Genomic DNA, 57,411 nt, shown 5'->3' with positions numbered 1-57,411 from the left:
AAAGGCCGCCGGTTCACCAACCGCGGTGTGGCTTCCGGCCCGTTCTGCTTCGTCTACGGCACGGCGGGCGTTCTGTTGGCTGTGGGTCTGGCCGACCTGCGCAGCAGCTGGTTCGCGCTGTTCGCGGGCAGTTTTCTGATCGCGACCGTGGTCGAGTGGGTCACGGCGAAGCTGCTGGAACGGGTGCACCACCGCCGCTGGTGGGATTACTCCGATAAAAAATTCAACCTGGACGGCTACGTCTGCCTGCAATATTCTGCCCTGTGGGGTGTGCTGGGCGCAGTAGCAGTCCGCTGGGGCAACGACCTGCTGCTGCGGTTCTGTGCCTGGCTGCCGCCGCTGCTGCTCCACATCGCGGTATGGGTCAGCATGACGGTCGCCGTGCTGGACCAGATCGGTGCGGTGGTGGTCGTGGGGCAGTATGCCGCCAAACACCCCCGGCTGGAACAGCTGGGGCAGGAGCTGGGCAAGGGCACCGACCGGCTGCAGCAGAAGATCGCCGCCCGCGTCGAGCGCCGCATCCAGCGGGCCTACCCCGCAGCGGCCCGCCCGGAGCCGACCACCAGCGCCGAAAAGGCGATGAGTGTATCCGACCTGGTCTGGCTGTTCGTGGTGGGGGCCTTCCTCGGCGATGTGGTGGAGACCCTGTTCTGCCGCATCACGGCCGGTGTCTGGATGAGCCGGTCGAGCCTGGTGTGGGGCCCGTTCAGCGTGGTGTGGGGGCTGGCGCTGGTGCTGGCCGCCGTCCTTCTGCGGGGCAGCGAGCACCAGAGCGAGAGTCGCATCTTCTGGTTCGGCGTCATCCTCGGCGGTGCGTATGAGTATGTGTGCAGCGCCGTCACCGAGCTGCTGTTCGGCACCGTGTTCTGGGATTACAGCGGCTTCAAGTTCAACCTCGGCGGGCGCATCAACCTGCTGTATTGCTTCTTCTGGGGCATTGCGGCGGTGACCTGGATGCGGTACGGCTACCCGCTGGTGGCAAAGTGCATGGGAAAGCTGAAATCCCGCATCCGCCCCTGGATGACGGCGGTGCTGGCCGTCTTTATGGCAGTGAATATGCTGGTGTCAGCGCTTGCGCTGGCCCGGTACGATGCCCGCACCAGCGGCGTGGAGGCGGCGAACCCCGTCGATGTGGTTCTGGATGCGCACTTTGACAATGCCCGGATGGAGCGCATCTATCCCAATGCGAAAAAAGTCTCTTCTCATGCCCGGTGAGAGACTGCACAGCTGCCCGATAACATGAAAGCCCCCGCCGTTCGTCGGCGGGGGCTTTCTGTGTCGCAGGGAAAGTTACTGCTGTGCGAAGATCTTCACGTCGTCCTTGTCCATGAAGGCGGCACCGGCGAAACCGGCAGCTTCGAGCTGACCCAGCTGTTTGCCGAGCTTCTTGCCCTGGGGCAGGATGGTGACTTCGTAGTTGTCGCGCAGAGCGGCGGCTTTGGCGAGGACGGCGGGGAAATCTGCCTCCTTGCCGTAGAGCAGGGCGATCTTCTGCTTGGCACCGGGGATCTGATACCCCTGTTCCAGCAGGATGCCGCAGACGCGCTCGAAGCCGATGGAGAAGCCGACAGCGGGCACCCTGGTGCCCAGGAACTTGCCGATCATGTTGTCGTAACGGCCGCCGCCCGCCACGGCACCGCTGAACTGCGGACAGGTGATCTCAAACACCATGCCGGTGTAGTAGCCCTGGCCGCGGACGAGGCTGGGGCAGTAGGCCACGGCGAAGCGGCCGTCGGCGATGGCGTTGGCCGTGGCGAGAACATACTTCAGATCGTCGGCGATGGCGGGGTCGGCGCAGCGGGAAGCGACGGCATCCAGCGTGACGTCACCGGCGGCGATGAAGTCGGCCAGTGCCTGGATAGCGTTCTCCGGCAGCTGCTTTTCGGTCAGCTCGGCCTTGACGCCCTCGGCACCGATCTTGTCCATCTTGTCGAAGGTGATGCAGACGGAATCCAGCGTATCGGCGGCAAAACCCATGCTCTCCAGCATCCCGCGCAGGATGCGGCGGTCGTTGATGTTGACCGTGAAGCCGGTGAAGCCGATGCTCAGAAGGGCGCGGGCCGTCACGTCAATGAGCTCGACCTCGGCGTTGGGGGACTCGTCGCCCAGAATGTCGATGTCGCACTGGACGAACTCGCGCAGACGGCCCTTCTGGGGGCGCTCCGCGCGGAAGACGCGGTCGGTCTGGATGACCTTGAAGGGGTGGGGGAGCTTGTCCTTGTTGGCCGCATAAAAGCGGCTCAGGGGCAGGGTCAGGTCGTAGCGCAGACCCATGTCGGACAGCTGCTTCGGGTCGCCGGAGTCCAGCGCGCTGGTCAGCTTATCGCCGCGCTTGAGCACCTTGAAGATAAGGTTCAGGTTGTCGCCGCCGTCGGATTTGTCCAGATTCTCCATATCCTCCAGCATGGGGGTGGAGATGCGCTCGAAGCCGGAGGCGCGGTAGGTCTCCAGAATTTTGCCCTGAATGTAGTCGCGCAGGGCCTGCTCGGCGGGAAGAAGGTCCCGCATACCCTTTAATGCCTGTGTTTTCATGGATGATCCTCTCTCTATACCCTCTCAGTCACGCTTCGCGTGCCAGCTCCCCCAAAAGGGGGAGCCATTGGCATGTCGGGCAGGTCTGCACGTTGTCGCCTTCGGCTCTTACGCGGCTGAGCCTTGTCCTCATGGGCAGCATCTGCCTGCCCTTTGCCGCAAGGCCCACGGCCTTTCGGAAGGATGGCCTGAGCAGCCAGCAGGGCCAGAACCGGCCCGCCAGAGGCTCTCCCTTTGGGAGAGCTGGCGCGAAGCGCCTGAGAGGGTTATTCTTTTCATAGTACTTACAATTATAAAAGAATCTGCTCGTTTGTCAATCAAAAAGGGCAGACTAAGGGCAGAGGTGATGTAAAAATGCAGCAGTTTTCTGCAAAACATCCGTGGGCCATCCTGGCGGCGGGAGCCGCCATTCAGGTGTTGACGGGCCTGCCCGCCGCGTGGGGCGTATTCCAGCAGCCGGTGATGGACGAGTACGGCCTGAGCGAGCAGGGGGCCGGGTATGCGTTCGGCCTCCTGATCGCGGCGTTCGGCGTCGGGTGCGTGATCGGCGGCTTTTTGCAGGACCGCAAAGGCCCTCGGTGCGCTGCGCTCTGGGGCACGGCCCTGCTCTGCGGCGGTTTCTTTGCGGCGGCGCTGCTGCCGGGGGAGAAGGGCGGCTTTTTCTTTGGGGCATTCAGCATCCCGGCGGGGCTGGGCACGGCATTTCTATATCCGTCCATCCAGTCCTGCGCCCAGAAATGGTACAAGGGCCGCAAGGGGTTGGCCACCGGCGTCATCGGGGGCGCGGTGGGTCTGTCCGGCGCATTCCTCACCGTCTTCGTCCGGACGGCGCTGAAGGGCTTCGGGCCGGTGCAGGGCATCCGGGGCGCGTTCTGGGCGCTGGGGGCATTGACCCTTCCGGTCTGTCTGGCGGGCAGTCTGCTGCTCATCGACCCGCCGCCCGAAAAGCAGCGGCCGGAAGAACAGGGCCGGGGCAGGAACGCCCCGCCGCTCGACCTGGCCCCCTTGCAGATGCTGGGCACGAAGCAATACTGGCTCTGCGCGGGGGCGGTCTGCTGTTCCACCCCGGCGGTGCTGCTGTTCAGCCCCATCATCCTGAAGCTGGGCATGGAGCGGGGGCTGGATGAGCGCGCGGCGCTGTGGAGCGTGGTGCTGGGCAGCGTGGGCAGTGCGGCCGGGCGGCTGTTGATGCCCCTGCTCAGCGATAAAATTGGTCGCCGCCCGACCGATCTGCTCCTGTTCGCGGCGTCGTTCGTGCTGTCCGGCGTGTTTCTGTTTGCGCAGGGGTGGGCCGTGGCGGCAGTGTATGCCAGCCTGACCTTCTGTTACTCGGCGCTGGCGGCGGTGTTGCCTGCCCTTTCCACTGACCTGTTCGGTCTGCCCCACGCGGGGGTGAACTACGGTTTTCTGGCCCTGGGGCAGAGCGTGGGCAGCCTGGCGTTCCCCTTTGCGGCCAACCTCTGGGGGCTGGAGACCGGGCGGCACTGGCTGGCCATCGGCGGGGCGGCGGCAGGCTTTGCAGCCATCTGGGCCTTGCAGCCGGTCCAGCAGCAAAAACCACCAAAGAAAAACTGAACCTTTTGGCAGACCTGACAAAAAAATATCAAACGAAACGGGAAAAGCATAAAATGTGGCGGTTAGCTAAAAATAACTGTCAAAAACTTTGTAGAAAAATTGTCGGAAACGTCTTGAAAATTGCGAAAAGGTCCTCTATAATGAAACTATGCGTGGTAGTACTGGGCGTACCGATGAGAGCGGCGGGCCCGGTCGAATGCAAACGGCAGGGGAGCCCCCCTGCTGCGTGGCATCAATTTGTCAAAAGGAGAGTATGATTATGACCTATTCGCAGCAAGTACAGAATATGTGCCCGATCACCAAAGGTCCTAAGCATGGTCCGGCTCCCATCCCCGAAGAGGGCGCATGGGTCAAGGCCTATGAAGTGAAGGACATTAGCGGCTACACCCACGGTGTGGGCTGGTGCGCACCGCAGCAGGGCACCTGCAAGCTGTCCCTGAACATCAAGAACGGCGTCATCGAAGAGGCTCTGGTGGAGACCATCGGCTGCTCCGGCATGACCCACTCTGCTGCTATGGCTGGCGAGATCCTGCCCGGCAAGACCATCCTGGAAGCTCTGAACACCGACCTGGTGTGCGACGCCATCAACGTGGCCATGCGCGAGCTGTTCCTGCAGATCGTCTACGGCCGCAGCCAGACCGCTTTCTCTGAGGACGGTCTGCCCATCGGCGCAGGTCTGGACGACCTGGGCAAGGGCCTGCGTTCCATGACCGGCACCATCTTCTCCACCAAGGAGAAGGGCGTCCGTTACCTGGAGCTGACCGAGGGCTACATCAACAAGCTGGCTCTGGACGAGAACAACGAAGTCATCGGCTACCAGTTCGTCAAGCTGGGCAAGATGATGGAGGATATCCGTCACGGCAAGACCCCCAATGAGGCATACGAGAAGAACGTGGGCACCTACGGCCGCTTCAGCGCTGAGCAGGGCGCGGTCAAGTACATCGACCCGCGTGAGGAATAAGAGAGGAGGAACAACGCATGGCAACTTTTGAATCTATGGATCGCCGCATGCCGAAGATCGAGGCATGCCTGAAGGCCAACGGCCTGGAGTCTCTGGACGCTTGCAACGAGATGCTCCTCGCAAAGGGCATCGACTGCGACAAGATCGTCCGCGGTGTGCAGCCCATCTGCTTTGATAACGCTGTCTGGGCATACACCCTGGGCACCGCCATCGCTGTGAAGCGCGGCCTGACCGACGCTGCCGAGTGCGCAGCTGCCATCGGCGAGGGCCTGGAGGCCTTCACCATCCCCGGCTCTGTCGCAGAGCAGCGCCAGGTCGGCCTGGGCCACGGCAACCTGGGCGCTCGTCTGCTGAGCGAGGACACCACCTGCTTCGCTTTCCTGGCAGGCCACGAGTCCTTCGCTGCTGCTGAGGGTGCCATCGGCATCGCCCGCACCGCAAACAAGGTCCGCAAGACCCCCCTGCGCGTCATCCTGAACGGCCTGGGCAAGGATGCTGCTTACATCATTTCCCGTATCAACGGCTTCACCTATGTGCAGACTGAGTACGACATCCCCTCTCAGACCCTGACCGTCGTCAAGGAGATCCCCTTCTCCAACGGCGAGCGTGCAGCCGTCAAGTGCTATGGCGCAAACGACGTCATGGAGGGTGTTGCCATCATGAAGAAGGAGGACGTTCAGTGCTCCATCACCGGCAACTCCACCAACCCCGTCCGCTTCCAGCACCTGGTCGCCGGCACCTACAAGAAGTGGGCCATTGAGAATGGCAAGAAGTACTTCTCCGTCGCTTCCGGCGGCGGCACGGGCCGTACCCTGCACCCCGATAACGTCGCAGCCGGCCCTGCCAGCTACGGCCTGACCGACTCTCTGGGCCGCGTCCATGGCGATGCGCAGTTTGCAGGTTCTTCTTCTGTGCCTGCACACGTTGAGATGATGGGTCTGATCGGCATGGGCAACAACCCCATGGTCGGTGCTACCGTTGCCTGCGCTGTTGCTGCTGCTCAGGCAAACGCATAAGTTCGTTTTTGAAATAAGCGTTTCAGCGGTCTCCCGGAACACTCCGGGAGACCGTTTTTGCATTTTCAGGGGCCAGAACTCCACAAAAACTTCCCTTTTTGTTAAAAATGTGGGGAAATGAAATTTGGACGCTTGTGCAAGCTGGGAAAATGCGATACACTACACTTATACAAGTCTGCAACCTGCCGGGCGGTCTGCCCGGACATATAGGAGGAGCATAGCAACATGAACTGGAAAAAGAAGAAGGACACCCCGGAAGCGCAGACGCCCGAAGCAGCTGCCGCAGGGAAGGGCCCGGTCCCGTTCCTGAAAAAGAACTGGAAGTGGCTGGTGCCGGTGCTCTGCGTGGCAGTGGCAGGCGGCGTGTTCCTGCTCCGGCCCCAGCAGGCCAAGCCTGCGAGTGTGGATGCCAGCTACACGGAGGCCGCCCCGGAGCGCCGGGATGTGACCAACACCCTGAGCGGCACCGGTACGCTGAACCCCGCCAATACCTACACCGTCAAGAGCCTGGTGGATGGCAAGGTGCTGACCGGCACCATTGAGGAAGGCAACATCGTGGAGGAGAGCAACGTGCTCTACACCATCGACAACTCGGACGCTTCCACCAACTTTGAAAAGGCCGAGATCGCCATGCAGCAGGCGCAGCGCAGCTACGATAAGGTCGTGGACCGCCAGTATGTCCGCGCCGAGGTGGCGGGCGTGGTGAGCAGCCTGAAGGTGACGAAGGGCGATGAAGTGACCAGCGGCCAGGAGGTGGCTGTCATCCGCGACAGCTCCAGAATGCTGCTGACGCTGGAGTTCCCCGCAGCCGATGCGGCAAATTTCTCGGTGGGCCAGAGCGCCGCTGTGACGCTGGACGGCACTTTTGAGCAGCTGGACGGCACCGTGACCTCTGTGAGCGGCACCGATGCGCTGAGTGCTGGCAATCTGCTGACCCGCACCGTGACCATCACGGTGAAGAACGCAGGCGGCCTGACCACGGCGCAGGCGGCCACCGCCTCCATCAACGGGGTCAGCTCCATCGGCTCGGCCACCTTTGCCTATCAGGCTGAGCGCACTCTGACGGCGCAGGCGGCCGGCACGGTGACGTCCATCAATGTGCAGGAAGGCTCGGAAGTGGCGAAGGATGACATCATCCTCGGCCTGTCCGGCGACGACCTGACCGAGTCCATCCAGTCGGCGTCCGAATCCCTGCGCAGCGCGGAGATCTCGATGCAGAACCTGCAGGACGCCATGAACAACTACACCATCACCGCCCCCATCAGCGGCACCATCATTGAAAAGGACGCCAAGGTGGGCGATGCCGTCAAGGCCGGCGATACCCTCTGCATCGTCTATGACCTGAGCTATCTGGAAATGAGCATCAACGTGGATGAGCTGCAGATCAGCTCCATCTCGGTGGGCCAGCAGGTCCAGATCACCGCCGACGCGGTGCCGGATAAGACCTATGTGGGCACCGTGACCCGCGTTTCGATGAAGGGCGCCTCCAACGGCGGCACTACGACCTACCCCGTCAGCATCCGCATCGACGACACCGACGGCCTGCGCCCCGGCATGAACGCCAACGCGGAGATCGTGGTGGCCGAGGCGAAGAACGCCCTCGTCGTGCCCAATGCGGCGGTGGTGCGCGGCAGCTATGTGCTCGTCACAAAGGATTCCCCCAGCGCCGCCAACGCAGACACGGCGATGGAGGCCCCGGAGGGCTTCGTCTATGTGCCGGTCAAGACCGGTGTCAGCGACGACGACTATACCCAGATCGTCAGTGGCATCCAGGAGGGCGACACCATCGGCTACGACCCCAGCTCCGTCAGCAGCGACAGCTACTATGACGACGGCGGATATATCATGCCATTCTGATAGGAGGAACGATGAGCGCTCTGATCGAGTTTGATGAGGTCTGCAAGTATTACCAGATGGGTGATACCACGGTCAAGGCCGCAGACCACATCACCATGAAAATAGACAAGGGCGAGTTCGTCGCCATTGTCGGCCAGTCAGGCTCCGGCAAATCCACCTGCATGAACATCATTGGCTGCCTGGATGTGCCCACCCACGGCACCTACCGGCTCAACGGCAGGGATGTGGGCCGGATGAACCGCAACGAGCTGGCCTCCATCCGGAATGAGATGCTGGGCTTTATCTTCCAGCAGTACAACCTGCTGCCCCGGCTGAACCTGCTGGAAAACGTGGAGGTGCCGCTGGTGTATGCGGGCATCCCCCGCGCCGAGCGCCACCGCCGCGCCCGCGCCGTGCTGGAGCAGGTGGGCCTGGGCGACAAGATCCGGAACAAGCCCAATCAGCTCTCCGGCGGCCAGCAGCAGCGCGTTTCCATCGCGCGGGCGCTGGTGCGCAACCCGGCGGTCATCCTGGCCGACGAGCCCACCGGCGCGCTGGATTCGCACACCGGCCGCGAAGTGCTGGGGATGCTGCAGCAGCTGCATGAGGAGGGCCACACCGTCGTCCTCATCACCCACGACAATTCCATCGCCGTGCAGGCCGACCGCATCATCCGTCTGGAGGATGGCCGGGTCGTCTACGACGGCGATTCCCATGCGCCGGAGGCCATCGTGCAGCCCACTCTGCTGCCGGAGACCCCGGAAAAAACGGCGGAACAGGAGGTGCAGGCATGATCATCGAGACCTTCCGGCAGGCCATCCAGAATGTCTGGAGCAACAAGCTCCGCACCTTCCTGACCATGCTGGGCATCATCATCGGCGTTATGGCGGTCATCGTCATCGTCGGCCTGGGCAATGGCATGACCAAGAGCATGCGGGACAGCTTTTCCGCCATGGGAACCAACACCCTGAACATCAACGTCTGGGGCTATGGCTCCCGCACCATCTCGGTGGACGACGTCTATGCCATCGCCGAAAAGAACCCGGAGCTGATCCAGTCCGTCTCGCCCCAGATCGACTTCAGCGGCAGCGGCGACCTGAAGATCGGCACCAGCACCTACCGCTGGCTCAACATCTACGGTGTGGATGAAGACTACACCACCCTGAAGAACTACACCATTGCCAAGGGGCGCGGCCTGCAGTATATGGACATCAAAGACAACAAGCAGGTCTGCATCATCGGCGACTACCTCAACCGCGTGGCCTTCGGCGGCAACGGCGTGGGCCAGACGCTGAAGATCGGTGCCAACAAGTTCCGCATCGTGGGCGTGCTGGCCGCCAAGGTCAGCGACCCCAGCCTGCAGGAGGGCTCGGATGACGCCTGCGTCTACCTGCCCTACACCACGGTGATGCGCCTGTCCAACACGTCCACGAATCAGAGCTACATCGCCATCATGACCGACGAGAGCAAGGCCAACGATGCCAAGGCCGTGATGGAGGCGGGTCTGTACAACGTACTCAAGAGCGAGAACGCCTACTATGTGTACAGCGCCAGCGAGTTCCTGGAAGAGATGAACAAGATGATCCACATGGTCATCGTCATCCTCACCGGCATCGCCAGCATCTCGCTGCTGGTGGGCGGCATCGGCATCATGAACATCATGCTGGTGTCCGTCACCGAGCGCACCCGCGAGATCGGCATCCGCAAGGCACTGGGTGCCAAGGAACGGGTCATCCTGGCGCAGTTCGTGGTGGAGGCTGCCACCACCTCGGCGCTGGGCGGTTTCCTCGGCATCGTGCTGGGCTATGTCGTCTCGATGGCGGCCAACCGCATCCTGCCCATGGTCGCATCCGGCGTGGATGTCACCGTCAGCCCGTCGTTCAACTCCATCGCAGTGGCATTCGGCATCTCGGTGGGCATCGGTGTGCTGTTCGGCTACCTGCCCGCCAAGCGCGCCGCACGGCTCAACCCCATCGAAGCCCTGCGGTATGATTAAGGAGGTTCCCCAGATGAAAAAACGTCTTCTCGCATTCCTTCTCGCGGTCAGCATGGCCGTGTCGATGCTGGCGCTCCCGGCCGCAGCGGCGGGCAATGCCAACACCGCCGTGCAGCTGTCCATCACGCTGGACGGCATGGACTCCACCCAGACGGCGGCGCTGAACGCCGTGGTCACCCGCGGGGCCTTTGCCCGGATGCTGGTGGCCTATTCCACCTTCCGGGAGAGCGTAGGCTCGCAGGGGGCCGTGGGCACCCTGTACAAGGACCTGCCCGGCAGCTCGGCGTATGCGCCCTATGTCCGCATTGCGGTGCAGCAGGGCTGGATGAGCGGCTACACCGACGGCACCTTCCGCCCGGACAACGCCGTGACGCTGGAAGAGGCCGTCACGGCAGTGCTCAAGCTGCTGGGCTATAAGATGACCGACCTGAGCGGCTCCTTCCCGCAGGCGCAGCTGAACAAGGCCAGCGAGCTGGGTCTGCGCAATCAGCTGGAGCGTCAGCAGGGTGAGGCTCTGAATTATGAGGAGTGCGCCATCCTGTTCTACAATGCGCTCACGGCCAACGCCGCCAGCGGCAGTGCCTACGGCACCTCGCTGGGCTTCACGGTCTCGAACGGTCAGGTGGATACGTCCAGCGTCATGCTGAGCAGCCTGAAAGGCCCCTTCATCGCGGACGGCACCACGCAGCTGCCCTTTGCCCCTGTGAGCGTCTACCGCAACGACAAAGTCTCTTCTTCCGCTGAGCTGACGAAGTACGATGTGTATTACTACAGCGAAAGTTTACAGACTGTCTGGATCTATACCCGCCGCGCGGCAGGCCGCATCACGGCAGTCTCGCCCAGCGCCAGCGCCCCGACGTCCGTGACCGTGGCGGGCAGCACCTACACCCTCGGCTCCTCGGCCGTGGCCTCGCAGGTGTCCTCCCTGAACGGCGGCGGCGTGGGTCAGGTCGTGACCCTGCTGCTGGGCATGAACAATGAGGCCGCCGGCATCGTGACCGGCGAGGAGGCCGACAGCGTCTTCTACGGCGTCGTCCAGTCTTCCGCCCGCAGCCTCATCGAGGAGAACGGCGCGGACGTGCTGCAAAAAGTGGCCGTCCTCTGCACCGATGGCATCACCCGCACCGTGAATGTGGATAAAAGCCTGAATTTCCCGGCGGGCTGGCTGGTGGAGATCACCGTAGGCCCGGACGGCGAGAATGTGGAGCATGTCAGCGGCCGCTCGACCAGCGGCACCATCAACGAGAACGCCACGGCCCTGGGCGATGCCGCTCTGGCCGACGATGTAGAGATTCTGGATACGACTTCGGAGGGTGTGGCTGGGACGGTTCGTCCCAGCCGCCTATCGGGGGTCACACTGAGCAGTTCGGACGTCCGCTACTACACCGTCAATGAGGCTGGCCAGATCGACCGCCTCATCCTGAACGATGTGACCGGCGACCTGTGGAAGTACGGTGTGCTGGATGATGTGAAGAACCTCGCGGTCAATTACACCGACCTCAAGAGCTTCATCACCAGCTTCAACGCCGGTGCAAATTCGTCCGGCGGTTCGTCCACGGCGGGCGGAACCATCACCGGAACCACCACCGGTAACAAGAACGGGACAACGGGGTCTGCCGATTCCACGACGCAGGGGACCGTGACCGACCAGATCACGAGCCTTCTGGTGCCCACGACGAGCGAGATCCTGTGGGGCATCGTCTCCGGCGATATCCTCTCCACGGCCTGGCAGAAGCTGACCAGCAACACCGGTTCGCTGCTGAGCATCGGCTTCAAGCAGGTGGCCGAGATCACCGGCACCCCCTTCAAGCAGATCCTTCGGTTCATCGGCGGCGGCGCGACCTACGTGTGCTACGTGAACGGCGCGCCCGCCAGCTTCAGCACTGCCATCAAGTACCCGGTCATCGCGGGCGGCGTTGCAGTGCGGCAGGAGACCACCGGCTCGGTCAAGCGCATGGTCCAGCTGATGCCGCTGAAGATCGACCGCGTGGGTGCGGCGTCGGTGCTGTCGGGCAATACCCGCTATGAGATGGCCGACGATGCCCAGGTCTACCTGTGGTACAAGGGCCAGTATTACCCCACCAGATTGGCCTCCGTGAACACCGACGAGTACAAGCTCACCGGCTGGTACGACAACTTCGGCTGCACGGCAGGCAAAAAGGTGCGGGTCATCATCGCGGTCAAGAACGATTGATGCAAATCGAAAACAGCGGCGTTGGCCGCATTCTGCGGCAGCTGCGCTGGGTGCTTTACCCGCGCCGCTGCCCTTTTTGTGACCGGGTGCTGGGGTCGGTGAGCGCCTGCCCCGATTGCAAAGAGGAACTGGAAACGCTGCGCCGCCGCCCGACCTTTCGTCTGGCCAGGGAGCGGCACTACATCAAAAATCTGGAAGGTGCCGCCGCGCCCTACCGCTATGCGGGCTGCGTCCGGCGGGGTGTGCTGCGGGCAAAGTTCCAGGCTGCCCCGTGGGCTGCCGATGAGCTGGGCGTGGAGATGGCGCGGCTTCTGTTCGGGAGCAAAGTCCGGATGCGCGGCTTCGGGCCGGAGGTGGAGACCGTGCCCGGCCTTGCCATCGGCTACAACTGCGTGGTGCCGGTGCCGGCTTCCAGCCGGGTGCGCGGGTACAACGTGCCGGAGCGGATGGCCCGGTCCGTGGCCCGCGCGGTGGGCGTCCCGCTGGAGCCGAGGCTGCTGGTCCGTGCCCGCTCCGGCAAGCGGCAGGAGGGCCTCTCCTTCGATGAGCGGCTGGTGAATGTATCTGGCGCGTTCCGTGTGACAGACCCGGAACAGGTGGCAGGGAAGCGCATCCTTCTCGTGGATGATGTCATCACCACCGGTGCCACTGTGACCGCCTGCACCCAGGCCCTGCTGGCCGCCGGTGCCGAGAGCGTTTTCGCTGTGGCGCTGGCGACCGTGGAGCTCGACGCTCCGCGAAGCCCGACCGAAGCCATCTTGGAAAATTCTGAGGAGGATTTTTGAGAAAAGTGCTTGACAAAACCGCCCTCGTCGGGTATACTAAATGAGCTGTGAGCGACAGCCGCTTGCAGATATCCGGGTGTAGCGCAGTTTTGGTAGCGCGCTTGAATGGGGTTCAAGAGGCCGTGAGTTCGATTCTCGCCACTCGGACCATAAATCCAATGATTTCACATTAGAAATCGTTGGATTTTTTTGTTTGTGGGCTGACCTCATTTGGTTTTGACCACAATTTTGACCACAATGCCAAAGATTTTATCTGGTCTAATTAGTGTCGTTCCGTCCAATTTTCAGGCCGAAAACGCCTCACTGAACAACTGGATCGCACTCTGCCGAATGGATTCCTGAACATGGAGATAATGCTCAGTCATCTCGGTGTCGGCATGGCCTACGATGCTCTGGATGGTCTGAATATCCACGCCCAACGCCTGCATCTGCGACACATAGGTGTGGCGGCAGCTGTGCGGTGTGAGCAAGCGGACATCGCCCGCTTCTTCCAGAGATTTGCGGAACACATCTCGGAAATGGGTGGGATTGCAGGGCAAGCCGGTCTTGGGGCTTTCCCAGATGAACTGGTCGGTGGTATCCCGCAGCTTGATGGCACAGGGGCGGACATTCAGCGGCACCGGAATATCCCGGATACTGTCTTTGGATTTCGGACTGCCGATGCTGACCGTACCTTTTACGACCTTTACTGCCTGCCGGATGTGAATGACAGAGCCATCTTCTTCAATAAACTGCGGCTCCAAAGCCAGAAGTTCCTGCATTCTCATTCCAGTGCCGAGCAAAAGCCGGATGCTTAAGCCCATGCGGTCATCGGGGAGAACCTTCATTAAGTGGGCGACTTCCGCTGTGGTAAAGGCTTCCTTGCGCTTTGCGGTGCCGGTTGCCCGCATCTTTTCAGCAAGCCGGACCGGGTTGCGGCGCACAAGGTCATTGGCTTCTGCCTTTTGAAAGACTTGGTAGAGCATCCCTCGTGCCTTGCTGATGTAAGAATCTGAGCGGCCATCGCGCCGCATCCCTTTCAGGAAGTTTTCAATGTCGATGGGGCGTATGACGGTCAAGGGGCGATGATAAAATCCCTCTTTGAGCATTTTCAGGCAGTATTTGTAGCTTTCCTGTGTCGTGGGAGCGATATTATCCCTGTGACCCTCGAACCATGTATCAGCCCAATCCTCAAAGTACAGGATCGTGTCCAGCTGGACACCGCTGATAAGCGCATCCTGATACTCTTTCAGTTTGAGCTTGACCTCCTTCTGGGTCTTGCCATAGAAGGTCTTGAAGCGCGGCGAACCATCTTTCTGGTAGCCGTCCATCATACGTAATTCCCAGCGACCATCGCTGCGGTGGCGAAGCGTACCCTCGCCGTGTGAACGTTTGCTTGGCATATTGCCTCCTTCCTGATGTCAAGTCGTTTCGGGAATAGTATAGAAAAAGAAACCTCTTGAATCAAGGATGTCAGATCAGCCATTTACGCTGTCCGTGATCCACTGAAGAAAACGGTCTTTGGGTACAACCATCCGCTTACCGATGTGGAGCGTGGGAAAGCCGTCCGAACGGAGCAGGATGTAAGCGTTGGCGCGGGAGATGCCCAGCGCAGCAGCGACATGATCGGCTGTCAGGGTGATGGGAAGCTGGTCATACGAAGTGAACTGAGAGCGCATAGAATACCTCTTTTCTCTATATGTTGTGTTAAACGAATACAGGAACACTATATATTGCGCTTTGATATGTAACAAGGGGCATCTGCGGTTTGCGGATGCCCCTTGTGTATATGGGAGGTATGCCTGAAAATATCAGAATTTCATCGGCAGTGCGTCTTTTCTGCACTTGCCGTTGTAGGCGGTGTAGATGGGAAAAACGTATTTTTTCCATCCGCGCAGCTTTGCGGGGTCGTCCTGCCCGATGCGGTAAATATCGACCGGGTGGATGTTGCGCAGCGCACGGAGCAGCCGTTCTTCACTGAACTCGCCGTGGTACAGCTCCACAAAGTGCATCATGCCTTTCAGAACAGATGCCCGGAACGAATCCGGTTTGCCCTCCCATGCTGCCACGATCAGCCGCATCGTTTCACAGTAGAGCGGTTCGCCCATCTGCTTGTAGAGCCGGAAAGCCGTACCAACGCAGCCGATGCGGTAATCGGTCAGCTGCTGGCTGTCATAATTGAGACTCAACCCCACCCGGTTGGTGGCTGCGAGAAACGCCTTGGAAATGGCATCGCCGCCCACAACCTTGGCACGGAGCTTGATGCCTGCCGTCAGCGGCGCGGAAAAGCCGTTCTGCTCGGCAAAGAGCAGGGCTTCCTGCTCCACGGTCATGCCCGTGTACACCTTGCAGAGAATCGGCAGATCTTTGCCGCCGTTGCGGAGGATGCGCCCCTCGATGGTGTGCTGCCCATCCGTTACGATGAACTGACCGTTGCGGAAACTGACCTTCGGCTCATTTGCCACATATTCGTTGAAGTGGGCGGCGATCAGTTCCACACGCTTGCGCTCCACACCGCGCTGATACAGTTCGCGGGGGTAGACCAGCTTGCTGCTGTGGATGACCATGAGCTGGTACGGCGGGTTGACATGGATGAAGGGATTGTTGTTGTCTTTCAGGCGCATCGCATTTCCTCCTTGATCCTCCAGATGTACGTTTCGGCTTCTTTCAGAATTTCAGCAACCTGCTGCTTACGCTTTGGGATGGTGAGCAGGCTGGGGTTGAACGTGAAGCTATATTCCAGCCGCTGGATCATTGCGTGTACCGCAGCTTCCAGTTCGGTGTACAGCATCATGTCCTCAACGCTCCCGGCGTCCTCAAAGGACGATTTGATGGGCGTGTAAGGATAGATGGGCGGCTTGCCGTCAACCACCTCAGGCGGTGCGTAAGCCGCCGTAGAGCGGATGATGGGTGGAAGCCGCTGAATGCTCCCCATCGGGTTCAGGGCAAGACTGGCACGGACAGCATCATCCACCCGGCTCATTTCCTCCGGGGTGAGGTGTCCGAGGAATTTCAGCACCCTGCTTTTGTCTATGGTAAAGATCTGCTCTGCCTGAACGATGGACGGAACGGAGAGAAAATCGTTCACCAGCAGGCAGTGGGTCGGCTGGGTGTACTTTTTGGCTGCCTTGCTTGTCAATGTGGCTACGATCAGCGTGGGCGAGTAAAAATTTCCCACATCGTTCTGGAGAACGACTGCCGGACGATTCCCGCTTTGCTCTGAACCGATGGCGTTGTCGAAACGGGTGAAGAAAATGTCTCCGCGCTGGAATTTCCAGTTTTGAATCAATAGCTGTCCTCCTTTTGCAATATGTACACCACCCGTTGCACCTCCTTGGCAGTGGGCGGTGTGTTTGTTCAGCGGTTCATCACAACGTAGTCATGACCGCGCCGGGTCTGGCAGACAGTGCAAGTGTCCATGCTCCGGTCTGCGCTGGGAACAATGGCGATTTTGAACGCCTTGGATTCTACAAAACTACAAAGGCAGACACCGCAGAGCGTGCGGATGGACCGGATCATCTCCGGGGTCAGTTCCATTTCCTCGTAGATCGCTTGCTCTAAGGTGGTACGGTCGTTTTCGTTCATAAAACCTCCTATGTAGGACGAAAATGTGGATATATGGAATAAGTAAAAAGAACAGGCGTGGACGAAGGCCGAAAACAGCATTCGGCCACGCCTGATTTAATAAGTTAAGGTCTCGCATATTCGCCCTCGGCTCCCTGCGAGTGGGGCATAAACATCTGGCAGCGGACTTTTACCGCTTCATTGGCATTTCAGCCACCCCGTCTGCTCTGTGACCGGGCCGCGAATTACGGAAGTATCATTATCGGAGTACCAGATGACGGAACTATTCAGTTTTCAAGGTTCGTGAGCGGTCTGTGTGGCAGACCTTTCACTGTTAACAGAAAACAAGGGGTAAAACGGGGGGTGTTCTCAAAAATATTTTTTGAATTTTTTTCGAGCAGCCTGAATGGATTCTCTTACAGTGGTGCGATCAGCGTGTTGAACACGGGCAATCTCTGTGATGCTCATACCTTGAGCCAGCATCAAAATTCGCTGACGCTGGTTTTCACTTAAATGTGCAAGGCAGTCAAGCAGATGCTCCTGATCTTCCAGTTCCTCCATCAAATCATCCGGGGTTTTCTCGGAAACCAGATTTGTTCCCTCGTAATCCTCGGAATCCAAAGAAAAAGCCGTATGATAGCGTGAACGCTCGTTGCTGGCGTGTTCCATGCGGCGGGAATCGTAGATGACCTCCGCAATCTCGGCAGAAACAGTAATATTGACACTTTCACCAGTGACAAACTCGTAGTGAAGAATGCGAGAGTCCATGTGTAACCTCCAAATTTTCGATAAAACGTGAAATGTCGAAAATCTGGAGACACTACGGATATTTCGCCGCTTGGGGCAGCCATGAAAAGAGGGTAAACATAAAACCTGCTCCTTTTCGGGAGCAGGCTTCCTGAAGCTATAAAAAATAGCCGGACAACAGCCGACCGAAAGATTGAAGATCTTTCAGTCAAGCTGCTGCCCGGCCATTTGGTGCTACGTTTCATACATCACCCGGAGGTGACGGCCCGTTGCTCGGTGCGAACAGTCCATATTCAGGGTGCAATGCACCCGATTTTTTTTTAGAGGGTCACTTCTTTCTTCGGAATGATAAATCAATGCGGAGGAGTGTATTGCAGCGGTGACATTTCAGATGAATCGTGCCGCTGCATCCATCTATCTTTTGATAAAGCTTCATGCCGCATTTTTCGCAGAAACGCCAGCCTTCCATATGTTCTTTAAGTCTGTCTTTCATTATCACCCTGCCTCCATCAACGAAAGTGTGTGGCGATACGGAACATCGCTGGTCAGGATATGCAAATACTTCATACGATTTGCAAGAAGCTGACGCTGCACACCTAGTTGCCTCGCCATCTTCTTAAAACTAGGGTAGTTCATATCTAACTGCGATCTGGATATATGAGATAACGTGTCAGGGAACTGGAAGAATGCCATGGAGGCCCTCACAAGGCACTCTGGCAGCAAAAGACCTTCTGCAATAATGTCCGCACAGTCTTCTTCCAACTGGTCTGAAAGAGCCAGAAGTGGATAATAAATGTGCAAAAGCTGATGCCCGATTTCGTGTGCCAAAGTAAAGTTCCGCACTCCGGTGTTGTGGAAACCTGCCAGCGAGGAATCTATCACAATGTCTTTGGGGCGCAACGTGTCACAAATGATTGTGCCATCTTCTAGTTCCATTCGGATTATAAGGCGCTCATGTGCAGTCATGCCTAACATAGAGCCATCTTTAGATAGTGGGAACATCTTGATGCTACCGCCCATCAGTTCCATCACAAGCATATCCAAGTCTATCGCCTGCGGATGATTCCGTACAAACGGAACACGCTGATAATAATGAGCGATTACATGGTCTGCAACTTGCAGTAACTCATGCTTTGAACCAAAACAACTCATGTGTACGCCTCCCATTCTTTTTTATTATCCTACTCGATCTGTGTAGATTGCGCCGATTATACCGCATTTTTTCTCATGCTGCAATATGCTCAATGGTTTTTTGTATAAATATCAAATAAATTCAAATAACAACTGTAGAATGTCACAAAGTGAACGAATGTTCGATGTTTATATCGCTCGAAAAAAGGCTATTTATATGTAGCAATCCGTTGCTTCCTATTGTACAGTGTCACTTTTTTGCAACAAGAAAACGCCCTCGATAAGAGAGCGTTATCTTATAAATATTCGTTTTTGATTGCCATGACACTATCAACAATCTGCAGAAGCTGTTGCGTTTGCTCAGGGGACAACTCGCTTATGACCTGAGATAGATGTCGTATTGCAGCGTTCTCCACATTGATCGGTGTATCTATGTCCTTGAAAAGGTCATCCATGCTGATTCCCAAACCCTGACTGATGCGCTCCAAGGTGGAAAGCGTCGGATTCTGCATTCCTCGCTCTATATGACCAACATAGGACGGGTGAATGTCGCAACGAAGTGCAAAGTTTTCGATACTAAGTCCTTCTTGTTTACGAGTTTTACGGATTCGTTCACCAACTTGTATCGCAAGCTTTGAACGCACCTGTGTAGAACGACTTTTCCCTTTTGATTTTGCCACAGCATACCTCTCATCTTCAAAACAACAAGTGCTTTCCCTAAAAAGAGTACACGTTGCGGCAAAAACCTTCAATAGAATATAAATACTGAAATTTTACTACATATATTGCTTGTTTCAAAACTGGTATTGATAAATCATTGGATTTCTCAAGATCAAACTTGCACAACATCAAAAAGCGGAGCCCTGAAAAACAGGACTCCGCTCGGATGGACGGGATATCAATAATTTATAGCAGCAATTCTACAGAACAGTTTTGACAAATCATCCTCTTTCAGAGAAAGTCTCTTAATGACGTACAACTATCTGTTCAACAATCCCCCAAAACTGTATGTGGCATTGAGGGACTTGTATCAATTATCGTTTTATTTTAAGAATTGCACCTGTAAGGGGGTTGTACTCGATGGTTTCGGAATAGCTACCGTGGAAGTTGAGATTTCCAGTACTGTTCCATGTGACATTGAAAATTCCTTGATCCGTATCATTTTCCGTTCGGATTGTGCCAATGAGTGTATCATCCTTATAGATGGTCACACCAACATCTGGAGTATAGGCACTCATCGTATAAATGGAGGACATCGGTTTGGTTATAGACATTCCTCCATCCGCATTTATCCGGATAGCACATACATCATGTCCATAAGGGTCAACAAAGGGACACCATTCACCTGCGGAATAGTCACGATGCGTGCCATGAGCACAGTCTACATAGCACGCGTTTTCTGTCATCTTACCATCGGGGGCAAGGTAAATGTGAGGTGCAGGAGAACCAGCATGATTGGGCCAGCGATAAATGAGATGCCAGTGTGGAGGGTAATCTGTATGAATCTCATTGTTCGTTTCAAAGCCCAAAATCAGGAGATAACCCAGACGATTCCGGTTCAAATACTGCGGGAGATCAAGTGCATACAACATCTCGCGCATGGCAAACATATAATGGTTTGCTGCTAAAATTTCGGTTGCCGGATAATCTCCTTCGCGGTATTTTCCTGCACGTCGTCCGATATGGTTCTGCTCAATTCGCAGGGTCAAACCGGGATCACGCAGAATAGAATGTACATATAGCGTTCGTGTTGGCCCGGTCAGACCGCTGATCTCAAAATTAAAGGTGATGATACCGTTTTTGTTCTCGAAGTAAAGAGTCTGCTTTTCACAGAGAATTGCAGTTACCTCATACTTGTTTTCGGTATCAAAGGAGCAGGTTGCAAGACAAGCATCTGCTAACTGTGTGTGTTCCACATAGACAACGAATTCATTATCCGTTTCATAGCAGAAATGTGGGTCGTTAACAGCTTCCAAGAAAAAGTCGGCATCAAAGTGAAATATTGGTAGACCGTAGTGCCCTGCCTTTGATTTGATGATTCGGATGGCAGTTCTCCGATGATGGTGCGGTTGGTAAAATTCAGGGATTTGATCCATACTAATACCTCCTCGAATACAGCTTTCATATGTCCATTATAGAACAAGCACTGGGATTCGTCAATAATTATTTTGACACGTTTCAAAAAAAGTGATAGAATAGCATCAGCATAAAGAAATTTACCATAGGAGGTGAAAAATGTATACAACAGGGCGCATATTTGCGATGCAGAAAGTAGCTGCTACAGTGGTCTCTCTGCATAGAATTCGTAAAGAAGTACACACAAATAGAATACTACCTCATTCCGAACAAGTGTGCTGATCCGAAACGAAATAGAGGAGAATTGATATGAAAACACAACCTGTGACCTTCGCAGCAATGACAGATTTGCATCTGGACATTATGCACGATGGCATGATGCGAATAGATGCTTTTCTGGATGCCGCACAAAAGGCCGATGTCGATTTTATCATTCAGCTGGGTGATTTTTCTTATCCCAAGGACACTTCGACCTGTCTATGTGCACCGGAGAAAATGCCCATCAATCTCAAATATGCAATGGAATGTCCGACTGAAATACCAAAACTAGAGATTCTGAATAAATTTAATTTGTTTTCCAAACCGAAGTATCATCTCCTCGGAAATCATGAGTGTGATTTTTGCTCCAAGGCAGATGCTCTGGAAATGTATGGGATGGAAAAGCCCTACTACTCGTTCCATCTCAAAGGCTGGCACTTCATCGTTCTGGACGGCAACTCTTATCGGGATGAACACGGCGACCTTGTGGATTACAATTTTGGAAAATATTTTGAAACCACAGACCTCCCGTATCTTGGAGAACAGCAGCTTGTGTGGCTTCGGGAAGAAGTTCTTTCTGCGACAGAACCCATCGTGATTTTTTCGCATCAGCCGCTCTATGCCTGCCCTCGCGGACTCAGAAATGTTGACGACCTGCAGAAGATTATCCGGGAAGGCAGAGCAGCAGGAAAGCGGATTCAGTTCTGCATGAACGGTCATGTTCATCGGGATATCAGGCATTTTGAAAATGGAATTTTGTATTATACCCTTAACAGTATCTCCAACTACTGGGCGGGAACTGCGTACGCAACGCACCGTTACAGCTCTGAGATTGAAGCGAAGTTCCCAAATTTGCAATTTGTTGTTCCCTATGCAGATCCAATCTATGCAATCGTCACGTTGGATGAAAACGGTGTTTCGGTAAAAGGAGTAGAAGGTCATTTTGTTCCACCCTCTCCCGAAAAAACTGGAATCACTGTGCCGTTGACTCCTTCTGTTGCATCATGGTCTTTTGCATGGGACGAATTTGAGACACTTCAAGGTGATGTTTAATCACAAAAATACAGCCTCCGAGATATCGGCGCTATGCCTAAACTCGGAGGCTGTATTTTATTTCATAGTGCGATTGTAGCTTTGAATGGCATAGGTTAAGGCATCTTGTGGAGTTGCTGTGTCATTGTATACCGTATTGACCGCCATGCCTAAGATGCTTAAAAATCTGCGCTCATCAAAGCAGGTTGCTTTCTGCGGGGGAATACGATTGATCTTTGACTGTGCAATACACTTGTGAGAGAGTCCAAGCCAAGGATAGGTATCAAGGACCTCATAGTTGCTGTACGTTTTTTCGCAAGGAGAAACACTGCCTAGAAGGGTCATGGCAGTCGTAATCTCCTCGCTGCAAATCCATTTTATAAAATCAAATGCTTCCGTTTTGTTTTGGCTGTTTTTGGATACTCCAATACAGCCGCCACCCAGCAAAGAATTCTGCCCCGGAAGATATGTGTAACCGATTTTATTGATAATAACTGAATCACTGTCCATCATCTCTGAGGCATAATTGCTGAAAATGATAGACATTGCTGTATCGCCTGCGGCAAACTCACGTGCCGATTCTCGCCACCAACTATTATATCGTTTGGGAGAATAATCCTTGGCTTCGATAAGTTCCTTCATGGATTGAATAGCGATGTCTGTGTTGAGGAGCAGATTTCCATTTGCATCGAACAAATCGTGCGAGTGACTGAAATACCGTGTTAGATATTCGGTTGCAGCAACGCCACTGTTTCCAAGTGTCAATGTTGTGCCATAGGTTGTGGGGGAATGTCCATTGAAACGTCTAGTGAAGAACCTTGCGATACGGTTAAAGTGCTCGAAATCTTGCGGCGGCGCAAGCTCTTCCTTATACTGCTCCTTATAAAGACGCTGCAGGACGGTGTTCTCAAACAAATCTTTACGGTAGAACAGTAACTGTGCGCTCGGTGTTTCAGGAAAGGCATAGGCAACGCCATTCACACTTGTATATTGTGGAACAAGGCCGGGGATAAAAGGCTCGAACAACTGCTCGGCGCTGGAAGATGTTAACTCACTCAAGGGTGCAAAAATATGTTCACCAAACCATGAAAGCCATGTGTGATCCAGACGGATGACATCATAGGCATCTGTGTTTCCAAGATCGCTCAGAATCTCGTGAATTCCATCATAAGAACAGATGGCGACTTTGATTTCGATTCCTGTTGCATCCGTATAAATACGCGCCATGTTCTCCATAATTCGAGCTGTCGGGCTGTCCAGTGTCAGGATCGTCAGCCGTTTGCAAGTCGAACCCGGAATTTTAGATAACCAATTCCGCATCCCATCGTTATGCAAAATCATTGGTTGAATTTCGAATCGTTTGTTTTCTTTCCGCTTAATAAGCTGCTCTGCAGCACAGCGTCCCATCAGACGGTAGTTCAACTCATATTTTTTACATCCAACCGATGGAATTGTAAAAAGCGGCGAAATGGTATAAATTGGCGAATGAAGATGGGGATAGAATGTCTTACTGACATTACTGAAATTTTCTGCCAGGTGATAATTAGTCAGAACCACAGCATCAACTGATTCAAGATCGTTCAAAACCTGCAAAAAATGGGTATAACAATGCAGCGAATCGGTTTGGACATGGTGCAGGACGCAGTCTTTGGCTTTTAATGCAGCCGAAAAAGCCATGTAAAATTCATTCTGGCTGGAATAATCCAAAGTCTCAGTGATGAGAAGAATGCGACTGCACTTTTTAGATGTTAGCTTTTCTGCTAATTCTAAACCGGCTTTGGCGTAATCGAATCCAATATAGAAAGGGGAATCAAAGGGATTTCGCTCCACAAAGACAACATCCTGCTTTGGAATCCCGATTTCGTCATAAATGTTCCGGCCATCTTTTGTACAAGACGAAAACGTAGCAATTCCCGCCGTCATTTCGGAACGGATAGTTTGGAGTTGGAATTCCTCCTCTGCAAGCAAATCGTTTGAAAAATAGAGTCGAACGGAATAGCCACTAGATTCCGCATAGTTCTTAAAGCTTAAAAAGAAGTCGGTATATCGTCTGTCGTGCACATTGGGTATGATTGCTGCCAGCAGCTTCGATGAGCCCTGCCGGAGTGTTTTGGCTCGTTGATTCATGGTATAGCCCAGTTTTGCACATGCTTGTTCAACCAGAATTATTTTATCGCTGCTGACATTGCCACGTCCGTTCAGCACATTTGAAACGGTGCCTTGTGCAACGCCCGCTTCTTTAGCGATATCTTTAATAGTAGGCATAGTATGATTTTCCTCCTAATTGGACACCTTCTCTATATTTACAGTATAATGGAGCATTTCGCAAAAAACTATTGAACTTTTTCACAATATTCAAGAAAGAACTTCTATGTTTTGCTGTATTGACACGTTTCAAAATGTGTGCCATACTAAAAATAAGGAGGCTATCGCCATGAATAATACGTTACATCTTTATAATCGTGACCGCGTTCAGGTAGCAGCACATCGGGGTGTTGCTGGCGTGAACATCCCTTGCAACACGATCCCGGCCTTTGATATCGCACTGCACGGCGGTGCAGCCATTCTGGAGATGGACTTATTCAAAAGTCTTGACGGCGAAATCTTCATCTTCCACACCGGAAAGGAACCGTTTCAACTTGATCGTCACATTGATCTGACCCGGATGACCGCAGAGGAAATCCGCAAGCTGCGACTCATCAATGTGGATTTCAACGAGACGGAACACGGGTTGAACACATTCGATGAAGTGTTGGAACACATGAAAAATCGCTGCATCCTAAATCTGGATCGTTGTGGTGCGTTCATCCCTGATGTTATCAAGCAGGTTGAGCGGCACGGCATGAAGGAGCAAATCTTGCTCAAAAATGCACCTACCAAAGAAGTTTTAAGGACCGTTGAAGAAGTTGCCCCGGATTATATGTTCATGCCTATCTACATGGAAAATGATACGGCCAGTGAGCTGATTGAGTCTATGAACATTAACTACATGGGTGCAGAGCTTGTGTTCTCGACCGAAAAAGCTCCGGTTATCCAGCCAGAGTACATCGAGGCAATGCATAAAAAAGGACGTACTTTGTGGGGAAATGCTGTCCTATACAATTACAAGGTTCCTCTTTCTGCCGGTCACACGGACGATGTTTCTATGATGAAAGACCCGGCTTTGGGATGGGGCTGGCTGGTCGAGCATGGCTTCGATATTATCCAGTCAGATTGGACTTATCAGTGCTGTAAATATCTGAAAGACAGTGGTGTGAATCGCTGAAACTTCTCCTAAAAAACCAGCAGTCTGAGATTCCTTCCTTGCATCGTATGTTTTTGATTTCGATAGATGGTTGTAAAAACAAAAGGGAGATTTGATAATGAACAAACCGGTATTAGTTGTCATGGCTGCAGGTATGGGCAGCCGATATGGAGGAATGAAGCAGATTGACCCTGTTGGTCCGAATGGGGAAGTCATTATTGATTATTCGCTTTACGACGCATATCGCGCCGGATTTCGGACTGTCATTTTTGTCATCAAGCATGAAATCGAGGAAGCATTCCGTGCTGCAATTGGCGATCGCATTTCCAAAATCATGGAAGTAAAATATGCGTTTCAGCAATTGGACATCTTGCCTACAGGATTTGAAGTTCCTGAAAACCGCGAAAAACCGTGGGGAACCTGCCATGCAGTCCTTGCCGCAAAGAATCTGATTGATGGACCGTTTGCTGTCATCAATGCCGACGATTACTATGGGGTGGAGGCTTTTCAGGTAATGTATGACTATCTGTCCACCCATGCCGATGATGATTTCTACCGCTACTGCATGGTCAGCTATCTGCTGAAGAACACCCTGTCCGAGAACGGCAGCGTGGCACGCGGCGTGTGCATCAAGAACGAGGACGGCACCCTGCAAAGCGTGACCGAGCGCACCCGCATCGAGCCCTGCGACGGCGGCGCACATTACACCGAGGACGGCGGCGAGAGCTGGGTGGACCTGCCCGGCGACACCCCTGTGAGCATGAATCTGTGGGGCTTCACAAAGAGCTTCTTGCAGGAGGCAGAGAACCGCTTTGCAGATTGGTTGAACGAAAATCTTCCGAAAAATCCGCTGAAGTGCGAATATTTTCTGCCCCTTGTTGTCAGTGAGCTGATTAACGAAAAGAAGGCGACTGTCACCGTTCTTCACAGTGCGGACAAGTGGTATGGCGTGACCTATCGCGAGGATAAGCCTGCGGTCGTCAATGCCATCAAGAATAAAATCGAAGCTGGAATCTATCCGATGGACTTATGGGAGGAAAAAAAGTGAACGCTATCACAGAAAATATCCTGCGAGAAGCAGCTGATGCATTTGCCTTCGACCGTACAACGGGTGAAATTTCTCGCTATGGCGAAGGACATATCAATGATACATTTGTCGTTTGGGCAAGCGACAAATGCAAGCGCTACATTATGCAGCGCATCAATACTGACACATTTAAGAACCCGAAAGAATTGATGGAAAACGTCTGCCATGTTACCGGTTTCCTGCGCAAGGCGATTCTGGAAAAGGGCGGTGACCCGGAGCGTGAGACGCTGAACGTTATTCCGACCAAAGAGGGGAAACCTTTCTATACTGATAGCGACGGCGGCACATGGCGAGCTTATATCTTCGTCGAGGATACTGTCTGTCTGCAAAAAGTCGAAAACGAAAATGATTTTTACACTGTAGCGGAAACTTTCGGCACGTTCCAGAATCAGCTGGCCGCATTTCCAGCTGCTACGCTGCATGAAACCATTGTCAAATTCCACGATACTCCTACGCGCTACCAGAATTTTGAGAAAGCTGTCGCAGAGGATGCAATGGGACGTGCGAAAGATGTTGCAGATGAAATCGCATTTGTTCGCTCTCGTGAGGCTGACTGCCATGTTCTGGTCGATATGCTGAGCAAAAATGAGATTCCGCTTCGCGTTACTCACAATGATACCAAGCTCAACAATGTCCTCATCGACAAAACGAGTAAAAAGGGTGTTTGCGTTATTGATCTGGACACCGTAATGCCCGGTTTGGCTGCATATGACTTTGGCGACTCCATCCGTTTTGGCGCAAACGACTGCGCCGAGGATGAACCAGATCAGAACAAGGTCCACTTTGACCTGCACTTGTTTGAGGTGTTTGCAAAAGGCTTCCTCTCGACCGCTGGAGCAACTATGTCCGAGCAGGAAAAGAGCAGTCTGGTCTGGGGCGCAAAGCTGATGACGCTGGAATGTGGAATGCGATTCCTTACCGATTATCTTGAGGGAGACCACTATTTCCGTATTAGTCGCCCTGCACAGAACCTTGATCGAGCACGCACGCAGTTCACCCTTGTTAAAGGGATGGAGGCTGCTTTCGCTGATATGATGCGTATTATTCAGAAATATTGATGCTATTCTCCTTCGGAAATCACAGCTCCGAAATAATGCATAAGGCCGGGATCGCTAGTTCGATCCCGGCCTTATGCTATCTTAAAGGAGAAATGTGTGAAAAGCTTACTGTAAACAGAAAAAGATGATTCCGGCGAAAATGATTAAAAGGATAAGAGAAAGCTGATTCTGCGTAATCATTATAGGAGGTGCCTCCTTGCACGTATAAAAGAGAAAGATGAATAAAGTTTGAACAAGAATACACTATAATTTGAAACGTGTCAATATAGGATATGTAAAATCCAAGTAGAATCACTGAAATTTGTTACTATGCACAAGTATTTTACATATATTTTGCTGAAATGACAATTGACACGTTTCAAGTTTTTGTGTAAACTACAGTTACAGTGAAATGCAGTGGGGACGCTGCACAAAGTATTTTTGCCAGAGATAATTAGAAGGAGAGTTTATCATGAATAAGATTTCTCGTCGTAATTTCCTCAAGGTTGCCGGAGCAGGTGCTGCCGCAATGGGTCTGGCCGCATGTGGTGGCAGCAGTTCTTCCTCTTCGAGTGTAGCTGCATCTTCCACTGCTGCAAATGCGGCAGGTGATACGCTGTCCGGTACGATTGAGTACTGGTCTAGCTGGAGTGAGACGGAGAATCAGGCATTGGTTCTGAAGCAGGCAGCTGACGCTTTCACTCAGCTGCATCCGAACGTGAAAATCAATTTTACCTTCAACGGCCGTGATAACCGCAACCTCGTCGTTTCCGCAATTGAAGCAGGCACCCAGATCGATCTGATGGATGCAAACATTGACAATGTTCAGAAGCTGTGGAGCGAGAACATTAAAGACCTCTCTTCTTACATTGATAAGACCTACGACACCACCAACGGCAAGGCATACAAAGATGTCGTCATTCCCAGCATGATCTCTCTGGCTGGTTCCCTGTTCGATGGTAAGACCATGTGCATTCCTTACATTCCGCAGGCGTTCATGATCTTCTGCAACAAGGGTCTGCTGGAAGAGTGCGGTGTTACCGAGTATCCTCAGACTTGGGAAGAGCTGATGGATGCTTGCGAGAAGGTCAAGGCTGCTGGGCATATTCCTGTAACGACTGACTCGAACTACTGCACCAGCTGGGTTGGCTATTATATGTCTCGCCGTCTCGGTAACGATCGCGTGATGGAACTGGCAAAGGATAGCAGCCAGTGGGCAAGTGAGCAGGGTGTCAAGGACACCGCCGAGGCAATCGCTTACATGGCAGCAAAGGGCTACTTTGATCCCAACATTGAGTCAAACGTCTATCCCGCAGCACAGCAGGATATGGTTATCAGCGAGAACGTTGCAATGTACATCAACGGCACTTGGCTGCCGAACGAAGTTGCTGCAACTACTCCCGATGACTTCAAGTGGGGCGCATTTGCTTTCCCGGAAGTTCCTAACGGTGTCGAAGGCACGGAGGGTGGTTGCTACTCCACCTATGCAATCGCAGTCAATAAGGATTGCGATGATGCTGCAACACAGGCAGCAGTCGAATTCATCGTTTATCTGACGACCAGCGAGTGGGATCAGGAGTTTACCAATCAGGCAAACGCCATCCCTATGAACGTTGATCATGTCTGGCCCGAAAACCTGGCCGACGCTCAGGTCGTCCTGAACAGCTACACCTCCCGTTATCCTTCTCAGACTGCTATCATCACCAACAGCGACAGCAAGCAGATCATTGCAGATGCCTGCCTGAAGCTGATGGGCGGCTCGATCTCCGCAGACGAGTTCGTCAAGATGGCAAGCGCATTCTAAATCAATTGTTTTTACAAAAGGGTAGGAGGTTTACGGATTTCCTACCCTTTTGCATAGTGAAGGGAAAATAACGATGAAACAAACAAAAGCATCTATCTTGTATTTTATGGGACCAGCCATGCTGCTGTTCTGCTTGATTTTTATTTATCCTGTCTCCCGAACCGCTATTATGAGCTTTTTCAGCGTGAAGAGCGTTACAAGCGCTGTTTCAACATGGTCTTGGGCAGGACTGGACAATTACATTAAGCTGTTCCATACGCCGCTGTTCATCACATCGGTCAAAAATATCGGTAAGATCTGGCTGTACTGCGGTATTGCTTGCCTTGGGCTTGCAATCGTTCTGGCAATCATCCTGACAAGTGGTCTTCGCGGTCAGAAGTTTTTCCGTGCTATTATCTATATGCCCAACGTTATTGCAGCAGTCGCCGTTGGTTATATGTGGTTGCTGTATGTTTACAATGCAAAATTTGGCCTGTTCCACTCCTTTTTCACTGCCCTTGGCTGGGAGTCCATGGCGAACTTCCAGTGGCTTGGTACAGACCACATGTTCCTCTCAATGTGCATCGCTTATGTATTCAGCAATGTGGGCTACTTCATGCTGATGTACATTGCAGCTATTGAAAAAATCTCTCCCGATTACTATGAAGCCGCCACTATTGAGGGTGCAAATGTTTTTGACAAATTCTTCCATATCACCCTCCCGCTGATTAAGGGCGTTCTTGGCACTTCTCTGGTGCTGTGGACTACCAAAACGATGGGCTTCTTCGCTTTGGCACAGGTTTTCGGCGGTGTAAGCACCTATACTCCGATGATGTACACCTACCAAACCCTGTTCGGCAGTGAGATTAGTGCAGACAGCATGAACACGGGTGTTGCAGCAGCAGCAGCCTGCATTATGACCATTGTTGTCGTCGCAGTTTCTACGATTTCTCGTAAGAGTATCAAAGACGATGGCTACGAACTGTAAGGAGGAAAGCAGACAATGGCAAAAGCAAAAAAAGAAAAAATGGAAGCGAATCCTTTTAAGCTGAAGAAAGAACTTCCGCGTCTTCCGGGCTATATCATCGTCACTTTGTGGACGGCCTTTATCTTCTGCATGATTGGCTGGATTATCCTTGCATCTCTGTCTACTACAAAGGAAATCTTCACGGGTAGCCTGCTTGCGAGCGGACTGCATTTTGAAAACTACACTAAGGCACTTTTTACGAATAAAGCGGCTTTGAACCTGCTGAACTCTGTCATTTACACCGTTCCGTCGTGTATTTTGATCATTGTGGTTTGTGCACCGGCTGCATACTGCATGTCTCGTTTTAAGTTCCGTGGTGCTGGTTTGATTCAGGCTCTTATCATCATCGGTCTGGCAATCCCTAATATTATGATCGTCATGCCGCTGTTTTCTATCGTCAGTGCGCTGAATTTGTCCGGTACGCATTTCACGCTGATTTTCCTGTACACAGCATGTTCGGTTCCCTATACCACATTCTTCCTTCTGACATTCTTCAAAGGAATCAGCACTTCGTTTGAGGAAGCGGCTGCGATTGATGGCTGTGGCCCGATTCAGTGCTTCTGGAAAATTATGTTCCCTCTGGCACAGCCTGCAATTGTTACGGTTTCTATTTTTAACTTCATCGGCAAGTGGAATGAATATTTCATGGCATTGATTTTTGCAAACAAGTCCAATCTGCGCCCCATCGGTGTTGGTCTGTATCAGACGGTCACCTCCATGATGAACTCCGGCGACTGGGCTGGCATGTTTGCATCCGTTGTCATCGTCTTTATTCCGACGGTCGTTATTTACGCATTCCTGTCTGATAAGATTATTTCTGGCGTCACCGCTGGCGGCAACAAAGGCTAATTATTTCGAGGAGAGGAGATTCCAAACCAATGGAACTTCATTTTACTGGCACTGGCGCTGCATATTATCCTCGGTTGGGCAGTAATGCGGCATTCTTTGTGAAAAACAATCATCTCTTTATGATTGACTGCGGCGAAAGCACATTTCGGAAAATGGAGGCGCGTGATGAGATTCGGACTTGTGACAAGATCACAGTTTTCATCACCCATCTGCACGCAGATCACATTGGTAGCCTTGGCTCATTTGCCTCCTACTGTTTGTCCGTTCTCCAAAAACGCATCACAGTCATCGCACAGGATGATACCGTAGTTGAAATCTTGAAGCTCATGGGTGTTCCTGCTGATATGTACGATTTCACGACAGATTACACCCGAATTTTTGAGGATGGTCTGCATGTGGAGGCTGTCCCCGTCAAGCATGCTTCTGATATGAAGTGCTGCGGTCTTCTGATTTGCGATGAAGAAGAAACTACCTACTTCAGTGCAGATGCTTCGGAACTTTCAGACGATATCCTCCAGCAGTTCAAGCAGGGAAAAATTCAGGTTATTTATCACGATTGCACATTTTTGACGAAGGAAAGTCCGTCGCATTGTTCTCTGAAACGGCTATGTGAGTACATTCCGCCTGAAATGAGAAATCGGGTCTACTGTATGCACTTTGGTGGCGATTTTATGAGCCAGATAAAAGAAGCTGGTTTCCAAGTCGTCACAAGCGTGTAATACTGAAAAGAATGTGTTCTGCCAATGATTAGGTAAGGCAGAACACATTTCTTTTTACCCATCATGTAAAATATGGGAAAATATAGTTAAAAGCTAGGTGAACCCTGATGAATCTTCATACAATACGCGAAATAACATACGGAACGGTTTTCTTCAGACTTTTTCTGTCTATCGTCATTGGCGGAGTTTTGGGCTTAGAGCGCGGACGGAAAAGCAGACCTGCGGGACTTCGCACCTATATCCTCGTCTGTCTGGGGTCAACCGTTGTGATGATGACGAATCAATATGTCTCCCAGTGTATGAACACGGGCGATCCGGTTCGTATGGGTGCGCAGGTCCTTTCGGGCATCGGCTTTATTGGTGCTGGCTCGATTATGAAAACTGGACGCAACCAGGTTCGAGGCATCACAACTGCTGCCGGCTTGTGGGCAGCAGCCTGCATCGGTCTGGCTATTGGCATCGGTTTTTACGAAGTTGCCATTGCAGGCGGCATCCTGATTTTCATTGTGTTGTCGCTCATGCAGAACATGGACTACTTTACACGGAAGCATACGAGTGTCATTGACATCTACGTCGAGCTTGAAAATCGTGAGTATATGGGCGAGTTTATCGAGTTTATGCGTGATGCCGGTTTGACCATGAGCAACTTGCAGATGGAGCCGGACTATCTCGGAACCAATTCGATCAACAGTGTTGCGTTTGTTGTCACCGTTCGCAGCCTTGAACATCGTCCTCATGACAGTATGATAGATACGCTCCGGCATATTCCGCATTTAAAATTTATCGAAGAACTATAAACGCCTATCGTGATGCCTTGCTTTTAACGAAGACGCTTCCAATTTGTAGAGAGGTTCTTTTATGAAAACAACGATTCAACCGGAGCCAGATCAAGGGTCTGACCACCTCTGCTGCTCTTTGGTTCTGCGGCTTCCTTGGCTTTGTCATCGGTGCCGGACAGTACACCCTGAGCATCATCGTGTATGTGCTGTTCCTGTGCATCCTCACATGGTTCCCGTCCATTGAGGTGTATCTGAACAACCGCTCCAACCATTTCGAGATTCATCTGGAGCTGAAGAACAGCAACTATCTGCGCGACTTCGTTACCGTCAGCCGTCAGCTTGGTCTGCGAATCGACGACATCGAGGCGAATCAGGCGTATGTGGGTTCTGGTCTGAGCGTGTACACCATCACCTTCACCATCTTCAGCGCAGAGTTGAAAAAGTACAAGACCCACCGGGAAATCATTCAGGCACTCAGCTCGCTTGACTATATTTATCATATTGAAGAATTGCGTTGATACCAGAATGGACGATAAAACCATGATAGTACGGTAGGCACGATGTAACATATTCCACGTTTTCAGTTTAACGAGGAACATTGATTTGTGAGGAGTATTTTTATGTTCAAGACGAAAAAGCTTTTTGTTTTAGTATTTCTGTTGCTGAACTGCATCCTTTTTAGTGCATGTAGCCAGAGCAAAGAAGTGGACTTTGTGAAAAAGTATAAAATAGATTTGAACACGATATCCGATGTCACCGAAGTGCTTCAAAAGGCAATTGATGAACTGCCTGATGATGGCGTGCTGTTTTTGCAGGACGGAACATATCCGCTGGCAGGTCGAATCGTGTTCAAAGAAAATATAACATTCAAACTGAGCGATAATGCAATTCTGCTAAACTGCAGTCAGGACAAGAATCCCATGATGGCCTACAACCACCCTTATAAGCACAACAAGGCTGAAGGCAACAGCAATATCATCATCGAAGGTGGCATCTGGGATATGAACGGTCAGCTGGATGAATCCGGAACGCCAAAAAATCTTCCCAATGCGGAGTCCATCAACGCTCTTGGCATCGGTTACGGAAGCAATATCACGATCCGCAATATTACTTTCCGGGATTGCTACAACGGACACGTGATTCAGATTGCTGGCTCGGACAATGTTCTGATTGAAAACTGCCGTTTTGAAGGTCAGTCCTTCCGTGGAAGCGGCGACAAAACGCGCGAGCTTCTTCAAATCGAACCCGGTACGGTAAAGGGTTATCCCTATACGCTGGTGCAGAACAAAGCTCCCTCTACGAATGTCACGATTCGCAACTGTTATTTTGGTGGCAGTGAAAACACGCCGCACTATATGGCGGCCATCGGAACACACTCTCAGCAGGCAGGGGTGAAATGCTCTGATATCGTAATTGAGGACTGCACATTTGATAATGCCGCTTATACTGCCATTCATTTCATGGCCTATGACCGCATTACCATCCGTAACAATAGCTTCACCATTACTTCGGATTCGGAGCAGATCGACCGCTACGGAATTTTGGCTGATACCTATGGTTCGTTCATCGACCCAACGGGTGCAGAAAGCACAACAGACTTTACCATCGAAGGCAATACATTTGATGTCAGTGATCCGAAGGCGACCGTTTTGGAGATTACCACAAACAATAAATCTCCGAAGCATATCAAAAATGTTACCATCAAGGACAACACTCTGAAAGGTGTGAATGGTGGAAAAGCAATTGACCTGTATCTTTTGGACAATTGTACTATCAGCGGAAACACGATTGAAGGATTTGAACGTCCCATTGTCGCAAATTCTTGTGACGAGCAGTTCATATCGGATACGGACATTGTTACAGAATAATGGAGGCAGTTTATGCAAACGACCATCAGCAATGAATTTCTGACCGTGACAATTGATACGCATGGTGCAGAGGTTGTCAGTGTAAAAAATAGCAAAGGTGAAGAGCTTATCTGGCAGGCTGACCCTGCTATTTGGGATCGTCATTCTCCAGTATTGTTTCCGTGGGCTGGACGACTTGCCAATGGTGAATTGATTCATAACGGGAAGCACTATAACGGTGGACAGCACGGTTTTATTCGTGATCTGGAGCATATCTTAAAGCAGAATAACGGAATTTCTGCTCAACTGATGTTCCGAGCAGACGAAGAAACGAAAACTCTGCGATTTCCGTTTGATTTTGAATTCACAAGTGTTTTCACTCTTGACGGGCATACGCTCCACCATGAAGTCCATGTGAAAAACTGCGGCGACGAGAATATGCGGTGTGGAATTGGCTTTCATCCGGGATTTAATATTCCGTTTGATGAAAACCACACAACTACGGATTATGAGATTCGGTTTGAGCAAGAGGAAAGCCCAATCATTCTGGATTGTCTTCCTCATGGTCTGCTCTCTGGAAAAAGTTTTTATCAATGGAAAAATACGCAGGCGATTCCACTGACGGATACGCTGTTTGATAATGATAGTTTCTGTCTCGCCGGACTCCGTTCCAAAACGATTGGAATATATGAAAAGAATTCTGAGCGAAAAATCATCTGCGATATTTCGGAATATCCGTATACGCTACTTTGGAGTGCACCTACGAAACCTATGCGATTTATCTGCATTGAGCCGTGGCAGAGTCTCCCAGCTGCAGAGACTGACACCTCCGAGTGGAATGAACATGCGGCAGCGGCTTGCATCGCTCCCAATGAAAGTTACTCTATAACATTACATACAACATTTGAAAGATAAATAGAAGGTCGTTGTATGAACTGTGAAATAAGGTGGCAGTCATAAACCAACTGGTAAAACAGGAAGGGTATATTCGTGATAAAAAATATTGTTTTTGATATGGGAAACGTTCTGGTTCGGTTTGACCCGGAGCTGTTTATGGACCGCTATTCCCTCACCGGCGAGGACCGCAAGCTGATCCGCAACGAGGTGTTCCGCTCGGTGGAGTGGACCATGCTGGACCGGGGTGTCATCGACGAGGAGATCGCAGAGCAGCGCATCCTGCCCCGCCTGCCGGAGCATCTGCATGATGCAGCCCGTGGGCTGATCGAAAAGTGGGACGACCCCATCGTGCCGGTGGAGGGAATGCTGGAGCTTTTGCAGGCACTGAAAGCAAAGGGCTACCGTCTCTACCTACTTTCCAACGCTGCCACCCGTCAGCCTATCTACTGGGCACGGGCAGAAGCCAGCAAGCTGATGGACGGTGCCCTGATCTCCGCAGAAGTCAAGCTACTGAAGCCAGACCCCCAGATCTACCGCACCTTCCTGCATAAGTTTGACCTTCGCCCGGAGGAATGCGTCTTTATTGACGATACACCCATCAACGTGGAGGGCGCACTCTACGAAAACATGGCAGGCATCGTGTTCAACATGGATGTTCCTGCCCTTGCCGAGAGCCTGCGTGCTCTGGGCGTAGAATGATAATATCCCATTTGGAGAAATGCTTATGATGATCTGGATCGGTTTGATACTTTTGATTTGTGCCGGATTCTCCGCTTATGCAGGAGCATCCCAGTTGGAACAGGCAAAGCAGCGTGCGAAGTGCTCCTTGGACGCTTTCACGGAACGAAGAAACGGGGTAAGCTGCATCTGTCTGTCGGTTCTGTTCGTGATCCTTGGGGTCGCCATCAACCTGTGACAGTACATTTCTCCCAAGCCTTTTTGCTTCTTCCAAAGCCTGTCTGATGGGTTTGTTATGGTTTCCCATCGCTGCAGCAGTCCACAGGCGGTTTTGAAAGATAAATCTCCTTCATTTTCATTTTCTGCTTAACGGCAACAATAAGAGCGGGGCCTTGCAAAAGGCTCCGCTCTTATTGTCTAAGAAAGCATTGCCATTTCGAGACAGAAAGAATATACTTATATTAGCTAAATTCCAATACTAGATGGAGGGACTATTATGGCTAGACCAAAAGGAAGCAAGAATGCAGTGCGTACCAAGAAAGCAAATATTGACTATGCGGCTATTGTTGCTGAAAAGACTACTGCCAAGGAACAAATTGAAACCGAGATTGTTGCACTGTCTGATAACATCAGCGCACTGAAAGACCAGCTGAAAAGTAAAAAATCTGCGTTGAAGGTTGCAACAAAGGATCTTTCTAAAGCAGAGGCAAAAAAGGTTGCAGCCGAAAAAAAGGCCGCTGAAGAATCTAAGAAAGCTGAAGCAGAATCTGTATTGAAAAAGCTGCTTGCCAGCGGTATGTCTGCCGATGAAATTATCGCCAAGCTCCAGTAAATTATTATAGGAACCAGTAAACGAATTTGTCCGAACTGCGGACGTAAAATGAAGTAGCAGTTCATTGGGCTGTTCCACTGCAAATGCGGCATAAGCTGGCGGCGTGATATAGTAAGCGCCAGCTACTGCACTACCCGCCTGCGCTTTGAGGTCAAGGACTACCGTCAGGTCAATGAGCAGGCTGTAAAAGCGGCAGGCGCAACAGGCATCATCCGTCCGGGGAAGAACGCCTGTCAGGTCATTGTCGGCACGAACGTCAAATCCGTTTATGATGAACTGGACAAGCTGCTGAAGTAAAGGAAGGGGCTGTTGCACACGGATAAAAGCCGGTGCAACAGCCTCTTTTTCATTCATGCTGCAATTTTTTCCGCGTTTCAAACGTATCTAAATTAAAGTGGCATATCATATTCCTTTTCACACATCCTTGCCATTTTCAGACAGGAGGTTGCTTTTATGAAAATATCTGCTGACTATCGTATGCTCGCTCTCGATGCTCTGCGCGGAAAATGGAAAACTGCTGTTCTGACAGGTATTGCCGCCAGTGCGCTCGGTGCTACCATTGTGAGCAGTTCCAACAGTGTCGTTTCCAATTCCAATCAGGCAAAGGACATTCATTTTAACCTGCTCGCCCAGCCAAACGGCGGTCGGCTGCTTGCTGTTTTGCTTGTCGGCATTGGTCTGTGGGCAATCCTCCAACTGATCGTGGGCGGTGCAGTTCAACTGGGATATGCTCATTTTAATCTAAACCTTGTAGATGGAAATGATGCTGCCATCTCGGACTTGTTCTCTCAGAAAGACCGTCTGTGGGATGGCTTCTGCATGAAATTCCTGCAGGGTCTGTACATCGCCCTCTGGTCGCTGCTGTTGGTGATTCCGGGAATCGTGAAAACATACAGCTATGCGATGACACCTTACATCATGTCCGAGCATCCTTCGTTGACTGCAAATGAAGCGATCACAGAATCCCGGCGGATCATGAATGGCAACAAATGGCGGCTGTTCTGTCTGGATTTCAGCTTCATTGGCTGGGAGTTGCTCTGTTCGTTGCCACTGTATGCCGGGGGTTTTCTGGTTCTCAAATATTTCACCGGTTCAGAGGCTATGGCGATTTCTCTTGTTCTTCTGCTGACAATTCCATTGAGCATTGGCTTCTTTTTTGTACGCCCCTATGAGGAAGCTGCATGGGCCACTTTCTACCGCGATATTACCGCAGCACCTACCGAACCGGATGAAGCATACTGACTTTTATACTATTTCGCAGATGTGACCGGATTTTCGAGGTAATCTGCGTATGGATAAGAAACCTGACCGTTCCGAAATAATTACAATGAGCCTCTTGTTTGCTTTAACGCTGGTCCTTATCGTATTAAAAGTAACGAAAGTGGTTTCATTGCCTTGGTTGTGGGTACTGGGTCCGCTTTGGCTTGGTACACGTCGGTACCGTGATTAGGGCTGCTTGCGCTGGGAGATCTCTCCCAGCGTTTTTTATTGCTCGGAGATGCCGAGATATTGGTCGATCTCCATGATGCCCTCCCCGCTGATTTCCACCAGATCTTCAAAGGGCACCACGGTGTCGCCCACTTGCAAGGTGCGGAACACCGGGTCGATGCGGTCTGCTTTTCCGGTCAGTGTGATGTAGTTACCCACTGCTGGAACCTCCGGGTGGGCGGTGTCTTCCTTGAAGTAGCGCACCGTGATGGTCATGCCCTTGGTGACCTGCATCAGCCGGTCGGACAGAGCCGACATTTCTTCCTCGGTCAGAATGCGCTTGGGCACACGCTCGGTGCGCTGCTTTTCTGCGGCAAGCTGCTCATCATAACCCCGCAGTGCTGCAAAGGGAGAGAAAATCTTTGCCCGGTTCTGCAAGGTCATGCGGGGATGCTTGCGAAGGGATTCTTCGGTCTGGGGGCGTTCCATCTCTATGATGTCCCCATACTTTTGGGCAGTCTCTTGTCCGATCTTGCTATTTTTGTAGTTTTCCATCCGAACCTCCCGCGCTGTGCCCGCCGATCTGCGCGTTGCGCTGGCGCATGGTGGCACCTTCCTCGTAGCTGCTGGCTTTCAGCACGGCATTTTTGCCGTACTTGTTCTTGATGCCCAGCATGGCTTGCTGGAGTTTTTTCTCCTTTTCCAGCTTCTTTGTGTCCGTGAAAAAGTCCACCTGATAGATGCCCTCGTCCGGGGTGACCTTGTTGGCGTTGAGGGTGATGCGCCGCACCGTCAGCGCAGGGTTAGTAATGCGCTCAAACAGCTTTGCGCTTTCGTTGATGATGGTGCTGCCTAGATTGGTAGGAGCATCGAACCGGACGGTGCCGTGTGCAGCCTTGGGGATGACTCTGCCGTAGCGGTCGGTCTGGGTCAGACCACGGTAGCCGCCCTTGTCCACGTTCTCCCGGTCGTAGCCCACCTCCAAGGTGATGGATTCCGTCACCAGCTTCTTTTCCGTGAGCCGGAACATCAGAATCTCCGCCATCTCCCGAACGATGAGCTTGGCCCTGTCGTTGGGGTAGGGGCAGGTCAGCACCTGCCCCTCGCTGATGCTGTTGGTGCTAGGCTTGTAGCTTTTGATCTGCTCCATACCGCAGGGTTCGTAGCCCCATGCGTGGTCGATGAGAATTTCTGCATCCACGCCGAAAATCTCATACAGACGATCTTCTCCATGGATGGAGAACCGTGCCAAGTCCCCCATGGTGTAGATGCCATGAGATTCCAGCCGCTTGACGGTTCCGGGACCGGTCATCCAGAAATCCGTCAGGGGTCTGTGGTTCCACAGCAGATACCGATAGGACTGCTCATCCAGTTCCGCAATGCGGACACCATCTTTGTCTGCCGGGATGTGCTTTGCCACAATATCCATGGCCAGCTTTGCAAGGTAGAGGTTGGTGCCGATGCCTGCCGTTGCGGTGATGCCGGTGTTGTACAGCACCTCCCGCACCATGGTCATGGCAAGTTCATGGGCGCTCATGTGATAATAAGGCAGATAGCCCGTCACATCAATGAAAACCTCGTCGATGGAGTAGGGGTAAATGTCTGACGGGGACACATATTTGAGGTAGGTCTTGTAGATCTGGGTGGACACATCCAGATACCGCTGCATCCGGGGCGGCGCAACAATATAGCTCAGCCCCAGCGCCGGGTCTGCGTTCAGGGCGTTGGCATCGAAAGAGGTGCTAGCAAAGCGGTACTTGCCATCTTCTCCCCGGACTGTCTTTTGCTGACGGATGGCAGTTTGCAGCCGCTGAGCGTTGACCTCCCGGACGCGCTGGACGGCTTCAAACAGCCGCGCTCTGCCGGGTATCTTGTAGGCTTTCAGAGAGGGCGACACCGCAAGGCAGATGGTCTTTTCGGTGCGGGAGGCGTCCGCCACCACCAGATTGGTGGTCAGAGGGTCCAGATGGCGGTCTACGCACTCCACCGAGGCATAGAAACTTTTCAGGTCGATTGCCAGATAGGTGCGCTGCGCTGCCATACTTCAGCCCTCCTTTGTGTTATTTGGTTTCCACCTCCACGAACCATCTGCCGAATCGGGAGGGAAACCGTGGGTCGGAACGCTCGAAAAACAGGTGCCTCTCCTGTCCCTTTACCATTACAGTATAACAGTCGCCGGGCATATCGGCAATGGTATTTGCAGGGCGAAAGTCCCGCACCTGCTCGATGGGATACGTCCGACCATCGCCCCATGTGATCTGCCGGGGCTGCATATAGCCGGTTGCGTCAAAATCAGAGTTCACCTTCACATAGACCTTTTCTGTTTTACGGCGGCAGTTCCGATTCATTCCTCACAGCTCCTTTGCAAAAGTCACAACTATTTATCTTATTATAATAAATGTTTACGTTGCTTTCAAGATGAAACGGCTATTTTATCTGTGATATAGACAACGAAAAAGAGTGACAGGATTTCAAATCGAAACACTGTCACTCTTTTTCTTGTTTACAGTTCTCCCAGAATCTTCAAAAACTCATCAAACCGATAAGCACCCTCCAGATGGAGGTCTTTATTCTGGAACTCCATGTAATAACGATACTGGCTCCCGGCTGCATTCTGCCATGCACGGCCCAGTTTGATCTTTTCACGGGATTCAGCATTCCAAGGTTAGCATGGCGTTTTTCTCCAATCTAAAAATTTCAAACTGCGGACAAAAAGGACGCATTGTTGTGGCAAGCAGTGCAGACGTATATACATCTGCTTATTTTGCGCTGCAAAATGCTTGTTGGGGAGTGCCCCAAACCCCTTTGTTCTGCATTGTTCCAATGCAGGCTGCGCGTCCCGGCGGGACGCTTTTTACCCTGTGATGCTCTCCGGGTCATTGAGGACTTGCATGAGGTGCGATGCTGCTTCCGTAAGAGAAGCATACTTCATCTGTTCCGGGACAGACGTATCCAGAAGTGCAATGTCCCACGCCTGTATACATTCCGCAAGCTCCTTCTGTGCCAGCAGTGCAGCCTCCCGGCGCACCTCCGGGGTCACTGCGTCGTCCAAAACGTAGTCAACGTTAAATTTTCCGTTGCGGTCCTCGGTCAACTCCACCATGGAGTAATGCTCCTCCCAGTAGTGGCAATACCAGACTCTGCCGCCAATTTCCTCCATGTCGGAGCGCAGATCTTCTTCATCGCTCCATTGCGGAATCTCGGAAAGAATGCTTTGTAGCTGCTCATACGCTTGCTGTTCGGCAAGGGTGACTTTTTTGCAACGGTATTCACGTTGGATGGTGCGCTGCCAGTACAATGCCAACTTCCCTTGTTTTGCCCGCTCGATCGCATCCTGAATGTCGGCTAAAATGCTGTACCGTGGTTCTCTCATTTTGACACCCCCGAATCAATTCTTTAGGAAACAATACATCCCATAAGAATGATTATAGCCGAAAGGAATGCAAAAGAAAAGCGCATCGGCTAAATTTCAGCCGATGCGCTTGCAAAGTTTGCGATTTATTCTTCGTTTGTGAGGTAGGGGAGATTGCTGATATAGGTATCCAGCAAATCGAGGGCTGCTTTTTTCTGGATGGGGGTCAAGCCTTCCAGTCGATTGCGGATCTCGTCGTCGGTCACATGAGATGCACTGGGAACCAGATCACACAACAATGTGTCTGCGGAAATATTCAGAGCGTTCAGAAGTTTAACAATGGTGGCAAGGCCGGGTTCCTTTAAGCCACGCTCTACCATGCCGATATAGTTGGAGGAAAGCTCGGATTTTTCCGCAAGTTGTTCCAGCGTCAACCCATGCTTTATACGCTGCTCCCGCAGTCTCTGTCCAAAAAGCTCTTTCATAGTGCAACCTCATCCTATCGTGTTCTTTACACTCCATAGGATACCTGTTAAACGCATGAACATACACAATCGAAAGAGATGAACAATTCCGTTAAAGATTGAACTAACAAAAAAAGATTGCCGGAAGCAGACCTCTTACGGTCAACTCCCGGCAATTTGTTCTTATCGAGCCTGCTCGTTCTCCTGTACTGTTTTTTCTTCCGCAAAAAATCGCTCCACGTTTTTCTGTGCCCGAACCAGTTCTTGCATCTCGTTCCGTGCCTTGCGGTAGTCCGGGTAGGCTGCTTTCTTTTGGGTCAGTAGTTCTGCAAACTCCGCATCCAACTCCTTGACCTTTGGGAGCGTTTTCAAATGGGATTCATCAAACGCCGCTTTCGCCGCCTTGTGCAGAGTAATCTCCTCCCGGTGGGCTTCCAGAAAGGTTTTGCTGTACCCGGCTTTCCGATAAGCAGCGTACACATCACGGGTCTTGGCATAGTTGATGATGTGAGTTTTCAGCACGGCGATTTCGGTCAACCTCGCTTCTGCCGCTTTGATGGAATCCCCCATAGCATGATAACGTTCCGTTGCCGCCGTCGCATGTTCCCGCAGTTCCTCTGCGCTACCGATTTTCTGCTCCTGCAAGAACAGCAGGGTTTTGGACATCTCTTTCAGGTTGAACTTGGTTGCCCACTTTTTGTAGCCGACACTTTTGCCCTCTGCCATTTTCCCCTGAATATCCACCAGCAACTGGAAGGGCTGCTCTTTGGGCAGCTTCTTCTGGTACGGTTGGTGTTTCACCTTGCCCTCCAGCACCGCCTTGATCTCATCCTCGCCATAGCCGGTGCCCAGTGTACGGAACCGGATAAAACGTTTCTGCCCCTTGCCCTTCACCGACGTGTACTTGCCACGTTTCACTTCATATCCCTGCCGCGCCAGCTTTTGCAGAAAAGTTTCGTAATCTCCCGGCTTTTCTGCAAGGATGGTGTCGATGATTCCGCACAGGCGGTCACGATTGCTCTCTTTCGGCGGGTAGACAATGCGCTTTTGACGCTCCCGATAGGGCTTCTTTTCAATGACGGACAGCTGATGCTCTAAGCAAATCAGGTCACTCAACCGCTGCACTGCCAACGCCGAAAAGAAAAAATCCCGGAACTTCCTGCTGCCATTCAATGCTGTGGAGTTGAAGATCACATGGTTGTGGATGTGCTGCCGATCCGTGTGCGTTGCCACTACAAAGGCGTGCTTGCCCTTGGTAAAGCGCATAGCCAGTTCGTAGCCCACCTTGTTAGCCTCCTCTGCGCTGATCTCACCGGGTCGGAAGGACTGCCGTATCTGATAAGCAATTACATCGCTTTTCTGCCTGCGTCCGTTCACAAGGTCGTACTGCCGCTTGGTAAGCATAAACTCTTCATCTGCCGTCAGGGTGCTGCAGGCATAGCTGCTGACATACTGTCCCTGCTCGGTCTTGTCTGGGTTTTCGATATAGTCCGTGCGATTTTTCAGGCAGGCCGCAACGGTCATGCCTTTGTTTTTGTGCAGCGCAATCAACCGTGTTGCTGCCAGTGCCATCACCTCCTACAAAAAATGCCGCACATCGGCGGCATCAAGATCATTTGGATAATTTCTCGTGATCGGCAGCACCTGCCAGATACATGGCTTCCTGCCGAACACTTTCCAATTCGTTGCTGATTGCATCCAATTCCAGATAGAGGCTCCATGCTTCTTCGCCGATAAGAGCTTTCAACGCAATCTCTGCGGCAATCTTTTTCTGGATCAGTGCATGATATTCATCATCGTCTGCAAGTTGTCGTTGCAGAATATCTTTCAGATTTTCCCAATAATAGTCGGTCATAGCATCTGTGTCCATCCAATCCCTCACAATCCGGCAACCCAGCCATTAAAACGCTCCGCCGCGTCCACGATCAAAGCCCCCATGAAGATCAGCGCAAAGCAGCCAAACTCTGCCACCAGCAAGATCAAAAACTGCAGCCACTCCTGACAATAGAGAGTATAGAGACCGCAGCCGAAAATATACAGCATGGGCAGTGCCAGCACAAACGCCGACAGGTTCAGCGTCCATTTCAGCATCAGTACCAGAAATGCACTCAGGAGAACCACAGGAAATAGGAGAACTCTTGCTACGAATTTCATATTGACACCGCCTTTCTGCTTTCAGTATATGGATAGAGCATGAGCCTGTCAATGGTGTTGCCGCCTATGTACCCCCGCAGCCCTCCAACTGCGGGGAGAAATTTAGAGATCAGCCAGCCGGGAAAGGATCTGCCGACCAATCTCAATCAGTTCATCCAGCCGCTGCCGCAGGTCCTCCATGTCGGCGGCGTAGACCCGACCGTTTTCATTGGCGGCTTTGGCGTACTGGTTCAGGTTGTTGCTGCACAGCTGCAAAAGATACGCCATGCGCCGCAGTTGCGGCAGGTCAAGATTCAGGCAGTAGCCATCCAGAGCCATTTTTCGGATATAGGCGCTCAGGCTGCGGATGCCCATGCCCAGCATCTTTTCATAAATGCGGTTCTTCTCGGTTTTTGTGGTTCTCAGGATGATGATCTCGTCCCGCTTTTCTTTCACCGGGCATCACCATCCTTGTCCAGATAGCTTTTGAAGGGCTTCACCGGCTCCGGCTTATCCGATTTTTCCTCCAGTGCCGCCAGCACCGAGGGGCGGCGAGGTGCATCCTCCTGTTCCTCCTCGTCCTGTTCCGGCTCATGGCTTTTTTCGTCCACATCCAACTGGGCGTTCAGCTCTGCAAGGCGAGCCGACTTCTCTGCCAGTTCTTCCTCCTGCGGGAAGGGCTTTTCCACCTCAATTTGCGCCGCCGCCTGCTGCTGATGCAGAGTGGCCAGTTCATTCTCAGCAGAGTTAATGCGCTCCGGGAAGTTGTTCAGCGAATTATCCAGACGGATAATGTTGCCCAGCGGGTCGGTGCCCAAGGGCACCGTGTACTTTCGCTGCCCCTTCAAAAGCGCCTGATATTCACTGCGGTAGGTGTCGAACCGCAGGGACAGCTCAAAGCCCCGGTAGCTGCCGATGACTTTTTCTTCGGCGTTTGGCAGTTCAGAACAAGCAAGCACCAGACGCTCACCGGCGGTCTTTTTCTCATCGTAGGTCACGCCCTTGATGGTCATGCCGCAGAAACCCTCTTGCACCTGCGGATGGGCGGCGGCAAGCTGTGCATCGGCTTTCAGCCCGGCAATGTGGGCGTTTGCTTCCTGAATGTCTGCCGGAAATTTAGTCAGCAGTTTGTCCTGCAAGCGGAATTTCTGGCTCTGGTGGTCGGCTTTCAGCACCTTCAGCTTGGCGACCTGCACATCCAAGTCCATCTTCTCCTTGATAAGAGGATTTCCGGCACACAACGCCTTGATCTCCGCATAAGACAATGCCTGTTCGTCCACATCATCGCAGGAACGCACCGGGGATTTGGAAGTCATAATTTGCGAGATGAATCGCTGTTTATTCTCAAGGGTCTGAAAGAGGTACGAATCAAATGTGCCTTCGGTGACGTAGTTGAACACCTTGACTTCCTTGTTCATGTTGCCCTGCCGGATGATGCGACCATTGCGCTGAGTCATGTCGCTGGGCTTCCAGCCAACGTCCAAGTGATGCACCGCCACAAGCCGGGATTGCACGTTGGTGCCTGCTCCCATTTTCGCCGTACTTCCGAGCAAAACTCGCACATCGCCGGAGCGCACTTTGGAGAACAATGCCGCCTTTTTTGCTTCGGTATCTGCGTTGTGGATAAACTCGATTTCGTTTTCCGGCACACCGGCGGCAACCAGCTTCTTGCGAATGTCATCGTACACGTTAAAGTTGCCGTCGTTTTTCGGAGTGGAGAGGTCGCAGAACAAAAGCTGGGTCAGCTTCTGGTCTTTGCCTTCCTCCCAGATCTTCAGCACATTCTGAACGCATACGTTCAGCTTGCTGTTGGGGTCGTCCGGCAGCATGGGGTTCATCAGGCGAACGTCCAAGCCAATCTTGCGCCCATCGTTGGTGACGCAGAGCATATTGTCCACGGACGCATCCACGGTGCCGGAGTGGATTTCTGCGGCACGTTTGCTCAGTTCCTGCACCATTTCCTTTTGAATTTCGGACGGCTTTGCCACCACGGTCTCAAACTTTGCTTCGGGCACAGGCAGGTGGAGCTGGTCGGAGGTTTTAATGTCCGCAACCTCCTTGAACATGGACATCAGTTCCGGGAGGTTGAAGAACTTGGCAAATCTCGTTCTCGCCCGATATCCTGTACCTTCCGGCGCAAGCTCAATTGCAGTGGTGGTCTCTCCAAAAGTGGATGCCCAGCAGTCGAAGTGGGTCAGCTTTTTCTGCTGCAAGGTGCTGTACTGCAAATACCGCATGACCGTGTACAGTTCGGTCATGGAGTTGCTCACGGGGGTGCCGGTAGCGAACACCACGCCCCGCCCGCCGGTGATCTCGTCCAGATAGCGGCACTTGCCAAACATATCGCTGGATTTTTGCGCTTCACTGGTGGATAATCCTGCGACATTCCGCATTTTTGTGGTCAAAAAGAGGTTCTTGTAAAAATGGCTTTCGTCCACAAAGAGCCTGTCAACGCCCAGTTGTTCAAAGGTAATTACATCGTCTTTACGCTCATCGGAGCGCAGTTTTTCCAGCTTGGTTTCCAGCGTTTTCCGAGTCTTTTCCATCTGCTTGATGGAGAAGTTCTCACCTGCGTGGACTTTCAGCTCATTGATGGCGGCAAGCGTTTCATAAATTTGCTCCTGAATGATACGTTCCTGCCGCTCAAAGGACAGCGGGATGCGCTCAAACTGGCTATGCCCGATGATGACGGCATCGTAGTCCCCGGTGGCGATGCGGGCACAGAATTTTTTGCGGTTGGCAGTCTCAAAGTCCTTGCGCCGTGCTACCAGCAGCTTGGCATTGGGGTAGAGGTTCAGAAACTCGCTTGCCCACTGCTCCGTCAAATGGTTGGGCACTACGAAAAGGCTTTTCTGGCACAGCCCCAGCCGTTTTGCTTCCATGGCGGATGCCGCCATTTCGTAGGTTTTGCCTGCGCCAACTTCGTGCGCAAGCAGCGTATTACCGCCATAAAGCACATGAGCGATGGCGTTGCGCTGGTGCTCTCGGAGGGTGATCTCCGGGTTCATACCGACAAAATGGATGTGGGAGCCATCGTATTCACGGGGTCTGGTGCTGTTGAACAACTCATTGTACTGTTTTACCAGCGCAATGCGCCGCTGGGGGTCTTGCCAGACCCAGTTGGCAAAAGCATCCTTGATGACCTGCTGTTTCTGTTGCGCCAGCATGGTCTCCCGCTTGTTCAGCACACGCTTGGGCTTGCCCTCGGCATCCTCGATGGTGTCATAGATGCGGACATCTTTCAGGTTCAGAGTTTCTTCCAGAATCTTATAGGCGTTGGCACGGGACGTGCCGTAGGTCTCGGAAGAGATAATATCCCCTCTGCCAGTGGCAGTTTTGCCCTCCACACGCCACTCTGCAGTATAGGGAGAATATCTCACCTTGACTGCATGGCGCAGATAGTAGGGAATCTGGAAAGTCTCGGTCATAAACTTTTGAATGATTTCAGGTGCAAGCCATGTGGCACCCAGCCGCACATCAATTTCAGATGCTTCCAGTTCTCTGGGCTGTGCCTTAATCAGCGCATCCACATTGACCGCAAATTCCGGGTTGGTCTCGGCGGCAAACTGCGCCATCCGCAGCTTTGACCGGACATCGCCGGACAGGTACTCGTCTGCCATCTGCCAGCCTGCTTCCGGGTCGGTGGGGTCGGCGGCAGGGTCTTTGAAGATCACACCGGAAAGTTCGGTGGTAATGCGCCCATACTCACCGGGAGTGCCCAGCAGTTCTGCCATATAGGGCAAGTCCACTTTGCCATGCTCACCAATAGATACCGCCAACGCTTCGCTGGGGGTGTCCACGCTGGTGACGGTGCGCTCCGGGCGAATGGTGCGCTTGGTGAACATCGCTGCCTTGGATTTAAGCTGCCCCTGCTCGTCCAGATTTTCCAGCGAACACAGCAGATAGTAGGAAGAATCCTGCTCAAACAGCCGCCCATTTCTGCGGTCGTTCAGCAAGCCATATTTGGCGGTAAAGGCATCGTAGGCGGCGTTCAAACGCTCCTGTGTTGCCTTGATGTCGGCATCTGGGTAATCCTCCAACTGCTGCTGAATCAATTCATTGACGATCTGCCGCAGTTCCACCATGCCGGTGACACGCCCCTTGGCGGTGTCGGACAGTTCCACCTGTGTCATCACGGAATTTTCCCGGTAGAACACTTCGCCGTCCACTACGGTATAGGAGAAGTTTTTTACATCCGGGTCAGCCGGGAGAATGTGTTTCTCATTTTCGGAATCCGCAATATCTGGTGTTTCTACCTCAACTTCGGTGTATTGCCCCTCAATATGCTGTACCGCCTCGGCAAGCTGGTCTGCAAGGTTTGCACCCTCGATGGGAGCAACGGTCAATTCCTCTCGTCCATACTGGGTGCTTTCGGTGGAGAGTACGCCCAGAACCATCTCCGGATGGTCTGCGAAATACTGGTTGATGGCAAAGCCATCCTCGGTCTTGCCAAGCTGCACCCAGTCCGGCTCGTGGTCGATGGGGCGGTCACGCTTCTGCAGGAAGATAATGTCGCTGACAACATCCGTACCAGCGTTGGCACGGAAAGCGTTGTTGGGCAGACGAATGGCCCCCAGCAAATCGGCACGCTCTGCCATGTGTTTGCGAGCGGTGCTGTCCTTGCTGTCCATGGTGTAGCGAGATGTGACAAAGGCAACGATGCCGCCCGGACGCACTTGGTCGATGGCTTTTGCAAAGAAATAATTGTGGATGCTAAAACCAAGTTTGTTGTACGCCTTGTCGTTGACTCTGTATTGACCAAAGGGCACGTTGCCGACAGCGAGGTCATAAAAATCACGGCGGTCGGTGGTCTCAAAGCCAGCCACAGTAATGTCAGCCTGCGGATACAGTTTTTTCGCAATGCGCCCGGTGATGCTGTCCAGCTCTACGCCGTACAGACGACTGTCTGCCATGGTGTCCGGCAGCATTCCGAAGAAGTTGCCCACACCCATGGACGGCTCCAGAATGTTGCCAGACTGAAACCCCATTTTCTCGATTGCATCATAAATAGAGCGAATTACCACCGGGGCGGTGTAGTGGGCATTCAGCACGGAGCTGCGGGCGGCGGCGTATTCGTCCTCGGAGAGTAACCCTTTCAGTTCTGCGTACTCCTTTGCCCAACCGTCCTTGTTGGGGTCAAAGGCATCTGCCAGACCACCCCAGCCTACATACTGGGAAAGCACCCGCTGTTCCTCAGCGGTGGCACCACGGTGCTCCTGCTCTAGCTTAAACAGGGTTCGGATGGCTTCGATGTTCCGGGCATATTTCTGCTTTGCACCACCCTCGCCCAGATGGTCATCCGTGATGTGGAAGTTTCCGGCAGGCTCCGGTGCAGGTTCGGTATTCAGGGCTTCATCCAAGGCAGCGGCATCCGGGAATGTCTGCCATTCGCCGTTGACCTCCCCAGAGATAGGCAGCTTGTCCAGTGATTCATCAGACGTAGGCTCATCCCGTCGCAGACTGTCCTCGAACTGCTGTTTGTTCAGCACCTCGTTGCTCCACGAATAGCCCTGCGCGCTGGTGTCGATGCGAACATCCGTTTCGCCTACATAGCCGATTTTCCCCTCGATGGTTCGAGTGGGGAGTTCAACCACAACATTGTCACCGACCTTATAATCAACTGCTTTTTCGGGAGCAGCATCAAGGGCTTCATCCTGCTGTTCGTACAGTTCCCGGACGACAGACAAAGGTTCCTCCCGGAAAACTGGCATCCGCAGGTCGGCCAGTGCCATATCCTGCAAGGAAACCTTGCCCTTATCAAAATCCACTCCGTCAATCCGAAATTTCCGGCCATCCATATTGATGATGGAGCCGATGGGCAGATAGTCCTCTTTGTGCAGATGTTTAGTCTGGTGATGAGTCCCATCTTCGTTCAGTCCGGCAAGGTAAACATCATTGCCTGCAGACCACAATTCTTTTGACTTTCTTACCCATAAGCTAGGTGGAAAGCCTGTGACCTGAACTTCGCCCAGTGCTGTTTCTCTCGTAAACAAAGCACTGTTGAGAACTTTTGCGACCTTGGCAGCATCTTCTCCATAGAACATAAAATTGCCGCCAGCTTCAAATCCAACCAGAGTATCCGGGTGCTGCGCCTTTAATGCAGTGTATTCGGCTGCACTGGCGGCGTTCAGTTCAAGGGGAAAGTCGATGGCTCTTCTTTCTTTGTCCGACAGGTAGCGGTCAGACTGAATCATCAGGTCAATATATTTTTCGACCCGATCCCAGCGGAGAAGCACTTTCTGATGGTCGGGATAATGCTCAAACGTCAGACCCTTGCTGTCATGGTCAAGCCAACCACTGCTTCCGTCCAGATAAGTGTGTGAAGAACCGCCGGGGCCATACGGTGCATATTCTTTGGCAAGAGCTTTTGCCCGGAGTTTTCGGTCAGGCTGCAACTGATAAATTTTCCATATCCGAAGTTTGCTGCCCTCAACATTGGAACCTCTCCGCAGCGCATTTTCAATCTCCGCCTGCGACAAAACAAAAGCGGAGGGCGTTTTTTCGCTCTCCGCTCGGTCGATGGTTTCAATTTGTTCAGCTTCGGTAGGGATGTGGGCATCGAAGAAACTCAGCTGTAAATCAGTTCCGTCAGTACCAGTTCCTCGGCTTGCGCTTTCAGGCTGTTCATGTGCTGCACCCACGCCATCTGATTCTGCTCTTTGTCCGGGGCCGGGTTCTGTTTCAGAAGCTGCGCCATGGTCTGCTGCATCCGGTTCTCTGCCGTCTGCTCCACCTCCATCAGGTGCGGGTACAGACTCCCGTTCAGAAGCATCGTGTGGTACAGCACCGGGCGATGGTTCATCAGATACGTCCGGCACAGCCTGCCGTACTTGCCCAGCGGCTTCCGGGGCTGGTTCAGGGTCAGGTTCGGGAGAAGGTAATCCCCGGTCTGCGTGTAGTTCAGATTGCTGCTCATATTCATGCTGACTCCTTTCATTGTTTCGGCGGCGGATGGTGGTTTTTACGGTGCGCTCAATTTGGCGTAAGACTTCCCGGCTCATGTCGCTGACGGCTGCGCCGAGGGCAAAGACGGCATCCGGGGTGGAAAACTCGTGGATGGCTCGAAAATCTTCCTTGTCGAACCACCCGGCAGGCTCAAAGCCACAGCGTTCCAGTAGCGTGTAGGTGACGCTGATGGCGGCGGCGGACTTGAACTGCATCTCCACCCCGGCTTCATCATAATCCATCAGGAGCGAACCGTCAACGATGGCGCGAATGTCGCCGCCGTTGTTGTCCCAGTAATCTGCCACCAGTTTCCCGGCAACATCTGCAAGCTGCTGGCTGACACGCTCCCCGCTGATGCCGTAGGTGGCGGCGAGCATTTCCGAAACCGGCTGTTTCAGGTCATCGTTAAACTGCCATACCTCCGGGTCACGGGAATTGCGGCGCACCCCGGTGTCCGACACATCGAAAACGTAGTGCAGGCGCGGGAATCCGCTGGATTCGTCCAGCAGAGCGATGCCCTTGGCACCCCGGCGCACATAACGGTTCATCCGGCTGTTCCAAACATCATAGTCGGCGCAGGCGGTGGCATCGGGGCGTTGGGCGTAGATCATGAGCTGGTCTGCAAAGGGGTACTTGTACAGTCGGGATGCGGTGGTCAGGTAGTCCGTCCAGCTTTCCCAATACCGGGTCAAGCCGTTCGCCGTGCGCTGGGCAAGGGCGAGATATTCTTCGGTTTTGCTTGGCATAGCGTTCCTCCCTTCAATCTCGTTGTAAACAAAAAAGCGAGCGGCCTTTTCAGGTCACTCGCTTATGGAATTAAAACTGGTTTTAATATAGCATGAATCGAAGCGTTCTATCAAGACCTCACTTTTGAGGGTTTCAAAAACTGGAACCGCAAAGTTTCGATTTCAAAGCAAGAACATTCTGACGAATCTGCTCTATGACTGCTTTGAATTCATCATCGCTTTTTCCGGTAGGGTCATCCAGACCCCAATTCTCATCAAAAGGTCTGCCAATGAACGGGCAGCTGACATTGCAGCCCATGGAAATAGCGACATCCGGCTTTGGAATTGCAGAAATCAGCTTGGAATACTGTGTCTTTTCCATGTCGATGCCATATAGCTCTTTCATCAGGCGCACAGCATCCTGATTGATCTGCGGTTTGGTTTCGGTTCCAGCCGAGTAGCTTTCAAACACATCTGCGGCCAGTACCTTGCCAAAGGCTTCGGCAATCTGGCTGCGGCAGGAATTATGGACACAGATAAATGCGATTTTGGGTTTTGACATATAGGTGTTCCTTCCCCACAAACTGGAAGTTATCGATTTCTTTGTGCGCTGTATCTAACGGACAGCACAATGCTTACTGATGCGGTAATGACCTTTGCAAATACGGCGCTCCACCAAATCGTGATTTGACCGCCAAACACCGGCGGCAGCATCAGCATCAACACCAGCATGATGATGGGTTCGATAAAGGTCAGAACATAGGACAGCACACTTTTTTCGGTTGCGTAGAAAGCCGCCGCGGAAACTCGTGTGATGGCGTCAAACGGAACCGACACAAGGAAGATCGGCATGACCTTTATGACCCCTGCGTTTACCTCGGCAGATGAACCGAACAGTAGTCCAATCTTTCCACGGAGCAGGTAAATCAGAATCGCACTGATTACCGCCAAAACCATGGAAAATTCATACGCCAGCGTTTTGGTTTGTTTGAGCGATTTTTCTTCGCCTGCTCCGTAGAACTGACTCATGAGCGGCTGGCTACCATCACCGACACCCTGCAAAAGAAGATAAACAATGCAGATGATATAGGAGATACAGGCATAGGTGGCGATAGCCTCCTGTCCGCCATAATAAACCGAAAATCGGTTGATGATCACAAGAGAGATATTTGGGGCAAGGGTCAAGCCAAATGGAGCAAGTCCGATTTTTAATATCTGAAATGCCGTTTTCGGGGTATCAACAGGTGCGATTTTCAGAGTGAGGTTCTTTTTGATGGCGCAATACACGAGTGCAACCGCCATGGTAACTCCCTGCCCAATAATGGTCGCCAATGCCGCACCGTACATGCCCCGTCCAAGAACCCACACAAAAGTATAGTCAAGAGCAACATTGGTAGCAAAGCCGCAGATCATAGCGATCATTGCCCACAAAGAACCGCCGTAATTACGCATAAACGGAACCAGTCCGGTGCCGAACACCTGTAAAATCGCTCCAAGGGCAATTACCTTGATATACTCATTTCCCAGAGTAAGCAACTCGCCCGATGCACCAAGGGCAGAAAGGATTTTCTCTGAAGTGAAGAAAACGGTGACAGTCAGGACAGCGCTGAAAAGAAGCATCAGCCATGTTGCACCGGCAACGAACTCCCGTGCTTTTTTCTCATTTCCTGCTGCTTTCAGAATGGAGTATTTGACTGAACCACCCATTCCGATTCCTGTCCCTACGGATTGCAGGACCGCCGTGATGGGATATGCAATGTTGATTGCGGAAAGTCCGGCATCCCCGATTGAGTTGCCTACAAAGAAACCGTCAACGATGGCATACACCCCGGAAAGCGCAAAGGATAACACGGACGGAATCACATACTGAAAGAAAGTCCGCTTGTTATTCACTGCCCAGACCTCCTCTCAGCTCTCTTTCAAAGAGAAGATTGAAAAGGTCAAGAATTTCACACATGGCTTGGAGCCGTTCGTTCCCGATTGTTCTATAAACCTTCTCCTCGGCTTTTCGTAAAGGCGCAATCATTCTGTGGGCGTATACCTGTCCGCTTTCAGTCAAGACGATCCGCTTCTCACGTTTATCGCCCTCGCTGGCCTCCAACAGTAAATAGCCCTTCTTTTGAAGTGCGCTCACGACCGTATGAACCGTCTGTTTTTGCATACCGAAATTCTCTGCGATCTGCTTTTGCGTCAGTTCTCCCATGGATTCCAGCGCATACAGCACCATCATTTCCGGGTATCCGACGCCAAGTACTGAAGCTGCTTTTGTATATAGCGCAGTGCTTTTCGCCCACGCAACGTTAAAATGATTGTTTTCCATAAGTCCTCCTCTTACAAATAGTATTTACAAATACTATTATAGTATATTGCAAGGACTATTGTCAAGGGCGTATGGAGCAAAAAATTCCGAGTTGTCGAGTTCATTATACCACACGGAACCCCATTGTAAAAAAGCCTATGTACGCCGCCCACAGGCGGCGAAAGTCAGTCCGTGGGAAATTCCAGTTCGGCAAATTCCACATCGGTCAACAGTTTCAGCTTCTCGATAACACCCTCCGACAACTCCCGCAGGGCGGTCTCATCGGGCATCAGGTAGCACTGCATGAGCCGCAGTTCGTGGATAAGCCCCAGCCGGGTGCCGGTGTTGTAGAGCATCATCAGGGTCAATTCCTCGTGGTCAAAGTTCATGTTCATCCCTCGCTTTCCGGCAGACGGTAGGATTGCACTCCGGGGCATCGCACTTTTCCTTGAGATTCATCAGCACCGAAGGGCGTTCCGGCTGCTTGTCCAGAAACCCCTGTAAATCTTTGAAGCCGATGCTGTCCACATAATGCACAGACACCTCGCCATTGCGTTTAAGTGCGATCACATCGCTGACCGACAGGCTGTGCCCCTCAAAATCCTGCGGACGGGAGAGGTTGAACATCTGAAATAGTTCTTCCAAAATCTCGTTGTTCGGCACATCCTGCCACATGGCGGGCAGACCAGCATAGTAGGTGATCTCGTAATGCTCCGGGTCTGGCGTTTTGCCCCGACGATGCAGTTCCCGCATGGAAGCAAATCTTTCATCGAGGATTTTTTCGTCATGCCGCAGCTGCATCACCATATAAACATCGCATCCTGCGTTCAGAAACTTCTGCGGGATGTCCGTCATGGGTTCACCGTCAAAATTCTGGTTCCATTTTTGCTGCATCGTCCACCTCACAGTTCTGGCGCAGAACGTGCAGAGGATTTTGGCGCAGACGTATCGCTTGCCAGTGCTGCCAGCTTTTCCAATGTGGAAGGGCGGTGGTCTGCACTCAGTTCCTCGGTTTCCGCAACTTTGTCCATGACGGCATCGTAGTCCTGCAACAGCCGTCGCCCCTTTTCCATGTGGTGAGTTTCCAGAATCTGCTCACGGGCTTCCTGAATAGTCAGCTCCGGGGCATCCAGCTGCCCACCGTCCATCACAGAATAATCGCTGTGGTAGAGGGTGTAGTCCCATCCATCCTCACAGGACTGGATTGCAAGGTAGCCTTTGCCGCCCAGTTCCCACGCCGCCTGCTCGTCCTGTGTCTGAATCTCCGGGTAGAAGTCGGCATGGTTCCGCTCCATGACCTCGGCAAACTGGCAGATGTGGAACACATTGCCCAAACCGCCCATGTCAAAGTGGTAATCATCCAGATGTTCCACCCGTGCCGTAAAACTGCGCCCATCCGGGTAATCCACCTGAATTACGCCGCCATCTGGAATACGATAGAGGTCATCATAGTGGCTGTTGATGAGCCGAATGTCTTTCGGCAGAGTTTCCGGCTCCCAGATGCGCCGTCTGCCGATGCCCGCCTGCGGAATGTTTTCGAGGATCTTTACGCTTTCCTGTTGGATGACCTTGCGGTCATCGTCCGAAAGTTCAAACAGATACCAGTTCCGGGCGGCAGAAATGGCGTTCCTGCCATCGGGTGGCAGGTTCTTTTCCGAGATCTGCCCGCTTTCCAGCGGCTCACCAGTTACCTTGTTATAAGTGGCAAAGCCGACCCCTGCACCGTTTTCCCGGAGATGCAGATAGCGTTCATCGTTGATAAGGTAGACCGCTTCTTTTATCTGCTCCATCAGCACCCACCTTCAAATTCCAGCGAAAACTTGCTGCGGCCATCGGCTTCACAGGACAGCAGCACGGTGGCATTGTAGGTCTTGCCCTTGGCGCTCTTGCAGTCCTTCAGGCGGACACGCCCATCCCGCAGCAGCTTGTCCGCCACATGAGCGTCCAGCCGCTTGCCCAGACGCTTGAAGAACGCATTGTCCTTCCACAGGACAAAACGGCACTCCCGGTTCTCGCAGAACCAGCCCTTTTCTCGCTCCACAACATTTGCACCGCAGTTCGGACAGACACCAATGATTTTGTTTTTCATAAGCGCATTCGCTCCTTTCGCAGCCTCGGTGGTCGTTACCAGCGAGGAAATCATCTCTTTGATTTCAGTCATAAAAGTTTCCGGCTCCATTTCGCTGCGCTCGATTTGCAGCAGCTTTGTTTCCCAATCGGCGGTCATTTCCGGGGATTGGATTTCTTCGGGCATTACGGTAATAAGGGCTTTGCCCTTGTCGGTGGGCAGCAGCACCTTGGTCTTTTTGCTGCCCTTGCGTTCCAGAAAGCCCTTCTGCACCAGTTTTTCGATGGTGGCGGCTCTCGTTGCCGGGGTGCCGATGCCCTGACGCTCCACGCCCTCCGGCATACTGTCTGCACTGGCGGTTTCCATCGCATGAAGTAGAAGGTCCTCGGTGAAATGCTTCGGCGGGGACGTTTGCCCCTCCTTCAGTTCGGCACTGGTAACGCTGCACTGGCTCTGCTCCTGCACATCGGGCAGAACAGCCGCCTCTTTCTGCTTGCCCAACAGTTCGCCCAACATTTTCCGCTCCATGGTTTTCCATCCCTCGGACAGCACCACCTTGCCCTTTGCGGAGAACTCCTCCCCGGCACAGATGGTAGTGAGCGTGGTTTCTGCATAGCGGTGCGGCTCACCCACGGCGCAGAGCAGCCGGGCGGCAATCAGCCGCAGGACATTCCGCTCCCCGGCAGGGAGTGCGGCAAGGTCTGCTCTTGCCATGCTTTTCGTGGGCAGCAGCGCATGGTGGTCGGTGACCTTGCTGCCATTGATGACCTGCTGCACATGGATGGGAATCGGCTCCTCCACTGCAAACGCCTTGCCCGTGGCCGTCACCAGTCCCGGAAGGGATGCCGCCATATCCTCCGTCAAAAACCGGCTGTCTGTGCGGGGGTAGGTGATGAGCCTTTTTTCGTAAAGGCTTTGGGCATAATCCAAGGTCTGCTGTGCCGTAAATCCCAGCAGACGGTTGGCATCCCGCTGCAATGCGGTAAGGTCGTAGAGCTGCGGCGGACTTTCGGACTTTTCCTTGCGTTCCATCTTCTGTACTGTGACACGTCCCTCCTTTCGGCATTTGGAAAGTAGCAGTTCAGCATCCGCTTTCTGTGCAAATCGTTTGCTGGATGCAGTGCCGCCGTCTGCAAGGGTCAGGGCAACCGTGTAGAATTTCTCTGGCGTGAAGGCGGCAATGGCAGCTTCCCGCACCACCGTCATAGCAAGCACCGGAGTCATAACACGCCCTACCGCCAGCGGTTGACCGTACAGGCACGAAAAAAGCCGGGACGCATTGATGCCGACCATCCAGTCGGCGCGTTCTCGGCAGAGTGCTGCGTTGTACAGCGCATCGTATTCAGGTGACGGTTTGAGGTGGGCAAAGCCCTCCCGGATAGCGTTTTCCTCCATGCTGGACAGCCACAGGCGAGAAAAGGGCTTTTTGCAGCCTGCTTGCTGGTACACCAAACGGAAGATCAGTTCTCCCTCGCGTCCTGCATCTGTAGGATAGTTCTCGGAGGTGACTTTTCTGACTTTGTTACTCGATGGCAT

General features: G+C 52.7%; 56 protein-coding genes and 1 tRNA gene (1 of these 57 only partly in view). 27 read left to right on the top strand and 30 right to left on the bottom strand.

Annotated features, from left to right (window positions below):
- Nucleotides 1-1,215: the 3' portion of a putative ABC transporter permease gene (locus DWY95_RS13025; protein WP_118553818.1), read on the top strand. It extends 87 nt beyond the left edge of the window; the window shows 1,215 of its 1,302 coding nt (coding positions 88-1,302); the start codon falls outside the window, past its left edge; it ends in the stop codon at nt 1,213-1,215.
- A 75-nt stretch (nt 1,216-1,290) separates the two neighbouring features.
- Here the strand turns inward: DWY95_RS13025 and hisS are convergent, their stop codons facing one another.
- Nucleotides 1,291-2,532 (bottom strand): histidine--tRNA ligase, encoded by a 1,242-nt coding sequence (gene hisS / locus DWY95_RS13020; RefSeq protein ID WP_118553817.1) that lies wholly within the window; start codon nt 2,530-2,532, stop codon nt 1,291-1,293.
- A gap of 354 nt (nt 2,533-2,886) precedes the next feature.
- On the opposite strand from hisS, the gene DWY95_RS13010 reads away from it, so the two are divergent.
- The 9 genes from DWY95_RS13010 to DWY95_RS12970 all read left to right on the top strand — a co-directional run bounded on the left by DWY95_RS13010 (nt 2,887) and on the right by DWY95_RS12970 (nt 13,045).
- The gene (locus tag DWY95_RS13010) at nt 2,887-4,107 is read left to right on the top strand and encodes an MFS transporter (protein ID WP_118553815.1); all 1,221 of its coding nucleotides are present in this window, start codon (nt 2,887-2,889) and stop codon (nt 4,105-4,107) included.
- Between the two features lie 259 nt (nt 4,108-4,366).
- Nucleotides 4,367-5,068 (top strand): hypothetical protein, encoded by a 702-nt coding sequence (locus DWY95_RS13005; RefSeq protein ID WP_097793551.1) that lies wholly within the window; start codon nt 4,367-4,369, stop codon nt 5,066-5,068.
- 17 nt (nt 5,069-5,085) lie between these two features.
- Nucleotides 5,086-6,084, top strand: a complete 999-nt coding sequence (locus DWY95_RS13000; protein WP_097793550.1) for a GGGtGRT protein — start codon at nt 5,086-5,088, stop codon at nt 6,082-6,084.
- 225 nt (nt 6,085-6,309) lie between these two features.
- The gene (locus DWY95_RS12995; protein ID WP_118553814.1) at nt 6,310-7,941 is read left to right on the top strand and encodes an efflux RND transporter periplasmic adaptor subunit; all 1,632 of its coding nucleotides are present in this window, start codon (nt 6,310-6,312) and stop codon (nt 7,939-7,941) included.
- A gap of 11 nt (nt 7,942-7,952) precedes the next feature.
- Nucleotides 7,953-8,714 carry an ABC transporter ATP-binding protein gene (locus DWY95_RS12990; protein WP_118553813.1) on the top strand — a complete coding sequence of 254 codons (762 nt, stop codon included), beginning with the start codon at nt 7,953-7,955 and terminating at the stop codon, nt 8,712-8,714.
- Entirely contained in the window at nt 8,711-9,916 is a 1,206-nt protein-coding gene (locus tag DWY95_RS12985) for an ABC transporter permease (protein WP_118553812.1), read from the top strand. Before DWY95_RS12990 ends, DWY95_RS12985 begins: the two co-directional genes overlap by 4 nt.
- Before the next feature lie 13 nt (nt 9,917-9,929).
- A complete protein-coding gene (locus DWY95_RS12980; protein ID WP_118553811.1) occupies nt 9,930-12,110 on the top strand; it encodes an S-layer homology domain-containing protein in 2,181 nt (726 codons plus the stop codon).
- Nucleotides 12,110-12,895: a phosphoribosyltransferase family protein gene (locus DWY95_RS12975; protein ID WP_118553810.1), complete on the top strand. Its 786-nt coding sequence runs from the start codon at nt 12,110-12,112 to the stop codon at nt 12,893-12,895. The genes DWY95_RS12980 and DWY95_RS12975 overlap by 1 nt, the downstream gene beginning before the upstream one ends.
- 72 nt (nt 12,896-12,967) lie before the next feature.
- Nucleotides 12,968-13,045 (top strand) — tRNA-Pro (locus DWY95_RS12970).
- Between the two features lie 134 nt (nt 13,046-13,179).
- Here the strand turns inward: DWY95_RS12970 and DWY95_RS12965 are convergent.
- The 10 genes from DWY95_RS12965 to DWY95_RS12925 all read right to left on the bottom strand — a co-directional run bounded on the left by DWY95_RS12965 (nt 13,180) and on the right by DWY95_RS12925 (nt 20,412).
- The gene (locus DWY95_RS12965) at nt 13,180-14,277 is read right to left on the bottom strand and encodes a site-specific integrase (RefSeq protein ID WP_243082764.1); all 1,098 of its coding nucleotides are present in this window, start codon (nt 14,275-14,277) and stop codon (nt 13,180-13,182) included.
- 75 nt (nt 14,278-14,352) lie between these two features.
- Nucleotides 14,353-14,553: a helix-turn-helix domain-containing protein gene (locus DWY95_RS12960; protein WP_097786061.1), complete on the bottom strand. Its 201-nt coding sequence runs from the start codon at nt 14,551-14,553 to the stop codon at nt 14,353-14,355.
- Between the two features lie 132 nt (nt 14,554-14,685).
- Complete coding sequence (locus DWY95_RS12955; RefSeq protein ID WP_118553808.1) at nt 14,686-15,498, bottom strand: DUF6551 family protein; 813 nt, start codon at nt 15,496-15,498, stop codon at nt 14,686-14,688.
- Nucleotides 15,489-16,163: a type II toxin-antitoxin system PemK/MazF family toxin gene (locus tag DWY95_RS12950; protein WP_118553807.1), complete on the bottom strand. Its 675-nt coding sequence runs from the start codon at nt 16,161-16,163 to the stop codon at nt 15,489-15,491. Before DWY95_RS12950 ends, DWY95_RS12955 begins: the two co-directional genes overlap by 10 nt.
- 68 nt (nt 16,164-16,231) lie before the next feature.
- Nucleotides 16,232-16,459 carry a hypothetical protein gene (locus tag DWY95_RS12945; RefSeq protein WP_015538297.1) on the bottom strand — a complete coding sequence of 76 codons (228 nt, stop codon included), beginning with the start codon at nt 16,457-16,459 and terminating at the stop codon, nt 16,232-16,234.
- Nucleotides 16,460-16,807: 348 nt separating this feature from the next.
- Nucleotides 16,808-17,206: a sigma factor-like helix-turn-helix DNA-binding protein gene (locus tag DWY95_RS12940; protein ID WP_118553806.1), complete on the bottom strand. Its 399-nt coding sequence runs from the start codon at nt 17,204-17,206 to the stop codon at nt 16,808-16,810.
- A 307-nt stretch (nt 17,207-17,513) separates the two neighbouring features.
- A complete protein-coding gene (locus DWY95_RS17120) occupies nt 17,514-17,678 on the bottom strand; it encodes a hypothetical protein (protein WP_155515296.1) in 165 nt (54 codons plus the stop codon).
- 2 nt (nt 17,679-17,680) lie between these two features.
- The gene (locus DWY95_RS12935; RefSeq protein ID WP_158577564.1) at nt 17,681-18,337 is read right to left on the bottom strand and encodes an ImmA/IrrE family metallo-endopeptidase; all 657 of its coding nucleotides are present in this window, start codon (nt 18,335-18,337) and stop codon (nt 17,681-17,683) included.
- Nucleotides 18,338-18,612: 275 nt separating this feature from the next.
- Nucleotides 18,613-18,996: a helix-turn-helix transcriptional regulator gene (locus DWY95_RS12930; RefSeq protein WP_158577563.1), complete on the bottom strand. Its 384-nt coding sequence runs from the start codon at nt 18,994-18,996 to the stop codon at nt 18,613-18,615.
- A gap of 354 nt (nt 18,997-19,350) precedes the next feature.
- Nucleotides 19,351-20,412, bottom strand: coding sequence for a hypothetical protein (locus DWY95_RS12925; RefSeq protein ID WP_242981493.1), 1,062 nt, complete (start codon nt 20,410-20,412; stop codon nt 19,351-19,353).
- Between the two features lie 289 nt (nt 20,413-20,701).
- Here DWY95_RS12925 and DWY95_RS12920 point away from each other — a divergent pair, with 289 nt between their 5' ends.
- Nucleotides 20,702-21,703 carry a metallophosphoesterase gene (locus tag DWY95_RS12920; protein WP_055191415.1) on the top strand — a complete coding sequence of 334 codons (1,002 nt, stop codon included), beginning with the start codon at nt 20,702-20,704 and terminating at the stop codon, nt 21,701-21,703.
- Nucleotides 21,704-21,760: 57 nt separating this feature from the next.
- On the opposite strand, the gene DWY95_RS12915 is transcribed toward DWY95_RS12920, so the two are convergent.
- Entirely contained in the window at nt 21,761-23,947 is a 2,187-nt protein-coding gene (locus DWY95_RS12915; RefSeq protein ID WP_118553804.1) for an extracellular solute-binding protein, read from the bottom strand.
- A gap of 169 nt (nt 23,948-24,116) precedes the next feature.
- Here DWY95_RS12915 and DWY95_RS12910 point away from each other — a divergent pair, with 169 nt between their 5' ends.
- The 16 genes from DWY95_RS12910 to DWY95_RS12835 all read left to right on the top strand — a co-directional run bounded on the left by DWY95_RS12910 (nt 24,117) and on the right by DWY95_RS12835 (nt 37,703).
- A complete protein-coding gene (locus DWY95_RS12910; protein WP_118553803.1) occupies nt 24,117-24,947 on the top strand; it encodes a glycerophosphodiester phosphodiesterase family protein in 831 nt (276 codons plus the stop codon).
- Nucleotides 24,948-25,044: 97 nt separating this feature from the next.
- Nucleotides 25,045-25,974, top strand: coding sequence for a sugar phosphate nucleotidyltransferase (locus DWY95_RS12905; RefSeq protein ID WP_118553802.1), 930 nt, complete (start codon nt 25,045-25,047; stop codon nt 25,972-25,974).
- Nucleotides 25,971-27,071, top strand: a complete 1,101-nt coding sequence (locus DWY95_RS12900; protein WP_243082762.1) for an aminoglycoside phosphotransferase family protein — start codon at nt 25,971-25,973, stop codon at nt 27,069-27,071. Before DWY95_RS12905 ends, DWY95_RS12900 begins: the two co-directional genes overlap by 4 nt.
- 451 nt (nt 27,072-27,522) lie before the next feature.
- Nucleotides 27,523-28,854, top strand: a complete 1,332-nt coding sequence (locus DWY95_RS12895; protein ID WP_118553800.1) for an extracellular solute-binding protein — start codon at nt 27,523-27,525, stop codon at nt 28,852-28,854.
- A 73-nt stretch (nt 28,855-28,927) separates the two neighbouring features.
- A complete protein-coding gene (locus DWY95_RS12890; protein ID WP_118553799.1) occupies nt 28,928-29,821 on the top strand; it encodes a sugar ABC transporter permease in 894 nt (297 codons plus the stop codon).
- Nucleotides 29,822-29,836: 15 nt separating this feature from the next.
- Nucleotides 29,837-30,709, top strand: a complete 873-nt coding sequence (locus DWY95_RS12885; RefSeq protein WP_118553798.1) for a carbohydrate ABC transporter permease — start codon at nt 29,837-29,839, stop codon at nt 30,707-30,709.
- Between the two features lie 29 nt (nt 30,710-30,738).
- Complete coding sequence (locus DWY95_RS12880; protein WP_055191400.1) at nt 30,739-31,428, top strand: MBL fold metallo-hydrolase; 690 nt, start codon at nt 30,739-30,741, stop codon at nt 31,426-31,428.
- Between the two features lie 107 nt (nt 31,429-31,535).
- Nucleotides 31,536-32,225, top strand: coding sequence for an MgtC/SapB family protein (locus DWY95_RS12875; protein WP_118553797.1), 690 nt, complete (start codon nt 31,536-31,538; stop codon nt 32,223-32,225).
- 89 nt (nt 32,226-32,314) lie between these two features.
- Nucleotides 32,315-32,725 carry an MgtC/SapB family protein gene (locus tag DWY95_RS12870; protein WP_118553796.1) on the top strand — a complete coding sequence of 137 codons (411 nt, stop codon included), beginning with the start codon at nt 32,315-32,317 and terminating at the stop codon, nt 32,723-32,725.
- A 102-nt stretch (nt 32,726-32,827) separates the two neighbouring features.
- A complete protein-coding gene (locus DWY95_RS12865) occupies nt 32,828-34,075 on the top strand; it encodes a right-handed parallel beta-helix repeat-containing protein (RefSeq protein WP_118553795.1) in 1,248 nt (415 codons plus the stop codon).
- Between the two features lie 12 nt (nt 34,076-34,087).
- Entirely contained in the window at nt 34,088-34,969 is an 882-nt protein-coding gene (locus tag DWY95_RS12860) for an aldose 1-epimerase family protein (protein ID WP_118553794.1), read from the top strand.
- Between the two features lie 75 nt (nt 34,970-35,044).
- Nucleotides 35,045-35,650, top strand: a complete 606-nt coding sequence (locus tag DWY95_RS12855) for an HAD family phosphatase (RefSeq protein WP_147365973.1) — start codon at nt 35,045-35,047, stop codon at nt 35,648-35,650.
- Between the two features lie 25 nt (nt 35,651-35,675).
- Nucleotides 35,676-35,867, top strand: a complete 192-nt coding sequence (locus DWY95_RS12850; protein ID WP_117506106.1) for a hypothetical protein — start codon at nt 35,676-35,678, stop codon at nt 35,865-35,867.
- 258 nt (nt 35,868-36,125) lie between these two features.
- Nucleotides 36,126-36,461: a hypothetical protein gene (locus tag DWY95_RS12845; RefSeq protein ID WP_118553792.1), complete on the top strand. Its 336-nt coding sequence runs from the start codon at nt 36,126-36,128 to the stop codon at nt 36,459-36,461.
- 63 nt (nt 36,462-36,524) lie between these two features.
- Nucleotides 36,525-36,758 carry a PTS transporter subunit EIIB gene (locus DWY95_RS12840; protein ID WP_118553862.1) on the top strand — a complete coding sequence of 78 codons (234 nt, stop codon included), beginning with the start codon at nt 36,525-36,527 and terminating at the stop codon, nt 36,756-36,758.
- A 156-nt stretch (nt 36,759-36,914) separates the two neighbouring features.
- Complete coding sequence (locus DWY95_RS12835) at nt 36,915-37,703, top strand: DUF975 family protein (RefSeq protein ID WP_118553791.1); 789 nt, start codon at nt 36,915-36,917, stop codon at nt 37,701-37,703.
- A gap of 243 nt (nt 37,704-37,946) precedes the next feature.
- Here DWY95_RS12835 and DWY95_RS12830 read toward each other — a convergent pair whose 3' ends face one another.
- The 18 genes from DWY95_RS12830 to DWY95_RS12745 form a co-directional block, all read right to left on the bottom strand.
- The gene (locus DWY95_RS12830; RefSeq protein ID WP_118553790.1) at nt 37,947-38,444 is read right to left on the bottom strand and encodes a hypothetical protein; all 498 of its coding nucleotides are present in this window, start codon (nt 38,442-38,444) and stop codon (nt 37,947-37,949) included.
- Nucleotides 38,425-39,930 (bottom strand): DNA methylase, encoded by a 1,506-nt coding sequence (locus DWY95_RS12825; RefSeq protein WP_118553789.1) that lies wholly within the window; start codon nt 39,928-39,930, stop codon nt 38,425-38,427. Before DWY95_RS12825 ends, DWY95_RS12830 begins: the two co-directional genes overlap by 20 nt.
- A 19-nt stretch (nt 39,931-39,949) precedes the next feature.
- Complete coding sequence (locus DWY95_RS12820; RefSeq protein WP_005921159.1) at nt 39,950-40,237, bottom strand: hypothetical protein; 288 nt, start codon at nt 40,235-40,237, stop codon at nt 39,950-39,952.
- 506 nt (nt 40,238-40,743) lie between these two features.
- On the bottom strand, nt 40,744-41,262 hold the full coding sequence (locus DWY95_RS12810) for a hypothetical protein (protein ID WP_118553788.1): 519 nt from the start codon (nt 41,260-41,262) through the stop codon (nt 40,744-40,746).
- Between the two features lie 125 nt (nt 41,263-41,387).
- Nucleotides 41,388-41,726, bottom strand: coding sequence for a helix-turn-helix transcriptional regulator (locus DWY95_RS12805; protein ID WP_118553787.1), 339 nt, complete (start codon nt 41,724-41,726; stop codon nt 41,388-41,390).
- A gap of 162 nt (nt 41,727-41,888) precedes the next feature.
- Nucleotides 41,889-43,271: a relaxase/mobilization nuclease domain-containing protein gene (locus tag DWY95_RS12800; RefSeq protein WP_118553861.1), complete on the bottom strand. Its 1,383-nt coding sequence runs from the start codon at nt 43,269-43,271 to the stop codon at nt 41,889-41,891.
- Between the two features lie 46 nt (nt 43,272-43,317).
- The gene (locus DWY95_RS12795; RefSeq protein ID WP_147350029.1) at nt 43,318-43,560 is read right to left on the bottom strand and encodes a hypothetical protein; all 243 of its coding nucleotides are present in this window, start codon (nt 43,558-43,560) and stop codon (nt 43,318-43,320) included.
- Nucleotides 43,561-43,583: 23 nt separating this feature from the next.
- Nucleotides 43,584-43,859 carry a hypothetical protein gene (locus DWY95_RS12790; protein ID WP_055191361.1) on the bottom strand — a complete coding sequence of 92 codons (276 nt, stop codon included), beginning with the start codon at nt 43,857-43,859 and terminating at the stop codon, nt 43,584-43,586.
- 102 nt (nt 43,860-43,961) lie between these two features.
- Nucleotides 43,962-44,294 carry a plasmid mobilization relaxosome protein MobC gene (gene mobC, locus DWY95_RS12785; protein ID WP_118553786.1) on the bottom strand — a complete coding sequence of 111 codons (333 nt, stop codon included), beginning with the start codon at nt 44,292-44,294 and terminating at the stop codon, nt 43,962-43,964.
- Entirely contained in the window at nt 44,291-50,032 is a 5,742-nt protein-coding gene (locus DWY95_RS12780; protein ID WP_243082777.1) for a DEAD/DEAH box helicase family protein, read from the bottom strand. The genes mobC and DWY95_RS12780 overlap by 4 nt, the downstream gene beginning before the upstream one ends.
- Before the next feature lie 374 nt (nt 50,033-50,406).
- A complete protein-coding gene (locus DWY95_RS17410) occupies nt 50,407-50,760 on the bottom strand; it encodes a TnpV protein (protein ID WP_243082757.1) in 354 nt (117 codons plus the stop codon).
- Nucleotides 50,761-51,662: 902 nt separating this feature from the next.
- A complete protein-coding gene (locus DWY95_RS12775; RefSeq protein WP_118553784.1) occupies nt 51,663-52,070 on the bottom strand; it encodes an arsenate reductase ArsC in 408 nt (135 codons plus the stop codon).
- Nucleotides 52,071-52,099: 29 nt separating this feature from the next.
- Entirely contained in the window at nt 52,100-53,401 is a 1,302-nt protein-coding gene (locus DWY95_RS12770; RefSeq protein ID WP_003020289.1) for an MATE family efflux transporter, read from the bottom strand.
- The gene (locus DWY95_RS12765) at nt 53,394-53,828 is read right to left on the bottom strand and encodes a MarR family transcriptional regulator (protein ID WP_003020286.1); all 435 of its coding nucleotides are present in this window, start codon (nt 53,826-53,828) and stop codon (nt 53,394-53,396) included. Before DWY95_RS12765 ends, DWY95_RS12770 begins: the two co-directional genes overlap by 8 nt.
- Before the next feature lie 164 nt (nt 53,829-53,992).
- Entirely contained in the window at nt 53,993-54,196 is a 204-nt protein-coding gene (locus DWY95_RS12760; protein ID WP_118553860.1) for a transposon-transfer assisting family protein, read from the bottom strand.
- On the bottom strand, nt 54,186-54,701 hold the full coding sequence (locus DWY95_RS12755) for a YodL domain-containing protein (RefSeq protein WP_118553783.1): 516 nt from the start codon (nt 54,699-54,701) through the stop codon (nt 54,186-54,188). The genes DWY95_RS12760 and DWY95_RS12755 overlap by 11 nt, the downstream gene beginning before the upstream one ends.
- 8 nt (nt 54,702-54,709) lie before the next feature.
- Nucleotides 54,710-55,597: an LPD16 domain-containing protein gene (locus tag DWY95_RS12750; RefSeq protein WP_118553782.1), complete on the bottom strand. Its 888-nt coding sequence runs from the start codon at nt 55,595-55,597 to the stop codon at nt 54,710-54,712.
- Nucleotides 55,597-57,411 (bottom strand): DNA topoisomerase, encoded by a 1,815-nt coding sequence (locus tag DWY95_RS12745; RefSeq protein WP_118553781.1) that lies wholly within the window; start codon nt 57,409-57,411, stop codon nt 55,597-55,599. The genes DWY95_RS12750 and DWY95_RS12745 overlap by 1 nt, the downstream gene beginning before the upstream one ends.

The sequence above is a fragment of the Faecalibacterium sp. AF28-13AC genome, assembly GCF_003478405.1.
GTDB lineage: Bacteria > Bacillota > Clostridia > Oscillospirales > Ruminococcaceae > Faecalibacterium > Faecalibacterium prausnitzii_E.
This window is presented reverse-complemented; position numbering and strand designations above follow the sequence as displayed.

Excerpts from the sequence above, each read along its gene's own strand:
- DWY95_RS12945 (WP_015538297.1), bottom strand. The coding sequence starts at position 16,459 with ATGAACGAAAACGACCGTACCACCTTAGAGCAAGCGATCTACGAGGAA.
- DWY95_RS12845 (WP_118553792.1), top strand. The coding sequence starts at position 36,126 with ATGGCTAGACCAAAAGGAAGCAAGAATGCAGTGCGTACCAAGAAAGCA.
- DWY95_RS12885 (WP_118553798.1), top strand. The coding sequence starts at position 29,837 with ATGGCAAAAGCAAAAAAAGAAAAAATGGAAGCGAATCCTTTTAAGCTG.
- DWY95_RS12830 (WP_118553790.1), bottom strand. The coding sequence starts at position 38,444 with ATGGAAAACTACAAAAATAGCAAGATCGGACAAGAGACTGCCCAAAAG.
- DWY95_RS12860 (WP_118553794.1), top strand. The coding sequence starts at position 34,088 with ATGCAAACGACCATCAGCAATGAATTTCTGACCGTGACAATTGATACG.
- DWY95_RS12980 (WP_118553811.1), top strand. The coding sequence starts at position 9,930 with ATGAAAAAACGTCTTCTCGCATTCCTTCTCGCGGTCAGCATGGCCGTG.
- DWY95_RS12895 (WP_118553800.1), top strand. The coding sequence starts at position 27,523 with ATGAATAAGATTTCTCGTCGTAATTTCCTCAAGGTTGCCGGAGCAGGT.
- DWY95_RS12850 (WP_117506106.1), top strand. The coding sequence starts at position 35,676 with ATGATGATCTGGATCGGTTTGATACTTTTGATTTGTGCCGGATTCTCC.
- DWY95_RS12755 (WP_118553783.1), bottom strand. The coding sequence starts at position 54,701 with ATGCAGCAAAAATGGAACCAGAATTTTGACGGTGAACCCATGACGGAC.
- DWY95_RS12985 (WP_118553812.1), top strand. The coding sequence starts at position 8,711 with ATGATCATCGAGACCTTCCGGCAGGCCATCCAGAATGTCTGGAGCAAC.
- DWY95_RS12955 (WP_118553808.1), bottom strand. The coding sequence starts at position 15,498 with ATGCGCCTGAAAGACAACAACAATCCCTTCATCCATGTCAACCCGCCG.
- DWY95_RS12905 (WP_118553802.1), top strand. The coding sequence starts at position 25,045 with ATGAACAAACCGGTATTAGTTGTCATGGCTGCAGGTATGGGCAGCCGA.
- DWY95_RS12890 (WP_118553799.1), top strand. The coding sequence starts at position 28,928 with ATGAAACAAACAAAAGCATCTATCTTGTATTTTATGGGACCAGCCATG.
- DWY95_RS17120 (WP_155515296.1), bottom strand. The coding sequence starts at position 17,678 with ATGAAAGACAGACTTAAAGAACATATGGAAGGCTGGCGTTTCTGCGAA.
- DWY95_RS12865 (WP_118553795.1), top strand. The coding sequence starts at position 32,828 with ATGTTCAAGACGAAAAAGCTTTTTGTTTTAGTATTTCTGTTGCTGAAC.
- DWY95_RS12795 (WP_147350029.1), bottom strand. The coding sequence starts at position 43,560 with ATGACCGACTATTATTGGGAAAATCTGAAAGATATTCTGCAACGACAA.
- DWY95_RS12875 (WP_118553797.1), top strand. The coding sequence starts at position 31,536 with ATGAATCTTCATACAATACGCGAAATAACATACGGAACGGTTTTCTTC.
- DWY95_RS12820 (WP_005921159.1), bottom strand. The coding sequence starts at position 40,237 with ATGAATCGGAACTGCCGCCGTAAAACAGAAAAGGTCTATGTGAAGGTG.
- DWY95_RS13000 (WP_097793550.1), top strand. The coding sequence starts at position 5,086 with ATGGCAACTTTTGAATCTATGGATCGCCGCATGCCGAAGATCGAGGCA.
- DWY95_RS12835 (WP_118553791.1), top strand. The coding sequence starts at position 36,915 with ATGAAAATATCTGCTGACTATCGTATGCTCGCTCTCGATGCTCTGCGC.
- DWY95_RS12940 (WP_118553806.1), bottom strand. The coding sequence starts at position 17,206 with ATGGACTCTCGCATTCTTCACTACGAGTTTGTCACTGGTGAAAGTGTC.
- DWY95_RS12825 (WP_118553789.1), bottom strand. The coding sequence starts at position 39,930 with ATGGCAGCGCAGCGCACCTATCTGGCAATCGACCTGAAAAGTTTCTAT.
- DWY95_RS12775 (WP_118553784.1), bottom strand. The coding sequence starts at position 52,070 with ATGTCAAAACCCAAAATCGCATTTATCTGTGTCCATAATTCCTGCCGC.
- DWY95_RS12990 (WP_118553813.1), top strand. The coding sequence starts at position 7,953 with ATGAGCGCTCTGATCGAGTTTGATGAGGTCTGCAAGTATTACCAGATG.
- DWY95_RS12925 (WP_242981493.1), bottom strand. The coding sequence starts at position 20,412 with ATGGATCAAATCCCTGAATTTTACCAACCGCACCATCATCGGAGAACT.
- DWY95_RS13005 (WP_097793551.1), top strand. The coding sequence starts at position 4,367 with ATGACCTATTCGCAGCAAGTACAGAATATGTGCCCGATCACCAAAGGT.
- DWY95_RS17410 (WP_243082757.1), bottom strand. The coding sequence starts at position 50,760 with ATGAATATGAGCAGCAATCTGAACTACACGCAGACCGGGGATTACCTT.
- DWY95_RS12920 (WP_055191415.1), top strand. The coding sequence starts at position 20,702 with ATGAAAACACAACCTGTGACCTTCGCAGCAATGACAGATTTGCATCTG.
- DWY95_RS12915 (WP_118553804.1), bottom strand. The coding sequence starts at position 23,947 with ATGCCTACTATTAAAGATATCGCTAAAGAAGCGGGCGTTGCACAAGGC.
- DWY95_RS12975 (WP_118553810.1), top strand. The coding sequence starts at position 12,110 with ATGCAAATCGAAAACAGCGGCGTTGGCCGCATTCTGCGGCAGCTGCGC.
- DWY95_RS12745 (WP_118553781.1), bottom strand. The coding sequence starts at position 57,411 with ATGCCATCGAGTAACAAAGTCAGAAAAGTCACCTCCGAGAACTATCCT.
- DWY95_RS12880 (WP_055191400.1), top strand. The coding sequence starts at position 30,739 with ATGGAACTTCATTTTACTGGCACTGGCGCTGCATATTATCCTCGGTTG.
- DWY95_RS12750 (WP_118553782.1), bottom strand. The coding sequence starts at position 55,597 with ATGGAGCAGATAAAAGAAGCGGTCTACCTTATCAACGATGAACGCTAT.
- DWY95_RS12760 (WP_118553860.1), bottom strand. The coding sequence starts at position 54,196 with ATGAACTTTGACCACGAGGAATTGACCCTGATGATGCTCTACAACACC.
- DWY95_RS12960 (WP_097786061.1), bottom strand. The coding sequence starts at position 14,553 with ATGCGCTCTCAGTTCACTTCGTATGACCAGCTTCCCATCACCCTGACA.
- DWY95_RS12790 (WP_055191361.1), bottom strand. The coding sequence starts at position 43,859 with ATGAAATTCGTAGCAAGAGTTCTCCTATTTCCTGTGGTTCTCCTGAGT.
- DWY95_RS12935 (WP_158577564.1), bottom strand. The coding sequence starts at position 18,337 with ATGAGTTGTTTTGGTTCAAAGCATGAGTTACTGCAAGTTGCAGACCAT.
- DWY95_RS12780 (WP_243082777.1), bottom strand. The coding sequence starts at position 50,032 with ATGATTCAGTCTGACCGCTACCTGTCGGACAAAGAAAGAAGAGCCATC.
- DWY95_RS12995 (WP_118553814.1), top strand. The coding sequence starts at position 6,310 with ATGAACTGGAAAAAGAAGAAGGACACCCCGGAAGCGCAGACGCCCGAA.
- DWY95_RS12765 (WP_003020286.1), bottom strand. The coding sequence starts at position 53,828 with ATGGAAAACAATCATTTTAACGTTGCGTGGGCGAAAAGCACTGCGCTA.
- DWY95_RS12810 (WP_118553788.1), bottom strand. The coding sequence starts at position 41,262 with ATGAGAGAACCACGGTACAGCATTTTAGCCGACATTCAGGATGCGATC.
- hisS (WP_118553817.1), bottom strand. The coding sequence starts at position 2,532 with ATGAAAACACAGGCATTAAAGGGTATGCGGGACCTTCTTCCCGCCGAG.
- DWY95_RS12910 (WP_118553803.1), top strand. The coding sequence starts at position 24,117 with ATGAATAATACGTTACATCTTTATAATCGTGACCGCGTTCAGGTAGCA.
- DWY95_RS13010 (WP_118553815.1), top strand. The coding sequence starts at position 2,887 with ATGCAGCAGTTTTCTGCAAAACATCCGTGGGCCATCCTGGCGGCGGGA.
- DWY95_RS12965 (WP_243082764.1), bottom strand. The coding sequence starts at position 14,277 with ATGCCAAGCAAACGTTCACACGGCGAGGGTACGCTTCGCCACCGCAGC.
- DWY95_RS12805 (WP_118553787.1), bottom strand. The coding sequence starts at position 41,726 with ATGAAAGAGCTTTTTGGACAGAGACTGCGGGAGCAGCGTATAAAGCAT.